The sequence below is a fragment of the Blautia sp. OF03-15BH genome, from assembly GCF_003463065.1.
Classification (GTDB): domain Bacteria; phylum Bacillota; class Clostridia; order Lachnospirales; family Lachnospiraceae; genus Limivivens.
The window spans coordinates 87,498-145,168 of sequence record NZ_QSCM01000007.1; the positions used below are offsets into that span (position 1 = coordinate 87,498).

Below are 57,671 nucleotides of genomic sequence, written 5' to 3' on the forward strand. Positions count from 1 at the left end.
GATGAGCTGGTAGCACCGAAAGGCTATCCCTGGAAGATCAGAGAGCTGCTTCCGAAGGTTCTGGTGGCCGGTGAAACGGCAGGCACCCTGACGGAAGAGGGAGCAAAGCTTCTGGATGTAAGCGGAGAACTGGAAGCCGGTATCCCCGTATGCCCGCCGGAGGGAGACGCCGGAACCGGCATGGTTGCCACCAACAGCGTGCGTCAGCGTACCGGAAATGTCTCTGCGGGAACCTCTGTTTTTGCGATGCTGGTTTTGGAAAAAGAACTCAGTACCCGCTATCCGGAGATCGATATGGTGACCACACCTGCCGGGGATTCGGTTGCCATGGTCCATTCCAACAACTGTACCTCGGATCTCAATGCGTGGGTGGGACTCTTTGATGAATTTGCAGCAGCCATCGGAGCGAAGATCGATAAAAACCAGCTGTTCGCGACACTGTATAACAAAGCGCTGGAAGGAGACAAGGACTGTGGAGGCCTTCTGGCTTATGGATATCTTTCCGGAGAACATATCACGCATTTTGAGGAAGGCCGTCCGCTCTTTGTGCGGACACCGGAGAGTCATTTTTCACTGGCAAACTTTATGCGCGTCAACCTCTATACCTCGCTTGGAGCTTTGAAGACCGGGCTGGACATCCTTTCTTCCAGAGAAGGTGTGGAAGTGGACAAGATCCTGGGTCACGGCGGTCTCTTTAAGACACCGGGCGTAGGGCAGAAGATTTTGGCAGCAGCCATGAACGCTCCTGTTTCCGTTATGGAGACGGCAGGAGAGGGCGGAGCCTGGGGAATTGCACTTCTGGCCTCCTATATGGTGCAGAAAAAAGAAGGAGAGACACTGGCTGATTATCTGGACAGTCATGTGTTTGCAGAAAGCAAGGCCATCCGCATAGAGCCGGATCCGGCAGATGTGGAAGGCTTTGAAACCTTCATGAAACGGTATCATGCAGGACTTTCCATCGAGCGGGCAGCTGTGGAAAAGCTGGCAGATTAAGGAGGCGGAAAAGATCATGCTGGAAGAACTGAAAAAAAAGGTATATGAAGCAAATATGCTTTTGCCGAAGCATCAGCTGGTGACATTTACCTGGGGAAATGTAAGCGGCATTGACCGGGAAAAGGGGCTTTTTGTCATCAAACCAAGCGGTGTCGATTACGACAGGCTGAAGCCGGAAGATATGGTAGTCATGGATCTGGATGGAAACCGTGTGGAGGGTACCTATAACCCTTCTTCGGATACGGCAACGCATCTGGAGCTCTACAAAGCCTTCCCGAAGATCGGCGGCATCGTACATACGCATTCCTCCTGGGCTACTTCCTGGGCGCAGGCCGGCAGAGGGATCCCATGCTACGGAACCACGCAGGCGGATTATTTCTACGGTGAGATCCCCTGTGTGCGGAACCTGACGAAAGAAGAGATCGAGGAAGCCTATGAGAAAAACACCGGTCTTCTCATTGTGGATTATTTCAAGGATAAGGATTACATCGCCATGCCGGGTGTCCTCTGTAAGAACCATGGCCCCTTCACCTGGGGCAAGGATGCTTTTGAAGCCGTTCATAATGCGGTTGTCCTGGAAGAGGTGGCGAAAATGGCCAGCCGGTGCGAGCAGATCAATCCGGATGTGAAACCGGCTCCGCAGGAGCTGCAGGATAAGCATTATTACCGGAAACACGGTGCAAACGCTTATTACGGACAGAAAACAGAATCATAAAAAAGAAGAATCTCTGCATCCGTCATGGATGACAGGGATTCTTCTGCGTCCGGGAGAAGTTAAGACAGAGTGCAGGTGATAAGGCCGTCTTTTTCACTGAAAAATTCCAGCATGGAGAGGGCAGTCTGACGAAGCTCCTCTGTATCGGCCTGGTTCCAGACGGGGATCACGCGGGCGGAAGGAAAACGGCTGCGAAGCGGTGTGAGGTAGCCGGACTTCTGGAGAAGTGCCATATCCCGGGCTGTGATGGTATGCCAGCCCTGTGGGAAAGACAGAGGAGAAAGCCGGGAAGAAACTTTTGCGAGAGCTTCCATGGCCAGTTCTTTCCTGTGACAGAATTTCGCAGGATCTTTTCCGAGGGCGGAAAGGCCGGTGACGGAGAGGATGAGATCGATGTCCTCCGGGATCACTGGTTCTGTTTCATTGGGATATTTTAAGGGGAGACGTCTGGAACCGTCGGCCTCCACGAGTACCAGATCCGCGAAAGCACCTGCTTTTTCATAGGTTTCCAGACCCGGAAAGCCTATTTTTTTGATTTCGGAGGAAAGTGCGTGTGCAGAAGGCTCATGGGCAGTTTTGGGGGAGACGACAGGTACACCCGCAACAGCGAAGCCATCTTTTTTCAGTTTTTCCATCACATCCTCTGCCCTTCCGGTAAGCACGCCGTCTTTTTCCGGAAGCTGCATATGAGTCGTGGGAAGCAGCAGGACAGAAAGCCCCCGTTCCCGGGCTTCCCGGGCCAGCGTATAGAGAAGTGTGGTCTTTCCGCCGGAGCCGACGGCTGCGATACGAAAAGGTTTTTTCGGCATTTTTTTCCAAGGCTCCAAAGCCTCCCAGAGAGAATCATAAGGAGCTGGGGAAGCTGTTTTTCGGATATACATAAGACGTTTCCTTTCTGATGGGCGATACATCTGGCACAGTTTCTGTAATGTGTTTATTCTACCGGATTTTCACCGCAGCGGCAATCTCTTTTCCCGCATATTTCTTGACCCCGCAGGCTCCATGGATTAGAATATTTGTAACAGTTCAGAGCCAAATAGATTTTCATGCAAAAGTGTGAATCATGCTTGCATGAATGAACACTTTTACATGGAAATCTATTTGGCGGATACGCCACACCGACGAAATGCGCAGCATTTTGGAGGTGGTTCTGAACAGTTACAATATTTGTAACAGTTACGAATTTGGAGAATATGGAGTGAAAATTTATGAATTACGAAAATCTGCTTCGGGAGATGCGTTCTCTGGCGGAGCATGTATCTTACCCGATTACGAATCTTGCGAACGCTTCAGCTCTTATTTTTGAGGAGTTGGACCGCTTAAACTGGGCGGGCTTCTATATCCGGCAGGGTGAGGAACTTCTTCTTGGACCTTTCCAGGGAAAAGTTGCCTGTACCCGGATCCCGTTGGGAAAAGGGGTCTGCGGTACGGCGGCAAAGCTGGGGAAAACACAGCTGGTAAAGGATGTCCATGAATTTCCAGGGCATATCGCCTGCGACAGTGCGTCCAATTCGGAGATTGTGGTACCCCTCTGGAAAGACGGGGAAATCTGGGGAGTTCTGGATATCGACAGCCCGGAAAAAGGTCGTTTTGATGAAAAGGATCAGGAAGGGCTGGAAGCGTTTGCAAAGCTGATTGAGGAGTTTCTGTGATCGGATATCCGGATTGACAGAAAGAAAGAGCTATGCTATCATAGGAATGATTACTGATATTGGTATTTCATTTCATCAGCCAAGTAAAAGAAAAAAAGAGGATAATGCTGTGGAAAATATAATCATTATAGGAGGCGGTCCGGCGGGGATTTCCGCAGCTCTTTACGCTGCCCGTTCCGGCAGAGATCCGCTGGTTATTGAGCATGGGGCAGGAGGTCTCAAAAAAGCAGAAAAGATTGAAAATTATTATGGCGGCGGTACCTTGTCCGGACAGGAGCTTTATGACAAAGGGATTGGCCAGGCAAAAGCGCTTGGTGTCCGTATCCTTACCGCACAGGTAGTGGGCGTGGAAGGCTTTGACACCTTTACGGTCCACACGGATCAGGGAGATTTCGATACGAAAGCCGTGATCCTGGCGACAGGGACCAGCCGGAAGGCTCCGGCCATCGCAGGACTTAAAGAGCTGGAAGGCAGTGGCGTGAGTTACTGCGCTGTCTGCGATGCTTTTTTCTACAGAGGGAAAAAAGTGGCAGTCATCGGAAACGGTGATTTTGCATTGAAAGAAGCGGAAGAAATCGGAAATGTAGCTTCCGAAGTGACGATCCTGACCAACGGACTTCCGGAGGCTTTCTCAAGAAAGCCGGAATATCCGGTGCGTACAGATAAGATCCGTGCTTTAAAAGGCGCAGAGCTTCTGGAAGGGGTAGAATTTGACGATGGGACATTGCTGGAGGTTTCCGGTGTCTTTGTAGCCATCGGAACAGCAGGAAGTACGGAGATCGCCCGCCGTATGGGAGCAGAGCTCACAGAAAAAGGAAATATCCTGGTGGATGAAAATATGCGTACCACGATCCCGGGACTTTATGCGGCAGGAGACTGTACCGGAGGTCTTCTCCAGGTGGCTAAAGCCGTTTATGAAGGAGCATTGGCCGGTATGGATGCTTCCAGATATACACGGCCGGCCGGTCGGGAATAAAAACACTGCAGCAGGAAAAAATAAGAAAGACAAAAGAATAAAGGAGAATGTACAATGGAAATGACACTGAACAGCAGCAATTTTGCAGAAACCATCAAAAGTGAAGAAAAGATCCTCGTAGATTTCTGGGCTACCTGGTGCGGTCCCTGCATGCGTCAGGCTCCGATCCTGGAGGAGCTGGCAGGAGAAGGCTATCACATCGGCAAAGTAGATGTGGACCAGGCTCCGGATCTTGCCGGAAACTATCGCGTCATGAGTATCCCGACTCTGATCCTCTTTAAAAACGGTGAAGAGGTAAAACGTTTCGTCGGACTGCAGACCAAAGATACCTTAAAAGCTCTTCTGGATGCAGAATAAAAACAGGATCGAAAACCAGAATCCACTTGCCGGAGACAGGCTTTTTGGATCCTGATTTCCGGACAGGCTCCGGGGAACCAGAATATCCACTGGTTTCCCGGAGCTTTGGTCTTACAATACAAAGGAGTTATATTTATGCAGAACAGAGCCAAAGATCTCTGTCCTGTAGCGAAGAAATGCGGAGGCTGCCAGTATCAGGGCATGCCTTACGAAAAACAGCTTCAGGAAAAAGAGAAAACAGTAAAAAAACTTTTTAAAGGGATCTGCCCCGTCCATTCGATCAAAGGCATGAAAGAGCCGTATCACTACCGGAATAAGGTACATGCGGTTTTTGACCGGGACAGAAGAGGAAATATTATTTCCGGTGTCTACGAAATGAAGAGCCACAGAGTCGTTCCGGTGGAAACCTGTATGATCGAGGATCAGAAAGCGGACGAGATCATCGGAACGATCCGCGGGATGCTGAAATCCTTTAAGATCCGTACATACGATGAGGATACGGGATACGGCCTGCTCCGCCATGTTCTGGTAAAACGCGGTTTTGCCACCGGTCAGATCATGGTGGTTCTTGTGACCGCTTCTCCGGTCTTTCCGTCCAAGAATAATTTCGTAAAGGCACTCCGTCAGAAGCATCCGGAGATCACGACCATCGTTCAGAATATCAATGGCCGCGGAACCAGTGCCGTGCTGGGAAAACAGGAGCATGTGCTTTATGGAAAAGGTTACATCGAAGATGTGCTTATGGGGCTGAAATTCCGGATCTCTGCCCGTTCCTTTTATCAGATCAATCCGGTCCAGACAGAAGTCCTTTATGGAAAAGCACTGGAACTGGCCGGACTGAAAGGCAAAGAAACGGTGATCGATGCTTACTGCGGCATCGGCACCATCGGACTTCTGGCAGCGAAAAGAGCCGGAAATGTGATCGGCGTGGAACTGAATCCGGATGCGGTACGGGATGCCATCGGAAATGCAAAGGGAAACCAGATCACCAATGCCCGCTTCTTTTCCGGAGATGCCGGTGAATTCATGATCGATATGGCAGATCAGGCGGAAAAAGCGGATGTGGTCTTTATGGATCCGCCCAGAAGCGGAAGTACGGAAGCATTTCTAGATGCAGTGGCACGTCTGGCTCCGGAAAGGGTGGTCTACATTTCCTGCGGACCGGAGACACAGGCGAGAGATGTAAAGTATCTTCTGAAACGGGGATACCGGGCAGAGGGAGCCTGGCCGGTAGATATGTTCCCCATGACAGATGAGATCGAGAACATCTGTCTTCTGAAAAGAGTGTGAAGAGCATGAAATTTTATCATACGTCAGATATCCATCTGGGAGCAGTGCCGGACGGCTGTTTTCCCTGGAGCAAAGCACGCGGAGAAGAAATTTATGACAGCTTTGTACGTCTGGTAGATCAGGCAGAGCTGGAAAAGATCGATCTTCTGCTGATCTCCGGAGACCTGTTCCACCGTCAGCCGCTCTCTCGTGAACTGCAGGTACTGGGAGAACTTTTTGGCTCGCTGAAGAAAACACAGGTGGTCTTTATCACAGGAAACAGAGACTATCTTCGGGAGGACAGCAGTTACCGTACCTTTCATTTTCCGAAAAATGTTCATTTTTTGGATGGAAGCCGGGAAAAAAAGATTGTTTTTCCGGAACTTCAGACGGTCGTTTATGGCATGAGCTATACGAAAAAGCAGCTGACAGAGCCATTGTATGAGAGTTTCCGGCCGGAGGAAGAGGGATTTTTTTCTGTTTTCCTGGTGCATGCGGGAGACGGAGAAGAGCATATGAGGCTTCATCCGGAAAAACTGGCGGCTTCCGGTTTTTCCTATATTGCGCTGGGAGGCAGCCATGAGCACAGAGTCTGGCTGGAAAACCGGATGGTCTGTGCCGGAGCGCTGGAACCGGTAAAAAAAGAGGATCTGGGCGAGCATGGCTTTGTGGAAGGAGAATGGAAAAATGGTTTTCTTACCACACACTTTGTGCCCTTTGCTCTCAGGAATTACCGGAAGGTGGTCCTCACGTCAGAAAGTCATACGACCGAAAAGGAACTGCGGGAAAAGCTGAAAGAGGTCATCCAGAGTGAAGGAAGCCGGGACATTTACCGGGTAGAGATCCAGGGCGTACGAAAGCCCGGGCTGGATTTTGAGCCGGAGCATTTTCTGAATCTTGGAAATGTTGTGGAGATCCGCGATCTTTCGGAGCCGGAATTTGACCTGGAAGAGCTCAAAAAGCAGCATGGGCAGGACATGATCGGCCGCTATATCACCTATTTTGAACAGCAGACGTTGAAGGATCCTGTCGCGAAGAAGGCTCTGTATTGCGGGCTTCTGGCTCTTTTGGAGGCGGAGAAGGAAAGATGAAGATCTTAGAGGCAGAATTAAAAAATTTCGGAAATTTTGTGGATGAAAAACTGACGTTTCATGACGGGATCAATGTGATCTGGGCGAAAAATGGAGCCGGAAAGTCCACCATACATGAATTTATCCTGGCCATGCTCTATGGTCTGAACGGGGAAGAGTGCATCCGGTGGCAGTCCTGGAACGGCAACGGCTGTCTCAGCGGAAGCATGCGTTTTGAAAGCGGCGGGAAGACGTATCTTCTGGAAAGGGACTTTCTGGATGGCAAAAACAAAGGCAGGCTTTTCTGTGAAACAGACAGAGAAGAGCTTTCTGTTGAAAACGGGGATCTTCAGAGACTTCTCGGTGGTATGAGTGAAAAAGCCTGGAAAAATACTCTTTATGTGACGCAGCGAGGACCGAACATCGGAAAAGAACTGGCTTCTGAGCTGAAAAACTATCTGGGAAATCTTTCCGGGAAAGAGCATATTGATGTGAGCCGGGCCCAGGAAAGCCTGGAAAAAAAGCAGGCGGAGTTGGAATGGGAAAAAAAGCAGGCACAGGCCGATCTGATCAGCAGGCAGCAGGAGATCCGCATGAAGATGGACTACATTGAGCAGGATATCGACCGGCTGAAAAAAGAGCAGGAGGATGCCCAGGAAAGCCTTCGGCTTTTAAAAGAAGCGAAAAGCCGCGAGGATCGTGAATTTTCCAGAAAGCAGGAAAAAGAGCGGGAGGACCGGAAGCAGGTGCGAAGCCTTGTAGGGCTTTTTATCATGCTGGGAGCTGTTTTTTTTGCCGTGGCAGGTATTTATGTTCCGCCCATCTGGGGAAAAGTCCTGCTCTTTGCCGGAGCTGTTCTTCTGGGGCTGACGGATTATTTTTATCAGAGAAGCCGTACCAGGATGCTGGAAGCGGAAGAGGAACTTTTTAAAGCACGCGAGTCTTTGAAAAAAGAAGCGCGGAGAAAGAAAGTAGATGAGCAGGAAAGGCTGTGCTGGCAGCTGGAAAAGGTAAAGGAATCGCTGAAAGAGAAGCAGCTGGATCATGAAAATCTAAGAGATGCGGTTGCAGAACTTCGGAGTACGGACAGCCGGCTGGATTCCATTGACGAAGAACTGGAAGCGGTAACGCAGGCAGTTCTTGCCATCCGTGAGATCACCAGAGAGATCTATGAGGAATCTGCCCTGAAACTCAATGCGTTTGCTTCCGGGATCATGGACGAGATCGTTGGAAAAAATTTCGGAGAACTTTATCTGGATCCGGATATGGAGATCTGTGTCCGTACCGGAGAGAAAAACCTGCGGCTTTCAGATGAAAGCTACGGAACTCTTTCCCAGGTTCATTTTGCAGCCAGAATGGCGATTGGAAAGACGTTAAGCGACAGGGAACCCATGCCTGTCGTTCTGGATGATACCTTTTCCATGTATGACCCGGAACGTCTTCTGGCGGTCTTTCGCTGGCTGAAGAAGTGCGGCAGCCAGGTGATCCTTTTCACCAGCCGCTTTCTGGAAGCAGAGACAGCGGAAAAAGTGGAAAAAGAATAAAAAGAACGGTAAGAAAGCAGTAACAGGAAGGCTTTCTTACCGTTTTTACTTTTTACTGATTGTGATCTTTTAAGAACTTGTTGATACGGTTCAGCGGGCTTAAGAGGCTGCTGATGGAGGTATCGTGGTTCAGGGTATCGATGATGTAAGCAATGTACTTACTCATGTCACAGTTTATATAATACGGTTTCTCAAGAAGCTCCGGTGTCTGGTAAACCAGGTTGGTGGTCAGGACGTAGTCGAAGAGACCTTCTTTATAAGCCTTGTCAAATTTATCCATTCCATCGGTGAAAAGACCGAAGGTGGCACAGATAAAGATGCGTCCGGCTTTTCTCTTTTTCAGCTCGGTGGCAACCTCGATCATACTGTCTCCGGAGGAGATCATATCATCGATGATGACCATATCCTTGCCTTCTACATCGGCACCCAGGAACTCATGAGCGACGATCGGGTTTTTACCGTTTACGATACGGGCATAGTCACGACGTTTGTAGAACATACCCATATCCACGCTGAGAACGTTGGACATATAGATCGCACGGCCCATTCCGCCTTCATCCGGGCTGATGATCATCATGGTGTCCTTGTCGATATGAAGATCCGGAACTGCCTTGAAAAGGCCCTTGATAAACTGGTAAACAGGCTGTACGGTTTCAAATCCTTTTAAAGGAATCGCGTTCTGCACACGGGGATCGTGAGCGTCGAAGGTGATGATGTTGTCAACACCCATGTCTACAAGCTCCTGCAGTGCCAGGGCACAGTCAAGAGATTCACGGCCGGTACGTTTGTGCTGGCGGCTCTCATACAGGAACGGCATGATCACAGTGATCCTCTTTGCCTTTCCGCCTACGGCAGCAATGATACGTTTCAGATCCTGGAAATGGTCATCCGGGGACATATGATTGGTATAGCCGTAAAGGGAGTAGGTCATGTTGTAGTTGCATACGTCAACCAGAATGTAAATGTCATCTCCGCGGACAGATTCTTTGATGATACCTTTGGCTTCGCCGGAACCAAAACGGGGAGCTGAAGCACCGATGATGTAGCTGTCTCGCTGATAGCCTTTAAAAGCGATGTTGCTCTTGTGCTCGTGTTCCCGCTCATTACGCCAGGCAACCAGATAGTTGTTGACCCGATCACCCAGCTCTTTGCAGCTTTCCAGGGGAATGATCCCTAAGGGACCGACAGGAATGGTTTCCAGGTTACGTTCATCTGTTACTTGCATGTTTTTTATCCTCCATCTAAAAAGATACGATGTGTATTCCTTCGTATATAATATAAGAAGTTTCTGCCAAGGTCAAGGGCAATCCGGCCTTTTTAACTTGGCTTTCCCGGATTTTTCAGCTTTTTCAGGATCCGGATATCATCTCCGAAAAATTTTCTCATCTTGTAGCTGCTGGTGATCCGGGAAAAAACGCGTTCCGAGTAGGTGTCACGGAAAACATTCAGCCCGAGGTTGGTGGAGATGATCGTGGATTTTCTCCGTGCCAGCCGTTCGTTGATGCAGAGAAAGAGCTGGGTGGAGATGAAGGAATTGGTCAGCTCTGTACCCAGATCGTCGATGATCAGAAGGTCACAGTCAAAAATGTAGGCATGCATGTTTTTCGTCTCTTCTTCCGTTTCCGTACGCTGGAAGGTCGTCCGTCCCAGAAGGTCAAAAAGCTCGAAGGCGGAAAAATAAATGACGGAATGAGCTGTCTTTAAAAGTTCCCGGGCGATGCAGTGGGAGAGGAAGGTTTTTCCGACACCCGTATCGCCGTAGAAAAAGAAATTCTGGAATTCCGTGTCAAAATTCCGGATAAAATCCATACATTCGCCTACGAGCTTCTTCATGGTGGCAAGGGAAGAAAGGCCGGTGGCAGGACTGACTGCCGTATCGGAATAATAGCGGAAGGAAAAGTGGTCAAAATTTTCTTCCTCCAGGATCTCACGGATATTGGACTGGGTGTAGAGGAGATCAATGACTGCCTGACGAAAGCAGTGGCATTTCTCCTGTCCGATATAGCCGGTATCCTGACAGTCCGGACAATGATAGTGCATTTCAAGATAATCGGCCGGGTAACCGTGGGAAGTGAGAAGAGCCGCTTTTCTGTCACTTAAGGCCTTGATATCCTCACGAAGGTGCAAGAGGGCATTTTCATCGCCTTCCAGGGCCTTTCTGGCAGAGGAGACGCTTAAGGATGCGACCTGTCTGTCAATGGCAGAGAGCTCCGGTACAGCCTCCGAAGCCAGGCGGATCCGTTCCTCCTGCTCATGACGGTCTTCCGTCTGTTTGCGGTAATATTCCCGCATGATCTCATCGTACTGAGTGTTTTTCAGCGCCATACTGCTCCTCCTTGCTGCATCAGTGGTTTAAAAGTTCTTTTTCCAGACGGTCAAAATCGTACTCACGCTGATCGAAATTGTTGAACCGGTTGGAAGTGACAGCCCTGGGTGGTGTCTTGGTATTTTTCTTTCCCTTGTTTTTGGCATGTTCGGTATCCAGAGGCTTGATATCATTCAGATGATGCACCTGTTTTTTGGACCAGTCCTCGAGGATCCGGTCTGCATAGGCAAAACTGGGGGAATGGGTCTTGGCAATGGTCCGGTTACAGGCTTCTTCAATGATATCCAGGTTGAAATGAAAGGTGTCTGTCCAGCGGTCAATGTATTCTTTTTCGGCTCTGGCCGGCCCTCTGCCTTTGATGCCGAACGCATTCAGTACGGAATAGTACTTCTTATGATAGAGATTGGTGCTGTTCTTTGCTTCCTGTACGGAAGTGATGCCTTCCTCTGCCCAGCCCAGAGCCACTTTTTCCATGTAGTGGCAGCTCTTGTTTCCTTTGGAGACGCAGTATTCCACCAGATATTCGATGAGATCCGTGGAAAAATGAAGAGAATCATAATAGTACAGGATGTTCCCGATCTCCGTTGAGGTCAGAGGACGGCCGATATAGCGGGCGGCAATAAACAGAAGCTGTTCCATATCATCATGGGATTTCAGTTCTGCGATCCGGTCCGGGCTTAAGGGAACCTTGGGAGGTGCCACGAAAGCAGGTTTTTCCGGAAGAACGGCAGCTTTTGGAGAGGGCTCCAGAAAATCAATGCCGGTTAGATTTCCCTCCGCATCATAAGTAAGGGAGAGAAGCTGCATTTTTTCCCAGTATTTCAGGGCCCGGGCCACATCTTTTTCCGTGTGCTCAAAAATATCTGCAATGCGGCCCATGGAAATCTCTTTTCCACCGGAAGCGCAGCGAAGAAGATAGAGATAGATCTTTACAAATTCTCCGCTGGCCTCCGGCATATATTCATCCAGAAAGACGTTCCGTACCAGTGTTACATCCATATCCGGTTTTTTCTGTAGCTGAATGCTGTTCATATCTTCACCAATTAAAAAGTTATTTCCTTTCCGTTGATATCCATGAGTCATTTTCAGCCGCAGCGCCCGTACGCGCTGCGGCTGAATACTTTTGCTTACTCTGACATACAGTATAACACAGAGAGTGGTTTGGAAGCAAGTCCCGGAGGTGGTTTCTCCATGGGAAATTTCTCTGTCTCCCAAAGTGTGCATAAGCCTGGATCTTTTTACACCGTACGGAAGAAAAACTGGAAGTCATACAGAAAAAAGATCTGTGGAAAATGTGGAAAATGTGGATAAATCGGTGGATAAAAAAATAATGCAACCTCAAAAAAACAGAGAAACTCAAGGTTTCTACAGGATTCGACATATTATGTAAAAATAGTTATGTAAATCACTTTTTCCACAGCCTCATCCACAGGCTGTGAAAAAGAAAATGTGAATAAATTTGTGGATATGGTGGATAACTTTTGAGGAAGAGATATGGAAAAAAGAAGAAGCTGTGTATAAAAAAGACGCAGCCATAAGACTGCGTCTTTAAAAACAGGTGTTACTTTCCAAGAATGTGTTCGCCGATCTGGTAAACGTCACCGGCTCCCATCGTCAGCAGAAGATCACCACTCTGGACATTTTCCAGAAGGAAGTTCTCGATGGCATCGAAGGAGCGGAAATAATGGGCAGTGGTTCCGAGGGCTTCGATCTTTTCACGGAGCGTATCGGAACTGATTCCCAGGTTATCTGTTTCACGGGCTGCATAGATATCTGCCAGCACGACTTCATCTGCCATGGAAAGCGCCTTGGCAAAATCGTCCATCAGAGCTTTGGTACGGGTGTATGTATGAGGCTGGAAAACGCACCAGAGCTTTTTATGCGGACAGTTTTTAGCAGCCTTTAAAGTAGCCATGATCTCTGTGGGATGATGTGCGTAATCATCGATGATGGTTACGCCGCCGATCTCTCCTTTTTTCTCAAAACGGCGGTCTGCACCGGAAAAATCAGCCAGGCCTTTTTTCATGGTTTCGATGTCGATCCCCAGAAGATCGCCGAGTGCCAGGGCTGCGGTGGCATTCCATACGTTGTGGATGCCGGGAACGTGAAGAGAAACCCTAGAGACAGGCTGTCCTTTTTTCAGGAAGGTAAACGTGGGATGCGCCTGCTCATCATAGGTAATGTTGGAGGCACTGTAATCACTTTCTGCATTGCTTCCGTAAGTGACGATCCGGCAGGGGAGTCCCTCTGTGATCTTTTCATAATCCGGAATATCACTGTTGATGATGAGGATGCCGTCCTTCGGGAGCTTCTCAGCGAAAAGGCGGAAGGAATGACGGATGTCATCAATATCCTTGAAGAAATCCAGATGATCCGCATCGATGTTCAGGATGATGCTGATGGTGGGGAAAAAGCTTAAAAAGCTGTTGGTATACTCACAGGCTTCTGTGATAAAGGTATCATGGCTTCCTACACGAATATTTCCGTGAATGGCTTTCAGGATGCCGCCGACAGAGATGGTGGGATCCTTTTGGGCAGCCAGAAGGATATGGGAAGCCATGGAAGTCGTGGAAGTCTTTCCGTGGGTGCCGGATACTGCGATAGAGGTTTTGTAGTTTGTCATAAGCTGTCCGAGAAGCTCTGCCCTGGTCATCATAGGGATCCCCTTGGAAACAGCAGCCTGATATTCCGGGTTGTCCGGATGGATGGCTGCGGTATATACCACAAGATCGGTACCGTCTTTGATGTTATCGGCACGCTGACCGTAGGAAATCTCTGCACCGCGGCTGGTCAGAAGATCAGTAAGGGGAGACTCCTTGGAATCGGAACCGGATACGGTAAAATGAGCTGCCAGCAGGATCTCTGCCAGTCCGCTCATGCTGATACCGCCGATACCGATGAAATGGACGTGAATGGGTTTCTTAAAATCTATCTGATACATAATAAAAATCTCCTTATAAAATGTGACTTTTTATTATTATATACTTTTTTACAGCAAATGGGAAGCATTTCTTCGGCAGCCATCTGAAACTGTCCAAATACCAGAACAGACAAAAAACATACCTTTTTTTAGTTAAAATGTTACAGAAAGGGAGAAAAAACGGGACGAATAGTGTAAAACAGACAAAAATATTTTGCAAAATCCTTGTAAGAAAGTATGAATTAGACAATTTTTGTGAATAAATTGTAAAAATTAAGATTTTTATGTTTGTAAAAAACGATAATTTTCGAAAAATACACATCAAATTTTTGTAAAAAGTGTTCACAGATGAAGAGAAGTGTGCTATAATCGTTAATACAATAAATTTACAACAAGAGGTGATAGCGTGATTAAGAAAGAAATGATTGCAATGTTGCTTGCAGGAGGCCAGGGAAGCCGTCTGGGTGTTCTGACAGCGAAAATGGCAAAACCGGCGGTTGCTTTTGGCGGAAAATATCGCATTATCGATTTTCCTCTCAGCAACTGTATTAATTCTGGGGTAGATACAGTAGGCGTTCTGACACAATATCAGCCCTTACGGCTGAATACACATATCGGAATTGGTATTCCGTGGGATCTTGACCGCAATATCGGTGGTGTGACTGTCCTTCCACCTTATGAGAAGAGTGAGAATAGCGAATGGTACACCGGTACCGCGAATGCGATCTACCAGAACCTTAACTATATGGAGAATTATAATCCGGACTATGTACTGATCCTTTCCGGTGACCATATTTACAAGATGGATTACGAAGTGATGTTGGACTTCCATAAAGCAAACAATGCCGATGTTACTATCGCTGTTATGCCGGTTCCCATGGAAGAGGCAAGCCGGTTTGGTATCGTAGTGACGGATGACAAGGCACAGATCACAGAGTTCCAGGAGAAACCGGAACATCCCAGCAGTAATCTGGCATCAATGGGTATTTACATATTCTCATGGAAGGTTCTGAAAGAGGCCTTGGTCACACTGAAAGATCAGAGCAACTGTGATTTCGGAAAACACGTCATTCCTTATTGTTTTGAACAGGGCAAGAAGCTGGTAGCTTATGAGTACAACGGCTACTGGAAAGACGTAGGAACCCTTGGTTCTTACTGGGAAGCAAACATGGAGCTGATCGACATTATTCCGGAGTTCAATCTTTATGAAGAGTTCTGGAAGATCTATACCAGCAGCGAGATCATCCCGCCGCAGTATATTTCAGCAGAGGCGAAGATCGGAAGAAGTATCATCGGAGACGGCGCGGAGATCTACGGTGAAGTGGAAAATTCCGTTATCGGACCTGGTGTAGTCATTGGAAAAGGCACAGTCGTGCGTGATTCCATCATTATGAAAGAAACCACGATCGGCGAAGGCTGTACCATCGACCGCAGCGTTATCGCAGAGAATGTTACGGTCGGTGATCATGTTGAAACCAATGTCGGAGAAGATATCCCGAACAAATTAAAGCCCAAGGTATATTCCTTCTCTCTTACCACCATTGGCGGCGGAAGTGTGATCCCGGCCAATGTGAAGATCGGAAAGAATACAGCCATCTCCGGAGAGACAACACCGGAGGATTATCCGGATGGAGTACTGGAAAGCGGTGAGACTTTGATTAAGGAAGGTGATTTAGCATGAGAGCAGTAGGAATTATTTTGGCAGGTGGCAATAATCACCGGATGAAAGAACTTTCAAATAAACGTGCGATCGCTGCAATGCCTATCGCAGGCAGCTACCGCAGCATTGACTTTGCACTGAGCAATATGACGAACAGCGGCGTTCAGAAGGTGGCCGTTCTGACCCAGTACAATGCCCGTTCCTTAAATGAGCATTTAAGCTCCTCTAAATGGTGGAACTTCGGCCGTAAGCAGGGCGGTATGTTTGTATTCACACCGACTATCACCAAAGAAAACAGCTTCTGGTATCAGGGTACCGCTGATGCGATCTACCAGAACCTGGATTTCCTGAAGAGATGTCATGAGCCGTATGTGATCATCGCTTCCGGTGACGGCGTGTACAAGCTGGACTATAATAAAGTTCTGGAATATCATATCCAGAAGAAAGCAGATATCACCGTTGTATGTAAAGAGCTTCCGCCTGAAGAAGACGTGACCCGTTTCGGTGTGCTGAAGATGAATGAAGACTGCCGGATCGAGGAGTTTGAAGAGAAGCCCATGGTGAGCAACTCCAATATCGTATCCACCGGTGTTTATGTGATCCGCCGCCGTCAGCTGATCGAGCTGGTAGAGCGCTGCGCACAGGAAGACCGTTACGATTTTGTAAAGGATATCCTGATCCGTTACAAGAATCTGAAGAGGATCTACGGTTATAAAATGCAGGGTTACTGGAACAACATCGCAGCAGTGGATTCCTACTACAGAACGAATATGGATTTCCTGAAACCGGAGGTAAGAAACTACTTCTTCCACCAGTATCCGGATATCTATTCCAAAGTGGATGATCTGCCTCCTGCAAAATACAATCCGGGCAGTGATGTGCGCAACAGTCTGGTATCTGCAGGCTGTATCATTAACGGAACTGTGGAGAATTCCATCCTGTTTAAGAAGGTATTTGTCGGCGAGAATTGTGTGATCAAGAATTCCATCATTCTGAATGACGTATATTTAGGCGACAACACGCATATCGAGAATTGTATCGTGGAGAGCCGCGATACGATCCGTGCGAACTCCTACCATGTGGGTGAGGATGACATCAAGATCGTGATCGAGAAGAACGAAAGATACGTTCTCTGATCAGGAACAGCAGTGCGTACAGCCTGCTGTAAGGGCATGCAGAATTTGCCTGCCATCTGGAAAAAGGAGAAAGAGCGAAAGGGGCTAACTAGGAATGCGGATTACAGATGTGAGAGTTAGAAAGGTAGCAAAAGAAGGGAAAATGAAGGCAGTCGTTTCCATTACACTGGATGACGAGTTTGTTGTTCATGATATCAAGGTAATCGAAGGGGAAAAGGGTTTATTTATTGCCATGCCGAGCCGGAAAGCTTCGGATGGAGAGTACCGTGATATTGCTCACCCGATCAACTCTGAGACAAGAGAACGGATTCAGACCATCATTCTGGAGCAGTATGAAAAAGCAGCAGCTGAGACTGTGGAAGCAGTGGAAGCAGCAGAATAAGGGAACAGATCCCGGAAACAGAGAAAAGGAAAGAAGATACCGCAGAAACTGCCGACGTGCATATCTGCGGTATCTTTTTGTATAGAGATACTTGACAGCCAGGAAGAATCATGCTATGGTGATGAAGTTGGACGGTTTTTATTCATTCAGATTTTACGGCATTCTGCCGTGTGATGGGTTCTTTCTGAGTCATCACGTTATTCCAATGAGTACTACAAGTAAAAAGACAAGGAGAGGATGCGTATGGGATCCGTGCGTCCGCCGGCAGGAGACTGCGGGGTTTCTTTTCCTGCAGACAAAAACCATCAGAGAGGATCCTGAAAAAGAAAGGAGCAGCTCATGGAGAAGCTTCTGCATGTTTCCGCCGGCAGTAAACGCACCTTCACCTGAAAAAGTGAATAAGAATGGACATTTGTGGGATAATCCTGTAGAATAAACCTGCCCGGCTTTCAGATTTTCTGGAAGGTGGGCGAAAATGCGTAGGATTGACAGCAGTTTCCGGCAGACAAATAGAGCCGGAATGCATAAGACATAAAGAGAACAGGAGAGAAAAAGATGTATATCATAGCAGGATTGGGAAATCCGGGAAAGCAGTATGAGCATACCCGTCACAACGTAGGATTTGATACTCTGGATAAGCTGGCAGAGAAGTATCACATTTCCATTGATAACCAGAAGCACAAAGCTGTCTGCGGCAGCGGTTATATCGAGGGACAGAAAGTTATTCTGGTAAAACCCCAGACGTATATGAACCTCAGCGGAGAAAGTCTCCGGGAGATCATAGATTTCTATAAGCTGGATCCGGCGGAGGAGCTGATCGTCATTTATGATGATATCAGCCTGGATCCGGGGCAGCTGAGGATCCGGGTCAAAGGAAGTGCCGGCGGTCATAACGGGATCAAGAGCATCATTTCCCACCTGGGAAGTGAATTTATGCGGGTGAAGATGGGAGTCGGAGAAAAGCCGGCCCATTATGATCTGGCAGATTATGTTTTGGGACATTTTCAGAAAGCAGACCGGGAACTGGTGGAAGAAGCCATGGACCGGGCGGTGGAAGCCATTGCCATGATGGTTCAGGGGGACTGTGCCGGTGCCATGAACCATTACAATAAGAAGGTAGAGAGATGAAAGCTTTTACAGAACCCCTGAAAGAACTGGGGGAATTTGAGTCAATACGGGAAAGCCTGAAAAAGAAAAAAGGCATGACAGAGGTGCAGGGCTGCATCGATGCCCAGAAGGCTCATTTTATCTATGGCTGTGGAGAAGATTTTCCTTTTCGGGTCATTGTGACGTACAGTGAACTGAGAGCCAGGGAAATATATGATAATTATCGCTGTTTTGACAGGAATGTGCTGCTTTTTCCGGCACGGGACCTGATCTTTTACAGTGCGGATATCCACAGCAGTCTGATCGTGCAGCAGCGGATCCGGGTACTGGAAAAGATCCTTTCCGGAAAAGGCGGAACGATCATTACAACCATGGGAAGCTGTATGGATCATCTGATCCCGCTTGGGGAATTTCAGAAAAATATCCGTACCATCCGGCAGGACAGCACTCTAAATCTGGAAGAGTTGAAAAAGGAGCTTGTGGCTCTGGGCTATGAACGGATGGGGCAGGTGGAAGGCGAAGGACAGTTTGCCATCCGCGGTGGCATTCTGGACGTTTTCCCGCTGACAGAGGAAACACCGGTCCGGGTGGAACTCTGGGGCGATGAGGTGGATTCGATCCGGAGTTTTGATGTGGAGAGCCAGCGTTCCATTGAAAATCTGGAAGAACTGGTGATCTATCCTGCCACAGAGGTTCCTGCAGATCCTGAAAGGATCGAGGATGGTTTAAAGCGCATGGAAGCCGATGTGAAGACGGCTGAAAAAGCCATGGAAAAGCAGGGAAACCGCGGAGGTGCTCACCGTCTTGGGACACTTTTTGCCGAGACAAAGGAGAAACTCACAGAATTTCAGGGACAGGAAAGCCTGGGACTGGATGGCATGATCGATTATTTCTACAAGGAAACGGTCTGTTTTTCGCAGTATCTGGATCCGGAGAAAACCCTGTTTGTCCTGGATGAACCAAACCGGGTACAGCAGGAAGGAGAAGCCATCGAGGCAGAGTTCCAGGAGAGTATGATGCAGCGGCTGGAAAAAGGCTATCTGCTTCCGGGACAGATGAAGCTCTTGTCCGGGACAGCGACAGCTCTTTCCAGACTGACGGAAAATCATACGCTTGGCCTTTCGACTCTGGATCCGGCCCGCGGGCATTTCCGGGTGGTAAACCAGTACAGCATGTCGGTACGGAGTGTCAACCCTTATAATAACAGCTTTGAGCTTCTGGTAAAGGATCTGGCCAGATGGAAAAAGGATGGCTACCGTGTGATCCTTCTTTCCGGTTCCAGGACCAGGGCGGGACGGCTGGCTGCGGATCTGACGGAAAACGGAGTTACGGCTTTTTATTCGGAAGATATGGACCGGGTGCCGGAGCCTGGAGAGATCATGACGGCCTGTGGAAACATCCATCGTGGCTTTGAATATCCGCTGATCAAATTTGTGGTTATCTCAGAGAGTGACGTGTTTGGAAAAGAACACAAGAAAAAGAAACGGCAGAAGACCTACGAAGGTCAGAAGATTCAGAGCTTTACCGAGCTTTCCGTGGGAGACTATGTGGTGCATGAAAACCATGGTCTGGGCGTTTACCGTGGCATTGAGAAGATCGTGGTCGATAAGGTAGCCAAGGATTACATGAAGATCGAGTATGCGGGAAATAGCTTTCTTTATGTACTGGCTACGCAGCTGGATGCCATTCAGAAATATGCCGGGGCTGACGCAAAGCAGCCAAAACTGAACAAGTTGGGAACACAGGACTGGAATAAGACGAAGACACGTGTACGGACAGCAGTAAAGGCTATTGCCCAGGATCTGGTCAAACTATATGCGGTCCGCCAGGCAAAAAACGGTTTTGTATACAGCGAAGACACCGTCTGGCAGAGAGAATTTGAAGAAGCGTTTCCTTATGATGAGACGGATGATCAGCTGGCTGCTATTGAGGCAACCAAAAAGGATATGGAAAGCACCAAGATCATGGATCGGCTGATCTGTGGAGATGTGGGTTACGGAAAGACAGAAATTGCCATCCGGGCAGCATTTAAGGCCATACAGGACGGAAAACAGGTAGTCTTTCTCGTACCGACCACGATCCTGGCACAGCAGCATTACAATAATTTTGTCCAGCGGATGAAGGATTTCCCGGTACGGGTGGATCTGCTCTGCCGCTTCCGTACACAGAAGGAGCAGACCAGGACACTTGCAGACACGAAAAAAGGACTGGTGGATATCCTGATCGGAACGCACCGGGTATTGTCGAAGGATGTGCAGTTTAAGGATCTGGGGCTTCTGATCATTGATGAGGAGCAGCGTTTTGGCGTGACTCATAAGGAGAAGATCAAACAGCTTCGGGAAAATGTGGATGTGCTGACGCTGACGGCGACACCGATCCCCAGAACGCTTCACATGAGCCTGATCGGTATCCGGGATATGAGTGTGCTGGAGGAGGCGCCAAGTGAACGGGTACCGATTCAGACTTATGTGATGGAATACAATGAAGAGATGGTCCGGGAGGCCATCAGCCGGGAATTGGCAAGGGGAGGTCAGGTTTATTATGTCTATAATCGGGTCAATACCATTGTGGAGATGACAAACACCCTTGCCAAGCTGGTGCCGGAGGCGAATGTGGCTTTTGCACACGGGCAGATGAAGGAGCATGAGCTTGAGCGGATCATGTATGATTTTATCAATGGAGAGATCGATGTGCTGGTGTCTACGACCATCATTGAGACGGGACTTGATATTTCCAATGTCAATACCATGATCATCCATGATGCCGACAATATGGGGCTTTCACAGCTGTATCAGCTCCGGGGCCGGGTAGGACGATCCAACCGGACGGCCTATGCCTTTTTGATGTATAAACGGAATAAGATGCTGAAAGAAGTAGCAGAAAAGAGACTGCATGCGATCCGGGAATTTACGGATCTTGGAAGCGGCTTTAAGATCGCCATGCGGGATCTGGAGATCCGGGGAGCCGGAAATCTGCTGGGAGCGGAGCAGCATGGCCATATGGAGGCGGTGGGATACGACCTCTACTGTAAGATGCTCAATGAGGCAGTCAAAGAACAGAAGGGAGAATGGCAGGAGAACGAAGAATTTGAGACAACCATCGATCTGGATGTAAATGCCTTTATTCCGGAGCGTTACATCAAAAACGAGATGCAGAAGCTGGATATTTATAAAAGGATCGCCGGTATTGAATCAGAAGAAGAGCGGGATGATATGCTGGAAGAGCTCATGGACCGCTTCGGAGAACCGCCCCGTTCCGTACAGAATCTGCTTTCCATTGCAAGCCTCAAGGCGCTGGCCCACCGCTGTTATTTTACCGAGGTGGCGCAGAAAGGTGATTTTATCCGCTTTACCATGTTTGAACATGCCATTGCGGATCCCGTGAAGATCGAAGAACTGGTGAAAAGGGGAAAAGGCAGATTGAAGTTTGTCATTGATACCAATCCCTATTTCCTTTACAGCAAGCCCAGAAAAAGCGGAAACGATAATCAGGATGTACTCTACGTGGTGGGAGAACTTCTGAAGGAATTTCAGGCACTGGTACCGGGAGCAGCCTGTGAAAAAAGTGTGTAAATTCTACAAAATCGTTGCGGGAAGAGGAAAAAAGGGCTATAATAGCAGAAGGTAATGAGACAGGAGGATTCATTTTTATGAACAAATTAGGGAGAAAATTACTGGTAGCAGGTCTGTGTGCCTGCATGGCAGCAGCTTCACTGACCGGCTGTGGTTCCAAGGCAGGAAAGGCAGCAGTTACCGTGGGAGATGATACGGCAAGTCTCGGACTGGTAAATCTGATGCTGCGTTATAATCAGGCACAGATGCAGAGTCTTTATGCTTCTTTCATGGGTGACAATATGTGGGAAACCTATGGCGAGACGACAAAGAATAATGTGGTTGAGAGCATTGAAAATATGTTCCTGATGGAGCAGCATATGAGTGATTACGGTGTTTCTATCACAGATGAAGACAAGACAAAGATCACAGATGCGGCAGAGAAATTCATTGAAACGAACGATGAGAAGACTATGAAAGCCATGAACGCCACACAGGAGAACGTGGAGCGTCTTCTGACTCTTTATACGGTCCAGTCCAGAATGTACAATGCCATCATTGCAGATGTGGATACCAATGTCAGCGATGAGGAAGCGGCACAGAAGACCGTAAAATACGTTCTTTTCAGCACGGCAGGAAGCACCGACGAAGATGGAAACTCTGTGGAAATGAGCGATGAAGATAAGGCTGCCAAGAAAGAAGCGGCACAGAAGCTCCTGGATGCAGTCAAGAGCGGCGAGGATATGGCAGATGCCCTTACGGAGCTGGGAGAGGATCGTTCTCCGGTGACCAGCTCTTACGGCACAGACAATGGTACCCTGAATGATACTCTGAAGGAAGCGGCTGACAAGCTTTCCGACGGTGAGGTGGCAGACGAACTGATCGAGACCGATGGCGGTTACTATGTGCTTCAGATGGTGACAACCTTCGATGAGGAGAAGACCAAAGAGCAGAAGGATACCATCATTTCTCAGAGAAAGAGCGATCTCTATACCACGACTCTGGACGGTTGGAAAGAAGATGCGAAGATCTCCACAGATTCTGACCTTCTGGCAACGCTTGGCTTTACAGATACCTATCAGATGAAGGAAACCGAGACAGAGACTTCCACCGAGACTGCGGCAGAGACAGCAGCTACGGAAGCAGCAAGCGAGGCAGTGACCGAGGCGGCAACCACTGAGGCAGTGACCGAGGCGGCAACCACAGAGGCAGCAACTGAAGCAGCGACTGAGGCAGCAACCGAAGCAGCGACTGAGGCAGCAACTACCGAGGCAGCCACTGAGACGGAGACCGCAACGGAGAAATAAGACAGAGACTTTGCGAGAGACAAGCGTCCTGCCGTTCTTTTGATCTTACAGCAAAAGATGCGGCCGGGCGCTTTTTTCAGGGATAAGGAGGCAGAACGATGGTGACGTATGAAGCATTTGCAGACCTGGTGGATGAGATCGCAGGGAGTCTTCCGGAAGCTTTTTTCCGGGATCTCAATGGCGGTGTGAATGTAAAGGAAGAATGCAGGATCCATCCGGAGTCTCTGCACAATGAACTCATCATTCTGGGAGAGTACTGTACGGATCCTTACCTTGGAAGGATGATCCATATTTATTACGGGTCTTTTATGCGGCTTTATGGAACGCTTGATCCGGGAGCCTTAAAAGAACGGGTGAGAAAGACCGTCCTGCATGAATTCCGCCATCATCTGGAAACGATGGCAGGAGAAAACGGCCTGGCGGTACAGGATGCCCTGGAGCTTGCCGATTACCGCAGACGGCGCCGTGAAACGGAAAACAGTATGGAATCCTGAAGATTCCAAGAAGCCTGAGCCTGGGAAGTAATTTCCCGGGCTTTTTTCATATCGTGCAGCTAGCGGGCACGGTTCTATTGAGTTCGGGCATTCTAAGGGCGGCGTATTCATCGGTGGTGCTTCTCTGTGGGCTCTGAACAACGAGGATGAGGTAAAAGAGGCAGCTGCAGAGATGGCATTTCAAAATTTCAGAAAAAAACTCTTTTCAATTTCAGAAAAAAGAAATATAATTTATGCAAAACATACAAATTATAAATATTTTTCCAGATAAAAACAGGACAACTAACCAAAAGAATGAGAACGCAAGGAGGCAGAACGATGAATACAAAAGTATGGGCACACAGAGGAGCATCCGGATATGCACCGGAAAATACACTGGAAGCATTTGAACTGGCAGCAAAGCAGAAAGCAGACGGCGTGGAGCTGGATGTGCAGCTGAGCAAAGACGGAGAACTGGTGGTGATCCATGATGAGATTATCGACCGGGTAACGGACGGTAAGGGAAAGGTAAAAGATTATACGGTAAGAGAGCTGAAATCCTTCAAAGCCAATCAGACGCATCCGGAATATGCCAATTCCGTGATCCCTACACTGGCAGAGGTGTATGATCTTTTGAAACCGACCGGACTGGAGATCAATGTAGAGCTGAAAACAGGCATCTATTTTTATCCGGATATTGAGAAAAAACTGCTGAAACTGGCCCGTGAGAAAGGAATGGAAGAGAAACTCTGGTATTCTTCCTTTAACCATTACAGCCTGATCCGTATGAAAGAACTGGAGCCGTCTGTACGGACCGGGATTCTTTACGCAGATGGCATTGTAAATGTCTGGGATTATGCGAAAAAGACGGTAGGTGCAGATGCACTGCATCCGCTTTATTACAATATCCAGTATCCGGGATATCTGGAAAAGACCAGAGATCTTGGGCTGAAAACACATGCCTGGACGGTCAACGAAGAGGCAGATATGAAAGCACTTGCAAAAGCCGGAATCGAGGCGATCATCACCAACTATCCGGACAAAGCAAGAAAAATCATTCAGGAAACAGGAGGAACAGGAAATGTATGATGTACTGATCATTGGCGGGGGTGTGACCGGATCAGCGATCGCAAGAGAGCTTTCCCGCTATGATTTGAAGACTGCATTGTTTGAAAAAGGAGAGGACGTCTGTTCCGGCACCTCCAAGGCAAACAGCGGCATCGCCCATGCCGGTTTTGATGCAGCTCCCGGCAGCTGGAAGGCCAAAATGAACATCCGCGGAAGCCGGATGCTGGAGGAGCTTTCCAGAAAGCTGGACTTTCCTTATAAGAGGAACGGTTCCCTGGTGCTTTGTTTTGATGAAAAGGACCGCCCCCATCTGGAAAAACTTCTGGAGCAGGGGAAAAAGAACGGGGTAGAGGGGCTGGAGATCCTGGAGAAAAAAGAACTTCTGGCACTGGAGCCTGCCCTTTCGGAGGCTGTGGTCTGCGCCCTCCATGCACCGACCGGAGGCATCGTCTGCCCTTTCAAACTGAACATCGCCCTGGCGGAGAATGCGGTTGTGAACGGGGTGGAGTTCCATCTGAAGGAAGGAGTGCTGACAGTAGAAAAGGCAGACTTTCCGGAACATGCGGAAGGTTATCGTGTGGTGACGGAGAAAGGAAGCTATGAAACACGGACCGTGGTAAATGCCGCCGGTCTGTACGGCGATGCGTTCCACAATCAGGTCAGTGGAGAAAAACTCCATATCACTCCGCGGAAGGGCGAGTACTGCCTAATGGACAAAAAGGTAGGCCGCCTGGTCTCCCACACGATCTTCCAGATGCCGACAGCCATGGGAAAGGGTGTACTTGTGACACCGACCGTCCACGGAAACCTCATGGTTGGTCCGACAGCCATGGATATTTCCGACAAAGAGGGCGTGGACACCACGGCGGAAGGTCTGGACGAGGTGCTGAAAAAAGCGGCTCTGAGTGTGAAGAGCCTCCCGAAAGGAGTGACGATCACCTCCTTTGCAGGCCTCCGTGCCCACGAAGACGGGGATGATTTTATTCTGGGCGAAGTAAAAGACGCACCGGGCTTTTTTGATGCCGTCGGTATCGAATCACCCGGCCTTACCAGTGCTCCGGCGATCGGGGAATGGATGGCGGAAAGAGTTGTGGAAAAACTGCGGGTGACAAAGAAGGTAGAAGAAAAGCGTGACTTTCAGGAAACGAGAAAAGACATCCCCTGCATCGCCTCCATGGATCCTGCAGAGGCAGCAGAGCTGATTGCGGAAAATCCGGCCTACGGGACGGTCATCTGCCGCTGTGAAAAAGTCACAGAGGGAGAGATCATCGATGCCATCCGCCGTCCGTTGGGAGCCCGTTCCCTGGACGGGATCAAACGGCGCACAAGGGCCGGCATGGGGCGCTGCCAGGCCGGTTTCTGTTCCACGAAGGTGATGGAGATCCTGGCAAGGGAGCTTGGAATCCCACTGGAAGAGGTCACGAAGGCCGGAGGGGACTCCCGGATGCTGACAGGAGGTGAGAGATAATGGCAGAAGGAAGAAAAAGCATGGAAACGGCCCTGGCCATTATCGGCGGCGGACCGGCAGGCCTGGCGGCAGCACTGGCAGCCCGCGAGGCAGGTGTGGAAGATATCCTGATCCTGGAACGTGATTCGGTCCTTGGCGGGATCCTGAACCAGTGTATCCACAACGGTTTTGGTCTCCATACCTTCAAGGAAGAGCTTACAGGACCGGAATACGCTTACCGCTTCATCAAACGGGTGGAAGAAGCAGGGATCCCCTGCCTTACTGACACCATGGTGGTGGACCTGGAAGAAGAAGAGGGCGAAAAATACATCACAGCCATGAACCGTAAGGACGGCATCCTGACGATCCGGACGAAGGCCATCATCCTGGCCATGGGCTGCCGGGAGAGACCGAGGGGAGCCTTGAATATCCCCGGTTTCCGTCCTGCCGGTGTCTATTCCGCAGGAACAGCCCAGCGCCTGGTCAACATCGAGGGAAAGATGCCGGGCAGGGATGTGGTGATCTTAGGCTCCGGTGATATCGGTCTTATCATGGCGCGCCGGATGACACTGGAAGGGGCAAAGGTCCATACGGTAGCAGAGATCATGCCCTATTCCGGCGGCCTGAAACGGAACATTGTCCAGTGCCTGGACGATTTCGGCATTCCCCTGAAGCTGTCTACCACAGTGGTGAAGATCCATGGAAAAGAGCGGGTGGAAGGCGTGACCTTGGCGAAAGTGGATGAGCGGATGAAACCCATTCCCGGCACAGAGGAATACATTCCCTGTGATACGCTGCTCCTGTCGGTAGGTCTTCTTCCGGAGAATGAACTGACGGAGGAGCTGGGGGCGAAGATGTCACCTGTCACCCGCGGTCCCCTGGTCAACGAGAGCATGGAGACGAGCCTATCCGGTGTCTTTGCCTGTGGAAATGTCCTCCACGTCCACGACCTCGTGGATTTCGTGAGCCAGGAAGCGGCCCTTGCAGGAAAAGCTGCGGCGGAATGGCTGAAGGAGAATGGAAACAACGTCACAGAGGCGGACCTGGTGCTGGAGCAGGCGGAGAAGCAGGAGACAGCGGCAGGGCGGATGCAGGCGGAGAAAACAGCCATCACGGTAGAACCTGGCGCCCATGTGCGCTACACCGTTCCATCTAAGATCCGCCCGGACAAAGCCGGTGAAGAGACCCTCATCCGTTTCCGTGTGGACAACGTATTGAAAGACCATTATCTCTGCGTCTCCTACAATGGTGAGCTGATATCCCGCAAAAAGAAACGGATCCTGGCTCCCGGCGAGATGGAGCAGGTAGTCATCCGGCACAGTGATTTTGAAAAATATCCGGAGCTGTCCCGGATCACCGTACACATCGAAGCAGAATAGGAGGGGGAGAAGATGGAAAAAAGAGAATTAACCTGTATCGGCTGCCCTCTGGGCTGCGCTCTGACAGTGAGCCTGGAAGCGGGAAAAGTCATTTCTGTTGAGGGATACACCTGCAAACGCGGCCATGACTACGGCGAAAAAGAATGTACAAATCCGATGCGGACTGTAACCAGCAGCGTTCCGGTAAAGAACGGCGTCATCCCCATGGTCTCTGTTAAAACCGCAGCGGACATTCCCAAAGGAAAGATCCTGGAATGTATGGAAGCAATCCACACCGCCACCGTCCGGGCTCCGGTCCACCTCGGGGATATCATCCTGGCAGATATCGCCGGGACAGGCGTGGATCTGGTTGCGACGAAGACGGTAGGAAGAAGATAGGAAAGATAACCGGTTTACTCTTCTTTTGTATGAAAAGAACGGTCAGAAAGTGCTTTCTGGCGGTAAAGCGAAGGAGAGAGACCGGTTTTCTTTTTGAAGGCCATAGAAAAGTATTGTTCTGAGAGATACCCGCAATAGTAGGCAATATCAGCACAGGAAAAATCAGAGTTCGTTAAAAAATAACGGGCTCTTTTCAATTTCAGATCTGTGAGATATTCCTGAATGGTGACGCCTGTGATCTCTTTGAAAATGCGATAAAGATACGTGCGTTCCAGACCGACAGCATCGGAAATGCTTTGCACGGAAATATTCTTAAAATAAGAATTTTCAATCAGAGAAACCGCCTGGCTTACGTAATATTCTTTTCTGGTTAACGGTTTGATGTTCTGGTTGTATTGCATCAGTCTGGAACAAAGAGCATAAAACTGCCCAAGAGCAAAATAGCTGTCGGAAATAGACGCTGTGTTTAAGTCAACGAGAGGTTTTATGATATTGGCAAGCTCTGTTGTCGAATCATAATGAAGGATAGGAAGCTGGTAAGTAATATTACACAACTGCATGATTTCCAGAGCATCCGTTCCATCAAAACCAACCCAATAGTAGACCCATGGATCCTGGGGATCAGACTGATAGCAGATGGGAACATGAGGAAAGAGAACGAAACAGTCATTTTTTTGCAGATGATAGGTCTGTTCACGCAGCTGATAAGTTCCTTTGCCGGATACAATGATATGCAGGACAAAATGGTCAACTGCCTTTTGCGTAGAATAATGTCCATGCAGAGTTTCATGGTAACCGCAGTCCAGAATCGTGATAGTTTCCTTTGTGGATGGATTGGAACGGAAATAACTGATTTTTTTAACAGTCATGAGAACTCCTTTCAAACAAAATTCCAACGTAGCTGTTATGCAGACTTCCATTGGATCATAGAACAACAAAATATGAAATAGTAACAACAAAATTCTCTTTTCATTTTACCAGAATATGGTATAAATAACAATATGGAAAGATAAAACAGACGGAGAAATACATCAAAAGTAACGAAGGAAAAATAGAAAAAAGATAAACAAAAGAAAAAACATACAAAAAAGAGCTATATTTTCTAAATACAAACAAAATGTTTATGACAACATTTTATGTAATTTCTCTGAAACTTTTCAATTATAAAATAACGGATGAGGTGACAGACATGAAAATTACTTATTATGGGACATCAGCTGCGGAAGCCTGGCCGGCATTATTTTGTGAATGTGAGGCATGCAGGCTTGCAAGAAAGTATGGAGGGAAGAATGTAAGAACCAGAAGCCAGGCACTGATCGATGATACATTGCTGCTGGATTTTCCACCGGATACCAATTACCATGCACAGGTGTTGGGACTCAATCTCAGGAAAGTCCGGACGCTATTACTTACGCACAGCCATCACGATCATTTCTTTCCGGCAGATCTTGGATTGAGAGCTGACCAGTATGCAGAAGGTCTTACAGAGGAAAAACTTACCGTATATGGAAATGAAACAGTTATAAGTATGTGTGAGGATGCAAAGCGGGTCTACAGGGATCCGGAACAATATATTACGTTCCATGAGATCCAGCCGTTTGAAACATTTGAAACGCCGGATGGTTATCAGGTGACGACTCTTCTGGCAGATCATAACCCATCGGAGAAGTCCATGATGTATCTGATCCAAAGAGAAGGAAAACAGATCTTATATGCCCATGATACAGGAATCTTCCCCGAAAGCACCTGGAAATTTCTGGAAGGAAAATATCTGGATCTGGCAAGTCTTGACTGTACGGCACTGAGCAGGGACTGGAGACAGGGGCATATGGGTTTTCAGGCAGTTGATGAAGTCCGCGACCGTCTGAAAAAAATGGGATGCATCGATGAGAAAACAACACTGGTGTTGAACCATATGGCCCATTACGGAGACTTTACGCATGAGAAAATCTGTGCGCTGGAGAATCCGAAAGGCTATGAGGTTGCCTATGACGGCTGTTCTTTTGAAGTATAACTGCCAGTTACGTTGGGCTTTATCAAATTGAAGATACGGATGGAAAAATTTATACACTGATAACCACCGGCTCCTGCCTTGGAACAGCAGTTAATATGAATGTCTGTGAGGCAGCAGGCGAGATCAGCACACTGCCTTCTGAGACTACAAAATCTTATGGTATGCAGATGATGGAAGAAATGGAATCCCATTTCCCGAATGTATTCTACGATAACCTCTGGGATCGTAAATATATGCCGTCCGGTATGTGGAATGTATTCCAGGTTGCTGCCGGTATGTTCTGTGAAGATCAGTCCGATGACAGCAAGCAGGAGATCATCGATTACCTGAAAGAAAACCATACAGATCTTTACGAGGCTGCTCAGGAATCATAAAGACAGGAAGGGAGCTGGAAGACAGCTCCCTTTTTTAAGTTTACCAGCAGCGAGGATGACAGAAGATGGAGAAAAAAGAAAAAGGATCTTGTTATCACTAAGCATACCGGCCTTCCTTTTGACTGTGATCTTTATGATCGTTCCCCTTGGAAATGCGCTGAGGGTATCTTTTTTTTAGAAGCAGGGAGGTGGAGTACTGATGGCAGATCTCTGGAAAGGTATGAAAAACTCCTTTGTTTATGTTGTGGAAGTCTGTATTTTGGAAATCGTATTAGGAGGTCTTGCCGCTTACGGGCTTGCACGGGCCGGCGGAAAAATTTCCAATGCATTCCGTACCGTGAACATCTGTATCATGATGAAAAGGATGAAAGAGTGAAGAGTATGAAATATCAGTGGAAAAAAGGAATGTCACTTAGTTTTTTTCAGAATGAGAAAAGAGAATCGATCGGAGTTGATCCGGAGATCTTAAGAGAAGTCGGGGAACATGGTTTTGACTGTGTGGAACTGTCTTTTTCTCATGATGAATATTTCTATAAATATCGTTTTACAGAAGAAGAAAATGCAGAAAAACTGGCTTCTTACTGTAAGGAGTCGGGGCTTGAAATCTGGAGCATCCATCTTCCGTTCTCAGAAAAATGGGATCTGTCCAATGATGATGCGAAAGAAGCACTGGCTGATGACCGGAAGCTGATAGAAGCTGCAGAAGAAGCCGGAATCCGCGTAGCAGTGATCCATCCGAGCTTTGAACCCATTCCGGAAGCAGACAGGGCAAAGAGAATAGAAAATGCGAAAAAGAATCTGAAACTTCTGAATCAGACGGCAAAAGAGCATGGAATTGTGCTTGCGCTGGAAAATCTTCCGCGGACCTGTCTTGGCAATCATTCCGAGGAGATGATCGAACTTCTGAAAGCCACAGGAACCTCCTTTATTTTTGATACGAATCATTCTCTGGATGAGGATAATGTGGAATTCTTGAGAAATATGATCGCCCATGGCTATTGTCCGGTTTCGCTTCATATTTCTGACTATGATTTTATCGATGAGAGACATGATCTGCCGGGGCATGGGATCAACCAGTGGGGAAAATTACTGGATCTGTTGGAAAACGCAGGTTACAGTGGCCCTGCTTTATATGAGATCCGTCATGTGGTATCGGAAGAACGGATTATTTCTTTTGATGAAGTAACTGAAAATATCAACAGCCTTCTGAATGGAGACATAAAATAAAATTAAGAGGCAGGAGGAACAGGAAATGTATGATGTTACTGATCATTGGCGGGGGTGTGACCGGATCAGCGATCGCAAGAGAGCTTTCCCGCTATGATTTGAAGACTGCATTGTTTGAAAAAGGAGAGGACGTCTGTTCCGGCACCTCCAAGGCAAACAGCGGCATCGCCCATGCCGGTTTTGATGCAGCTCCCGGCAGCTGGAAGGCCAAAATGAACATCCGCGGAAGCCGGATGCTGGAGGAGCTTTCCAGAAAGCTGGACTTTCCTTATAAGAGGAACGGTTCCCTGGTGCTTTGTTTTGATGAAAAGGACCGCCCCATCTGGAAAAAAAAGTCCTTTCTGTTGAGGGATACACCTGCAAACGCGGCTATGACTACGGCGAAAAAGAATGTACAAATCCGATGCGGACTGTAACCAGCAGCGTTCCGGTAAAGAACGGCGTCATCCCCATGGTCTCTGTTAAAACCGCAGCTGACATTCCCAAAGGAAAGATCCTGGAATGTATGGAAGCGATCCACACCGCCGCCGTCCAGGCTCCGGTCCACCTCGGAGATATCATCCTGGCAGACATCGCCGGGACAGGCGTGGATCTGGTTGCGACGAAAACGGTAGGAAGAAGATAAAAAGAAAAAATGGCTGTTCCGGATTTAAGGGAGTAGCCATTTTTCTTTACGGTTTCAATCGCACAATTTGCTGTATGTTTTTTTGATTTGCCTTTGTTACGGCATAGTGGGTTAATGCTAAATATTCTTGCTGATTTTCGCCATATATCTCCTTAAAGTGGTAGGTTAATGGTGATTTTACACTATGTTCAGCGATAAGCATATATTTTAGAAACATTATAGAGAGAATCTGTCAAGAAGCACATCTCCAATGGAAAAATCCGGTTCTCTATGCTAAAGTAAAGCTGTCGGAACCATTTTATCGATAAAGCATTTATTAAGTATAAGAGAATCTGCCGGTTTAACAACGGCAGATAAAAGGAGAGTAGCATGACAGTATTTTTCGGTCTTATGATACCGTTTCTTGGTACCACTCTGGGTGCAGCCTGTGTATTCTTTCTGAAAAATGCGTTGGGGACAAAAGTTCAGAAAGCACTTCTTGGTTTTGCCTCCGGAGTTATGGTGGCAGCTTCTGTCTGGTCCCTGCTGATCCCAGCTATGGATCTGTCTGCTTCCATGGGAAGACTGGCCTTTGTCCCGGCCTGCGGAGGGCTGTTGGCCGGCATGGCTTTTCTGCTTCTTATGGATCGGGTGATCCCGCATCTTCACATGGGAGCAGAGAAGGCGGAAGGACCCAGCTGTTCGCTAAAAAAAAGTACCATGCTGGTACTGGCAGTCACTCTTCATAACATTCCGGAAGGTATGGCGGTTGGTGTGGTTTTTGCCGGCATGCTGGCAGAAAATGCGCATATCACCACGGCTGCGGCTTTTGCCCTCGCCATTGGTATTGCCATTCAGAACTTCCCGGAAGGAGCCATCATTTCCCTTCCGCTGAAAGCGGAGAATGATATGAGCAGAGGAAAAGCCTTTCTAGGAGGAATGCTTTCCGGTGTGGTGGAGCCCATTGCAGCTTTCCTTACGATCCTGCTTTCAGACCTTCTCACACCGGTCCTGCCCTGGTTTCTTTCCTTTGCTGCCGGAGCCATGCTTTATGTAGTCGTCGAAGAACTGATTCCGGAAGCCAGTGAAGGTGAACACAGCAATGTCGGTACCATCGGTTTTGCCATAGGCTTCGTATTGATGATGCTGCTCGATGTGACCTTGGGGTAAATTATCCTTTGTTTTAACTGTGGATGCAGCAGGAGCATTTAATATCCTGCGGAAATATCTTTCCGTATCCGGAAAGGAAAAAGAACTGTCCGTAACCGGACTAAAAAATCCAGAAATAATAAAAGTAGCTGTATAGCCGAACGGTAAGCAGTATTGGTGTCATGGACGAACCCTGAAAAAGGGCGGTATCCCGCCAGATTTCAGATGCTCTGGTCACTTAGTTGCCGAGTAGTTCACAAATGCAAAGGCGTACGGTGGATGGGTTGACGGCAAGTTTTTAGAGATATCACTGAAAGCTATCCCAGCGAATTTAATAGACATTTTTGGGAAAGCGTGATGGGAAATATGCAAAGGAGGGCGGCTCAAAATCGCGAGTCCACCGCCCTCCTTTGCACTTCTCCCAGCGGTCTCGCCTTAGAAAACAGGCAATGTATCACTTCGATTTCGTTGACTCTAATTGGCTTTTTTTGGTTTTCAGGTAATGTATCACTTCGATTTCGTTGACTCTAATTGGCTTTTTTTAGTTTTCAGGCAATGTATCGCTCTGATTTCGTTGACTCTAATTGGCTTTTTTTGGTTTTCAGGCAATGTATCACTTCGATTTCGTTGACTCTATTTGGAATTTTGGGGTTTTCGGGCAATGTATCACTTCGATTTCGTTGACTCTAATTGGCTTTTTTTAGTTTTCAGGCAATGTATCACTTCGATTTGATTGACTCTAATTGGATTTTTAAGATTTTCAGGCAATTGACGCCTCTATTTTTGCTTACTTATTTCGGTATTTTACGATATGCAGTCAATTCAGGCTTATATTTAGCTATCTCTGATATTTTGATCGTTTCATTTTGTGCCATTTATTAAATAATTGGCTCGTGAACTAACTCCTACTCGTCATTTTATGTATCCCTATCACAAACAGAAGAAACATTAAGAAAAGATAACATTGTCGGTGCGGAACCTGAAACCTCAGTGCATTATAATGTCGGAAAAGAAGTAAGAACTGCGATTGAAAAGATTGGAGGAACTATGCCAGAAGATTTGCCAATGCTGGAAAAAAGTATACAGCAGATAGAAAAAGAACAGATGCAGAATCAGCATTCTCATACCTCATAAAAAAACCTGAATGCCCATCATGCAACAGAAAATTGCGATGAGAATCATTCAGGTTTTTAAAACGTTATTTCTGCTCTGCTTTTTCTTTGGGAAGAATGATGTTGAGCACGATCGCTACCAGGGCAGCAGGCACGATGCCGGAGCCGCCGAAGATCAGCTGTATAAACTGGGGCAGACCGGAGATCACGGCGCTGTTGGCACCAAGACCGTAACCAAGTCCCAGTGCAACGGAAACAATGGTGATGGAACGGGAGGTCATGGGCTCCTTTGTGATCAATTGGATTCCGCTGATGATGATGGAGGAAAACATCATGACGGCAGCACCGCCAAGGACACTCTGCGGCATGATGGAGATTAGGGCAGCCAGTTTCGGGAACAGGCCACAGAAGATCAGGAAAACGGCGCCAAAGCCAAGTGCTGTACGGTTTACAATCTTGGTCATGGTCACAAGACCAACGTTCTGGCTGAAGGAGGTATTCGGAAGAACACCGAAAATGGCAGCCAGAGAAGAACCAAAGCCATCGCAGGCAACACCGCCGGAAAGTTCTTTGTCCGTCGCCTCTCTTCCAAGTCCGCCCTCCATAACACCGGAGATATCACCTACAGTCTCTACTGCGGTAACAACGAACATGATCAGGATCGGAAGGATCGCACGGGCATCAAAGACCAGTTTTACAGGCATAAGCTTCGGAATAGCGAACCAGGAGGCATCAGCCACCTTGGACCAGTTCAGTACCCAGGCTTTTGTGTATTCCACGCCTTCGGCAGTTACTCCGGTGGTGGGAAGGAAAAGACTCATTGCTTCTGAAAGGATATAACCGAGAATGATGGCAAAAAGGATCGCGGAAGTACTCCAGATCCCTTTGCAGAAATGCTTCAGGGCAATGATCACGATCAGAACGATGAGACCGAGGAGCAGATTCTCCAGAGAACCATAATCGGAAGCTTTGCTTCCTCCGCCGAAGGACTGGATGCCGACGGAGATCAGGGAAAGACCGATGGAAAGAACAACGGTTCCGGTGACAAGGGGCGGGAAAAATCTGCGTAAGGGTTTCAGGCAGAAGCCAAGGAAACCTTCGAAAATACCGCCGATCAGAGAGGCTCCCATGATTGCACCATAGGTAAGGATACCACCACCCATGACATTGGCCACACTCTGGAAAACGCCGATAAAACCGGAACTGGTACCCATGATGATGGGGACTTTTCCACCGACGGGACCGATGGCAAAGAGCTGGACCAGAGTGACGATACCGGCAACGAGCATGGCATTCTGGAGCAGAGTGACCTGAAGGGCTGCCAGTTCTGCATCTCCGGATGTGGCAGAGATACCGCAGGCACCACAGATGATCAGGATCGGGGTCAGGTTGCCGACAAACATGGCAAGGACGTGCTGCAGACCAAGAGGAATGGCCTGACGGAGCGGGATCTTCCCATAGAATTCATAGGGGGAACCGCTTTTTGACTGAGATTGCTTCATTTTTTAAATTTCTCCTTCCTGGATAAAAGCTTGAGGGAAAAAACTTCCCTGCATTACTACAAGCTTCATTTCATACCCGGATTGCTGCGCAGCTACGCTGCTCTCGCAATCCTCAAAAACATTCGTAATCCGCTCATTTTTCTTTGAAAAATGGCTACTTACTCATGTTTTTGGCGGGTCAAGAGGTCAAAAAACCTCTTGCAAGCAAGCTTGCATCGGCTTTCTGACCTTTTGACTCTGGTATCATCATTATATAGAGCAATGAAAAAATCTGTCAATAGATGGAGAGAAAAAAATCTTCCTTGTGATATTCACAGTTTAAATTAAGTTAGAATTGGAGGTGGTTGAAAATAAAATCGTACGTGTAACAAAAAACACACGGAAAAATAATTGATAACAAGGTTGAATCATGATATTCTATTGGAATACAAGAATAAAAAGTATAAATGTTTAGAGAATTAAGAAGTGTTAATCTTTGTAGATTTGCGGGAGCTACTTTGTAGCAGAGCAACTCGTAGGCGTCAGTTGTGGGCAAAAGCCCTTGGATATAACCGGTTTGTAAGAGGAGAAAATGAAAATAATGAAAAAGAAACGATGGTGTTGGATCATGACAGGAACAGCAGTAATAATGTTTTGGGGATTTTTAATGCTATGCTGTGTAGGTGACAACGAAAATAAAGCAGAGAGGTACAGAGTGACAGCCATATTGCCTGCAAAAAGTAATGGTATTTACTGGAAAGAGGTTGTAGCAGGAATTGAGGAAGCGGCCGATGACATAGATGTAGATCTTAGTATTATTTATACAGAAGCATATAATAATTATCCTGCAATCGATTTAAATAGTGCATTGGAGATGACAATTTTGTATCAGGCAGATGCAGTGATTGTTTCTTATTCTAGAAATGCGAACGAGAGGACAGATGAACTGTTACGAGAAGCAAAAGAAAAAGGTATTAAAATAGTAATGATTGATAATGATGTGTCAGAAGAACTGAAAAATACCTGTGTGAGTATTGATAATGTAAAAGCGGGAAGTGAACTTGCCAGACTGGCACTAGAAGATACAGATAAGAGTGGTACGGCTTTGTTGATTTATTCTGTAGAAAATATGAGAATGAGTAATATGGAACTTCGCATGGAAGGTATTGAGCAGATGTTTGAAGAAGAAGGAAAGAAAAATCTGATATTGCTACCGATGGAAGAACAGAGCGATGTCCGTAAAGTGGAACTTCTAAGAAAGACGCTAGAACAGAATCCAAAAACGGATGTGATATTTACTTTGAGCGAAGGAAGCACAAAGAATGTAGTACAGTGTTTAAGTCAGGTAGAATTTGCAGATCAGATAGAAGTATTTGGTTTTGATTATACAGATGAAACAGCAGACCTACTGGAAAAAGGAAAAGTAAGTGTGTTAGTTGGTCAGGAACAGAAGCAGATGGGATATGAAAGTTTGAATACTGCTGTAAAACTGCAGAACGAAGAATGTGAACAGGTATTTATTGATTATCAGATTTATTCGAATCTTATGGGGGAAAACGAGGGTAATTGAGCTCTTTAGTATTTCAAGTGCAAAGAGTGCCAAGAGATACGAAGAAAAGATGATCATGGATGGCTGCCTAACAAAGTATAGGTATAGAGATGAACGGAGAAAAAATGGAAAAGAAAATAGCGTTTGCGATTGCAGAAGATGAGGCGATTGAACGTGAAGCGATGCAAAAGTTTATCAGAGAAACATTTCCGCAAGCAGATGTCATCTGGATGGCACAGGATGGAAGAGAAGCCCTGGAAAAGATCGAGAAGAAAGAACCGGATATTCTGATTATTGATATTGAAATGCCCGTGATGAATGGTTTGAGGTTGTGTGAGATATTGTATCAAAAGCAATTTAGCGGAGTAATGCTGATTCATACAGCTTATGCAAAATTTTCATATGCAAGAAAAGCAGTAACTTTGAATGTGTATGATTATATTCTCAAACCTGTGGATCCTGCCAATTTAAAAGAAACGCTGGAACGATGTATAGAAGAATGGAAGCGAAAAGAGGAAGCACGGAAGAAAAAAAGAGATATGGAGGAGTTGGTACGGGATGTCAGACAGTATGCGTTGTCCTTATTGGTGCTAGATACTGCAGATGCTCGTCAAATTGATCATTTCTTTCGGACAGTAAACTGGCCGGAAGATCAGAAACTTTCCACTTGGGTTTTAAAATTTACTTCTCTTACCGCTTTTAAGCCACTATGGATGAAGCATTTTGAAGAAAGTATCAGAATGCTACGGAAGGGAGGTTTTTTGATCTCGTCAGAATATATAGATGAAGGACATTGTCTGATGATCATGCAGCCAGAACAGAGAATGGATCCAGAGCAGTTATATACATTAATTTATGTGATAGCACATTTAGGAATGAAAGAAAGTAACCATATGGAAACAATAGCAGAAGGACCATGCGATAACTATGCAGAAATTGTGTGTGCTTGCCGCAAAGTGGTACGGGCATCGGATGGAAAAACTCTTGCTGGAAATATTCGGATGCCTGCAAGGACATGGCAGCTTTTAACCCGGAAAGAACTGGAAAAAATCAGCGGTCGTTTGAACCGTTATCTGAGAGACGGTACTTCGGATCAAGTTAGACGTTACTTAAAGCGTATACAAGAGAACTTTCCGGGAAGTGAGGAAAACGTATTCTGGGAATTGGTTCCGGTCCTTTTGGAAACAATGGAAGATATATGGCCGGAACAAAATTATTCGGAAAAATTTTGTGAGTTATTTTTGAAAAAACAGAAAATAGACATATGGCTGGATGAATTGATAAAGCCATTGGAAGCGGCACTTGGAACAAGGAATAGTGGCGCATTGGAGGACGTATTGGAGTGGATAAAGAAGAATCCGACAGAACACATTACTCTTTCAGAAGCTGCAGCTCGTATGGGAATGGATTCTTCTTATTTTAGCCGTTATTTTAAAAAGATAAAAGGGCAGAATTTCAGTGATATGCTGACAAGTATCCGGTTAAAGTATGCGGAAAAATTGCTACATGAAAACCCTGGTATTACATTAGGTGAATTAGCTTCTTCCTGTGGATTTTCCAGTAAAACTTATTTTTGTGAAGTATTTCGCAAGCGGAATGGAATGAGTGTGTCTCAATATTTGCAAGTTTTGCAAGAGGAGGAAGAAAGATGAAGGATAAGGTTTTGTTTTTTCATTCTTCTCGCTGTAAGTTGGTTTTGTTTTCCATCTGTCTGTTGGCTTATGGTGTGATGGTAGCGGTGCTTTTTGCAAGTAATGGACGTAGAGTGGCGGAAGATGTTGGAGTCATTACATCTTTGAGAGAAGATTATTACGGGGGATATTTTAGCATTGCTAGGACACATACAAATCTGAAAAATTATGTGGGTTATAAAAACGAAGATTATTTTCAACTGTATAAGGAGAGTAGTGAAGAACTTACAAAATTCATTACTTTATTGCAAAACGTACAGATTGGTCCCCAGTCAAATAATCTTGGGAGGCTTTGTCAATGCTATCTGGACGAGGCAGAATATATCGCAAAGTTGAAAGAACAGGCAAAAGCGTCGGATTCTGCAGCATTGGAAAGGATGGAAAAAGCAGACCATTTGTATTCATTAGTTCTCACATTTGCACCATATTCGATTAATGAGACAGAAGAATACATCTCTGCCCAGATTGTTTTGCAAAACGAAGTAGCTTCTGAAAAACAGAGACATATTCTGATATTATTGGCAGTTGTAACAGTGTTGTTAATTGGAATTGTAACGCTTTTTGTTAACTATTTTTTGGAACCATTGGAACGTCTGACAAAACTAGTGCGTGAAATATCAACGGAATCATGGAATATTTCAGAAGCACCAACATCCAGAAGAGATGAGATGGGGCTTTTATACCAGACATTTTATCAAATGATGAATAAAAATCGTATGCAGTATGATGAGTTGAAAAAGAAACAGCATCTGGAAATTCAACTTCAAAAGGAGCGTGAGAAAACAATACAGGCGGAAGCTATGATAGCTAAAACCAAATTGAAAGTGTTTCAGTCTCAGATTAATTCTCATTTTCTGTTTAATACATTGAATATGATCTCGCGGTTAGCTTATCTGGAGCATGCACCACAGGTGCAGAATGCATCTAATTTATTGGCACGTTTTTTAAGGGCTGTATTAAGTCAATTTAACCGGATCGTGACATTGGAAGAGGAATTTGAGATGACTGAAAATTATATTGAGATTCAAAAACTACGTTTTCAGGATCGAATTATATTTGAAGAGAATCTGGATCCGGATTTGGCAGACTTAAAAATTCCATCGGTAATATTGCAGCCACTGTTGGAAAATGCAATCGTGCATGGAGTAGGAAGCAAAAGTAAGGGATTTGTTTGTTATAGTGCTGTGCTTGAGGGGGAAGATGCGTTACTGACGGTATATGATGATGGAAACGGCCTTTCCAGAGAGCAACAAAAATCATTGATAGAACAATTATCAGAAGAGGACAGGGATCCAAAAGGGGATCATGGTATTGGATTGAGTAATGTTTATAGCAGACTTCAATTACTTTATCCCGGCAGAGTGGAGCCGGTACTTGAAAGTTGTGAGGGAGAGTTTGCTAGGATTGGCTTTAAAATTTTTGACATTTATCAGGAAAGCGTGTTAAAAGAAGCTGTGAAGTAGAAAGAAACATAGAAAAGTCAAAATGTTGAAATGTCGTCTGATTGAAGTTAGATGGCATTTTTTTTATTATAAATACAGATAGAAAAGAACCATTTATCAAATTAAAGGAGGTACATTATGAAGAGAAACAAAAACAAATGGATCGCAGGTGTTCTAACGGTGGCTGTGCTATGTATGGCGAGTACATCTATGGCAGCTCCAGAGCCAGAGGTGGAATACACATTGATGGCAGGGGCAGCAGAACGTGACATCACACCAACAGAAGAGAACGGAATGCTTCCCATTGCAGCAGTGGGGCGTACGACAGCGGAAGGGGTTATTGATGAACTTCACACGAGAGTGATTGCAGTCAATGATGGTGAGAAAACAGCGTTGATTGTTTCAAATGAAACCGGAAAAGGACCTTATGGACCGTTATTTGCACAGGAATTAAGTGATCATACAGGGGTACCCTTGGATGCAATTTTTTACACGGCAACTCACGCACATGCAACTCCGGAAATCACAGATGAGATTACAATGGATTATTTAAATTTTGATGAAAATTCAGAAGAAACAGATAACTTACAGAAATGGGGACGACTGGTATACGATCAACTGATGGATGCGGCAGATGAGGCATTGAAATCTATGGAACCTGTGAAAGTAGGTATTGGTTATTCAACCAGTGGTATTAATGTAAATAGAAATGCTCTTTATACGAAACCGGATGGAACCTATTATTGGGCACAGGGGTATAATTTTGATGGATTTTCAGATAAAAAATTGTCTGTAATCAGATTTACCAGCTTGGAAACGGGGAATCCGATAGCTTTTATTTTCAATTATGCGGTGCATGGTGTAATTATGTATGCAAATCAGGTACTGGATGGAGAGACTGGAATCTCAAGTGATATTGGCGGATATGTCTGCAATGCGCTGGAAAAACAGAATGAAGGAGCAGTAGCAATGTTCCTGATGGGCGCTGCTGGAGACCAAAATCCTATTTTCGGAAATGAATATTTCACTCCAAGTATTGAGACAGGAGAGAAGGAGACCGGTAATCAGGGATCTGAGAAGATTTTGGAGTGGCTTGGCAAAATTTTGTATTTTGACACAGTAGAAGCAATTAAAAATATTGATACTGAAACAGGAAATGCCAATATTAATTATGAGTATGGTGAAACTGTGATTCCTGCTTCTGATGGCGGAGACTATCCGGTAGCATTACAGGTACTTCGGATCGGAAAAATTGCGTTGGTAGGCTTTCCGGGAGAAATGTTTAATGAGATTGGAGTGAATGCTATTGAAGAGTCTCCATTAGAAGATACAATTTGGGTTAATCTCGTTTGGACAAGAGAAGGACAACAGACGGGATATCATTCTACAGATCTTATTACAGCAGAAGGTGGACAGGGACGAAATAAAAATTATTTGCCTGGATATTTGCAGGATGCAGTAACGAATTTGACTAAACAGTTGGTAGGAGAAAGCTTGGAACTGGCAGGAACTGCTTCGCAGCGGAGCAATTCGTAGGCACAAAAGACCTTTTGCCCCCAACATCATTTTTTAAGAGAAAGGAATGACAAAAACTATGAGTAAAAATAGAAAAAATAAACATTGGAAAAAGATGATCTCAGTAGGTATGGCAGCAGGTATGGCAGCACTCAGCAGTATGCCGGTATTTGCTGTATATAGTCCGGAGAATAACGGAGTTGGAAGTGAGGTACAGATTTATAATGAGTATGGTGCTCATATGGGATTAGATGAAGGAACAAAAAATGCAGATATTTCTGATATTTATAGTGAAACATACGCAGACGATTATCTGCATGCTGGAGCCTATATTATCTCAGATAGTCCGACAACAGATAAGGAATATGATCCAGGTGTGTATTATGAAACAGATAGCTTTACTTATGGAGATGGAATTTATGTTATAATTCAGGACGAAAAATCACCGGAAAAATTCTATACAATGATTAAGAGTACACAGAATCTTGCAATAGGAGAAGAATTTATCTGGAGAGAGGGAGATGTAGGCGGAAGACTTTTGGACGATAAATATACGTCTACGCATATGGCTGGAAATTATAAAGATTCGGGATATTCGTATGTTTCCTATGATACCAGTGGTGGTAAACTTGCTGCCCAGTCAGTAGAAAAAACGGAGGATGGAACTCCCATGGATGAGCAGGAGGAAGGATTTACTTATCTGTATCTGGTGTCTGAGACTGCTGCAGATTTTGTACAGAGAACAGCCAATGAAGAGTCTGGATATGAAGAAAAAGCACAGGCTTCAGAAAGAGCATATATGCCTGTAAACAATTCAAAGAGTGATGCTTCTCCGTTTAATAACTGGAGTAATCTGTTAGAGGATGATTCAAATGATTATAATGATAGAATTGCCAGAATAGGAGGACAGGAAGGAGATTCTAATACCAGACTATATTCTTATAGTGGTCAGAACGTAATTGTTGCTAAATTTGCAGTAGAAATAAAAGAGGGAGTCGGAGAATTGACCTGGGCAGAAGATACTGCATATAATGAAAATACAGATTATACCCAGACAGAAGGAACAATCACTGTAAAAGAAGGAGAGAGTAAAACTTTATATTTCCATACGCAATATACAAATACCTGGGGAAGAGATGGCTATAAAAATGTAGCAATCAGATATGCAGTAAATGATGAGAGTGTGATTTCTTATGTGGGACAGTCGGAGGAAGAAGATACGGAATCTTTTGTGCTGACCGGACTGAAAAAAGGAACTACGACTTTAACTGCTACTTTGGATTCAGAAGATGGAAAATATGCAGGTGGTGCTACGGTAATACTTACAGTAATAGTAGAATAAAGAAGTTGACATATTGAATCCTTAAAAAATACTGTTTTGAAATAAGATAAAACAGACAATGGGCGGAACTGTTATTTGACAGCACACCGGTTGTCTGTTTTATTTGTATATATATCTGCGGAAGAAAAAAATCTTCCTTCATCCCCTTGACTTTGCCGGGAAAGGATGTTATGGTTAACTTAATTATACGACTGACGGAAGTGGAATTGACCACAGGGAGTATAAGGATAGATGAGCCGACCGTCTGGGCAGAAGAAACCCGGAGTGTCGGTTTTATTTTGCAAAAATGCAGATCGAGACAGATACGGGTACAAAAGAACAAGTCACAAAAAGGAGACGAAACCATGGAATTATTATCTTTGGAAAAGGAACTGAAAGAAAATTCTTATCCCGGAAGAGGAATCGTGATCGGCCGGAGCCAGGATGGAACCAAAGCGGTGACCGCCTACTTTATCATGGGAAGAAGTGAAAACAGCAGAAACCGTGTATTTGTGGAAGAAGGAAAGGGCATCCGTACACAGGCATTCGACCCGTCCAAGCTTACTGACCCAAGCCTCATCATCTATGCTCCCGTCCGTGTTCTTGGAAATCGCACCATCGTTACAAACGGTGATCAGACGGATACCATTTATGAAGGAATGGATCAGGAACTGACCTTTGAGCAGAGCTTAAGATGCCGGGAGTTCGAGCCGGACGCACCGAACTACACCCCGCGTATTTCCGGTGTGATGCACATTGAGAACGGAAACTATGATTTTGCCATGTCCATCTTAAAGAGCAACAACGGCGATCCGGACTGCTGCCAGCGTTTCACCTTTGCTTACGATAAGCCGAAGGCCGGCGAGGGCCGTTTCATCCATACCTACAAATGCGACGGTAATCCGCTCCCGAGCTTTGAAGGTGAGCCGAAACCGGTAGCCATTTCCGGTGATATCGATGCTTTTACAGAGCTTGTATGGAACAGCCTCAATGAAGAGAATAAAGTTTCCCTGTTTGTCCGTTACATTGACATTGCCACCGGAAACTATGAAACCAGAATCGTAAATAAAAACAAATAAGAAAGGAAGAGCAGATCATGAAAGAACTTGCTTTAAAATATGGATGCAACCCCAATCAGAAACCGTCCCGCATTTATATGGAAGATGGAAGTGAGCTTCCCATTCAGGTACTTTCCGGCAAACCGGGTTATATCAATTTCCTGGATGCGTTCAACGGCTGGCAGCTGGTGAGCGGTCTGAAGAAAGAAACCGGACTTCCGGCAGCGACTTCCTTTAAACACGTATCTCCGGCAGGTGCGGCAGTCGGTCTTCCGCTTACCGAGACACTGGCAAAAATCTACTGGGTAGAGGATATGGACTGGAAAAACTTCTCCCCGCTGGCCTGTGCTTATGCAAGAGCCAGAGGCGCAGACCGTATGTCTTCCTTCGGAGATTTCATTGCTCTTTCCGATACCTGTGACAAAGATACCGCTCTTCTTATCAAGAGAGAGGTTTCTGACGGTGTGATCGCTCCGGGCTATACCGAGGAGGCTCTGGAGATCCTTCATCAGAAGAAAAAAGGAAACTACAACGTGATCCAGATCGACCCGGATTACGTTCCGGATCCCATCGAGCGTAAGCAGGTGTACGGCGTGACCTTTGAGCAGGGCCGTCAGGAGCTGGCGATCGATGATCAGCTGATCTCTAATATCGTAACAAAGAATAAAGAGCTGAGTGAGGAAGCAAAGAGAGATATGAAGATTTCTCTTATCATCCTCAAATACACCCAGTCCAACTCCGTCTGCTTCGTAAAAGACGGACAGGCTATCGGCGTAGGAGCAGGTCAGCAGTCCCGTGTACATTGTACCCGTCTGGCAGGACAGAAGGCAGACAACTGGTTCCTCCGTCAGTGCCCGAAGGTTCTGAACCTGCCTTTCCGTGAGGACATCAAACGTGCGGAGAGAGATAACGCCATTGATGTATATATCGGTGAGGAGTATATGGATGTCTGCGCAGATGGCGCATGGGAGCGTATCTTTACAGAGAAGCCGTCTGTTTTCACCAGAGAAGAGAAACGTGCATGGCTGGATCAGATGACCGGCGTTACCCTTGGATCCGATGCATTCTTCCCCTTCAGCGACAACATCGAGCGTGCGCATAAGAGCGGTGTTCAGTACATCGCAGAGCCGGGCGGATCTGTCCGTGATGAGGATGTCATCGCAACCTGCGACAAATACAACATGGTAATGGCGTTTACAGGAATCCGTCTGTTCCACCATTGATCTTTTTTATACAGACAAAAGCTTTGTCCCCTGCTTCCCGAAAGAAGCAGGGGCTTTTCCATTCTGCCCACAAGGGATGAAAAAACGGTTTTACTTGCATAAATCCTGTTTTTGTTGCAAAATGAGCAGGATAGAACAAACAGAAACAGGGAGATGATCAGATGCTTACCAGAAGACTTTTTGAAGAAAATGTAAAAACACAGCGTTTTGAAGCGCGGGTATTGTCCTGCACAGAAGAAAAAGGAAAATATCACATAGAACTGGATGCTACAGCTTTCTTTCCGGAGGGCGGCGGTCAGCCGGGAGATCAGGGAGAACTTTTTCCAGGTTTAAAGGAAGACGGAGAGCCGGTGAAGGTTCTGGATACCAGAGAAAAAGCCGGTGTGATCTTTCATGTGACAGACAAGGCCATTTTGGAAGGAACGGAAGTCCTGGGACGGCTGAACTGGGATAAACGTCTTCGGAATATGCAGAACCACAGCGGAGAGCACATCCTTTCCGGTCTGATCCATGCAAAGTACGGATATAATAATGTAGGTTTCCATATGGGAAGCGATGCCGTGACACTGGATCTGGACGGTGTCATTGCTCCGGAAGAACTGCCGGAGTTTGAATGGCAGGTCAACGAAGCGATCGAGAAAAACCTGGAGATCGAAGTTTTCTATCCAACCAGGGAAGAACTGGAGCACATCGATTACAGGAGCAAAAAAGAGATCGAAGGTCAGGTACGGATCGTCCGGATCGGGGCTTATGATACCTGTGCCTGCTGCGGAACCCATGTGGAACGTACCGGAGAGATCCGTCTGATCAAGCTTCTGGGACTTCAGAATTATAAAGGCGGTGTCCGGATCTCCATGCTGACCGGAAAAGACGCGATCGATGATTATGAGAAAAAGCATGCCACGATCCAGGAGGCAACGCATCTTCTTTCCGTGAAGCCGGATCAGGTGGACAGTGGGATTCGGAAGCTTCTGGAGGCAAATGCGGCTCTGAAGTCAAAACTCATTGCTTTTCAGCGCCAGGTCGGAGAAGAAAAAGCCAGCGCGGTTTTGGAAGGAACAAAGAAGGTCTGCTTCCTGGAGCCGAATTTCCAGAATGATGAGCTCCGTGAGATGTGCAACAAAGCAGCTGTGAAGGCAGAACTTGTGCTTGGCCTTCTGCCCATCCGGGAAGGCATGTGCCAGTATGTACTGATCAGCACCCGAAAAGATGTCCGTGAAGCAGGGAAAGAGCTGAATTCCAGATTTCAGGGAAAAGGAGGCGGTCAGCCCTCCATGGTACAGGGCACCCTGATGGCAGACGGAGAAGAGATCCGCAGCTTCTTTCTGGATGCTTTGAACGCAGAGTAAGCGTTTCACCGCTTCAAGTGCGCGGAGCACGAAGAGGATTGCGAATGTCCGCGTTACCGTTGTTTCGGAATCACTATGAAAAAGTTTAGATTTTCTTAGGACTTTTTTGAAAAAAGTTCTTCTTTCTGACACAGACTCATCACAATTGAACTCTATAATGGAGTTCAACAAAGCAGTGATTGCTTTTTCATATATACTTTTCTCTCTTTTCTTGGGACCTGTGTAAGCGGCACGGGTCCTTTTTCTGTCCGGCTTATAAAAACCCCTTTTCGCGGAAATCCAGGAACAATTTTTCCAATGCTTCCGGGTCATCGGAGACTTTCTGAAGCTCATCAAAGCGTTTCTCACGGAGCAGCAGCCGGTTGACGGAGCACATCGCAGAGATGCCACGGGAGTCTTCCGGAGAAAAAAGAGGGTGTTTTGCGAATAAGGCTTTCAGTTCCCGTTCCCGAAGCACTTCTTCCAGAAGAGGGGCGGCAGAAGCGAGAATCGGAAAATGCCGGCTCAGGAGTGGAAGCTCAGAAGCCTGGCGGACCAGAAGAAAGAGCGAAAAGGCATAGAGATTGGGAAAAGCTGGCAGTACGGGCTGGAGAGCGGAAAGATTCAGACTGCGGCAGGAAAGGGACGGACCGGAAGAAGTGAAATTTCCATAGAAAAAGGGATTTTTCTGATCCGGTTCCTGAAAAAGAAAAAAGATACGGAGAAATTTTTCCGGAAAACCGGGTTGTGGAGAGGAAAAAGGAAGAGGAGAAGCAAAAGAAGCAGAGCGGGAAAAGAACGGGATGATCTCCAGAAGAAAGAACTCTCCGGAATCGGTCCGTACCCGAAGGCAGAAGCCGTTTTCGCAGAGGCTTCCGGGATACCAGACGGCAGATAACAGCCGTTCCGGGGGCAGACCGGTCAGTGCGGCGGCGAGAAGCTTTCGGGCGGCAGGGTATTTTTTGAAAAAAGAGAAAAAAAGAGCAGGCTGAAAGACCCAGCTGGAGAAACGTGCGGACATAAAAAAACCTCCGGGAAGAAAAAGGGATAACAAGCAAAAAGAGACGTTGCCCAATAAAATAGGCTGTGCTAGAATAAACGGGATGATGTAAAAGCAGACAAATCCAAAGAACTGAAATGAAATTTCCATTATCATATCAGAAAAAAGGAAAACTGTCAATCTGTAATCCTTCAAAACTACAGAAAATCCATGAAAAAATGAAGGAACAGTTTGCAAAGACATCCATTGGAGGAAACGTACATGCAGAAGAAGAAAACAACCGGCAGCTGTGAAAGCTGCACCTATTATGCTTACGATGAAGACTATGAGTGTTACATCTGTGAGATGGATCTGGATGAGGACGAGCTGGTGCGCTTTCTCTCCGACACCCATTATGACTGTCCTTACTACCGGAATGGCGACGAATATCTGGTAGTCAGGAAGCAGATCTGATGAAAGGAGAATTATCATGAAGAACAACAAAAAAACAACAGGCATCATCGCAGGGCTCCTGCTCCTGATCGTTGTCCTGGTGGCAGCGGTCATCGCCCTGTTTGCCGTTCGCGGTAAAAAGGAGAGTACAGAAGGCAGCACAGAAACCATCGATACGGCAGGAAAACACCATATCGAGATCCAGGTGAAGGATTACGGCACCATCAAGGCAGAGCTGGACGGGGATGCCGCTCCGATCACAGTGGCCAATTTCCTGAAACTGGCTGAGAGCGGTTTTTACGACGGACTGACCTTCCACCGCATCATCGACGGCTTCATGATCCAGGGCGGAGATCCCAAAGGAAACGGAACCGGAGGAGCAGATAAGACCATCAAGGGTGAGTTTTCACAAAACGGTGTGGAAAACAAGCTCTCTCATGTAAGAGGAACCCTTTCCATGGCACGTTCACAGGATATGGACAGCGCCAGCTCCCAGTTTTTCATTGTCCAGAGTGACTGTACTTACCTGGACGGCCAGTATGCTGCCTTTGGAACCGTGACGGAAGGGATGGAACTGGTGGACAAGATCTGCAAAGACACGCCGGTACAGGATAACAACGGAACCGTCAGTGCCGCTGATCAGCCGGTGATCGAGAGTATCAAAGTGATCGACTGATCATGAAACAGAAAGAATTTATGCTGGGTGATATCCCTGTCACCATGGAACGGCGGAAGGTGAAAAATCTGAACCTCTATGTGCAGCCGCCGGAAGGCCGTGTTCTGGCAACGCTTCCCTGGCACATGCGGGAAGACGAGGCGGTCCGCTTCATCCGGAGCAAGGAAAGCTGGATCCGCCATGCCCGGGAAAAGATAAAAGAGCGGGAGCAGTCCGCGGAAACCCCGCTTCCTTATACGGAGGAAGAGATCAGCGCATTGAAACATACCGTTCTTCGCCTGGCAGAATACTGGGAGCCCATTATGAAAGTCCACTGCACCGGCTGGCAGCTGCGGGAGATGAAGACCCGCTGGGGAAGCTGTACGGTGGAAACCGGGAAGATCCGGCTGAATGCAAGGCTTGCCCGAAAACCGGAGACCTGCGTGGAATACGTTCTGGTCCACGAACTCTGCCATCTTCTGGAACCCAGCCACAATGCCCGTTTTCATCGGCTGATGGACGGATTTCTGCCGGACTGGCAGGCGAGAAAGCTGCTTTTAAATCAAAAAGAATAAAAAAACGTAGATCCGGAGATACTTTCCTTGTCTGTAACTGTTCAGCAGCTTCACAGGCTGCAATATTCTGCAGGAAAGAAGGAATGTTCCATGACAACAGAGATCGATCTTTTAAACACGATTCACGAGTATGCGGACATGGGGCTGGACGGGCTGAACCAGGTGATCCCCCTCTCCTCGGATCCGTCCTTTACCAGAGAGCTTCAGCATCAGAAAAGTGACTATGAAGAAGCCTTGAAGAAAAGCGAAGAGCTTCTGGAAGAACGCCATGTTTCCCGGGGAAAAGAAGCCGGCCCCGTGGCGAAAATGATGAGCACAGTCATGACACGGGCCAAAAACCTGGTGGATCCGTCCACGTCCAGGCTGGCAGAAATGGTCTTTCAGGGAAACAACATGGGGATCACCGAGCTCACCAAAGGCATCAATGATTACCACGGAGAGGATAAAGTGGTTTTAAGCTTTGCCGAAAAACAGCTGAAACAGGAAGAACATCACGCAGAAACCATGAAGAAGTACCTTTGATGCACACCCCGCCCCAACAGGCGGGGATTTTTTTCTTGAAGAAAAGCTTTTGCTTATGATATACTTGCACGAGATGACGATCCCTCCTTTTCGTATGGAAACGGGGGGATATTGTGAGTTTGACCCAGATAAGGAGTTTTTATATATGAATCTATTCGACACGCTCCCCGGCAGCTTTTTCAACTGTCTGGCCAGCGGGAGCAGCAACCGCATCTATGCGGACTGCCTGCTTCTCATCTATCACGAATATGACCGGGAGATCACTTACCGGATCCCGAGAAGTCAGGTCCGGGATGCCCTGGCCGTCTATCTGATGGAGCACCAGATCGAGCATCTGGAAGAAGAACCGGAGGAAAATACAAACTATAATGAGCTTGCCAACGGTGTGATCCGCCGCTTCTGCTCGCGGGAAGTGGGCTGGCTGGAAGAAGACATTGACGATGCCACGTATGAAAAACACATCATCATGACAGAGCAGGGCGTTCTTCTCTCCGAGTTTCTCCAGCAGCTGATGAAACCGGAACGGGAGGAATTTTCCAGCTATATTTTCAATGTCTATAACATTCTGAAGGATCCGGACCAATGGGAGGACGATCCCTATATCAACGGTCTCAGGGCGGTTTACCGCAATGCCAAACTTCTTTCCAAAGCTCTGAAACGCCTGGCTACATTTATCAAAAAGATCATCGAGCGGATGGTCCAGGAAGAGACTATGGAGAGTCTGACGGAAAATATCCTGGAGTACTGCGAGGGCGATTTTATCAAAGAATATGCCCGTCTGACCAAGCAGCAGAACATCCATATTTACCGTTCCTATATCCGTCTTCGCCTGGAAGAAATCCAGAATGATGCCGCTCTTCTGGAAAAAATGGCTGATGGCTGCAGCCTGGAGGAGAACCGGAGCAAGGAAGAAAGCCGGGCTCAGGTTCAGGATATGCTCCATACGATCCGCCAGTTTTTTACGGAGGATTACGATGAGATCATGCGTGATATCAAGCACAAGATCACCGTCTACCTTCAGCTGGCGATCGGAAGAGCCCGTTTTATCCGGAACAGGAGCCGGGATATCCGGGGAAATGTCGAGCAGACCATCCGGATCCTGACGGAGGAAATGGATGATCTGGGCTGGAAGGATGACCTTCCGGAGGAAATGAATCCGCTGTTTGATCTGGAGAGCAATGAATTCCTGGATCTGGATTCCATCCGCTATCCGCGGAAAAACCAGCGGATCGCCAAAGCTTCCCAGGTGGAAGTGGAGGATATGACAGAGGAGGACATCGAGCGGGCACGGCTGGCGCAGGAGCGTGAGGCAGAAAACCCCTATTCCAAGGAAAAAATGAAATCCTATGTGGAACAGGTCATGGGAAGCCGGAAGGAGCTTTCCAGTGATGATCTTCCACTGGACAGCAAAAACGAACTGCTCAGTGCACTTTCCGCCGTGGCCTACGGTAAGGAAAATGGCTTTGAGATCCGGGTGGAAGAGGGCTATATGGAACTGCAGCAGATGCTGATCCGGCGATTTACCATAGAAAAAGAGGAGAACAACGAATGAATATAGAAGAATTCTGGGAGAACTTTACCTCTTCTGAGAAGGATCTGTTTCAGAAAAGCTGCAGAAGACTTCTGAAACAGACCTTTATTGTCCGTGACCGGGACGAGGAGAGTAAGCGTGCCTACTATTTTATTTCCAAAAATCCGGAGCCCTTTTCCGTCTATCTGGGCTACATCGGCTTTGATGTACTGACGGACCGCGAGAACGGTGTGGTCATGCTCCGGAACTGCCGGGATATGGGGGAAAACGGCCGGCTCCAGATCAATCATGTAGCCCTAAAAAAGATGGAAAGCGTGGTGCTTTGCTGCCTCTGGGCCATGTATGCGGACCGGATCCGCGCGGGAAGCCTTTCCAAAAATATCACAGTTACACTGACGGACCTTCGCTTTGAACTGGAAAAATACAAGGTGAAGGATCAGATTGACAAGAGCACGATGACGGCCATTCTGTCTCTTTTTTCCAGATATCAGCTCTTACAGGTGGTGGGCAGGATCGGTGACGATGACTGCCGGATCTGCCTTCTGCCCTCCATGCAGTTTGCTCTGGATCCCGATGAATTCCAGAACTTTGTAAATACGGCAGAAAAGCGGATGCAGGAACGGTGGAACGAGACAGAAAGCGAAATGGATGAGGAGGAGCAGGATGCAGACACAGACACCGATGAATAGGAAATCAGCGACCAGACTGCTTCTGGTACAATGGTCCCGTTTTCAGAATGTTTCCGTAAAACTGGAAGGTTCCACTCTTTTTACCGGTATCAACGGAAGCGGAAAATCCACGATCCTGGATGCCGTGACCTACCTGATCACGGGAAACACCCAGTTTAACAAAGCGGCAAAGGACAGAGACCGTACGGTGCTTGGCTATGTCCGCGGCGATACCAAGAGCAATGGCACGGCCAGATACCTCCGTTCTGGAGAGGTCATCAGCTACGTGGCAATGGAGTTTGATGACCCGGTGGCCGGAGCCCCCCTGGTGGTGGGCGTCTGCATCGAATCGCCCAATGAGACGGCAAAACCGGCCAGCAGCTGGTTTATCCTGCCGGAAACGACGCTGGATCAGATCAATTTTGCCCGCCGGGAAGGAAATATGCTCTGGATCACGCCGAAAAATGAACTGACCGTCCGCGGGGAGCGCTTAAAAGGAAATGCCTTCCTTGGAAGAGAGCGGGGAACAGAGCAGGTGATCCGTGCGCTCGGCCTTCGCTGCGGCGTCAGCAAATACCGCGGAAAGCTGTTGAAAATGATGGCCTTCCATCCGGAAAATAACATTGACCAGTTTATCCAGGAATGTGTACTGGAACCTGGAAAAATCGAATCCCTGAGTGAACTCCGGGAACAGCGTCAGCAGTTCGAACGGCTGCAGGATGTGTATGTGCGCCTGAGCGAAGGAAAGAGCCAGCTGGAGGTCATTGAGAAACGAAGCCAGGATTATGAGAAAAAGAAACGCACCCTTCATATCCGGGAACTGCTTCTCAGCTATCAGGATCTGCAGGTGCTGGAGCAGGAAGAAAAGGAAGTCCAGAGCCGGAAGTCGGTTCTGGAGGAACAGCTGAAGGATCTGGAAAAGCGTCAGACCGAGCTGGAAGAGGCACAGAAAACAGCCCAGGAGCGTCTTCGTATCGCAGAAAACAGCGCCGTTTTTCAGGATATGAAGGAAACCATGGATTCCCTGCAGCGTCAGATCGATGCCGCCGCCGTGGAAAGCCGTGTCTGGGAGCAGCGTCTGAAAGAGCTGGTGGCGCTGGAACAGAAGCTCACAGAGCTTGGCATTCTTCTTCGGAGAGATCTTCCGCTGGAAACAGAAGAGCAGAAGGCGTTGAGCCGGCTTTCCGGCATGGAGATGGATACGGAGACCAAGATTTCCGTTTTTCAGAAATACGGAGAAAAGGTAGACCAGCAGGATACGCTTTACGAGCAGAAGAAGATCCACCTGCAGGATCAGATCCGGGCCAGAGAGAAAGAAATGGCGGAGATCACGGAGAAGATCAGAAAACTGGAAGCCAACTGTCTGGTCTTCCCGCCGGAGATCGAGCGTGCCAGAAAGCTGATCCGCCAGGAACTGAAAAATCAGGGCATCGATACGGAGGTCTTTATTTTTGCAGAGCTCGTACAGGAAGTGGTGGATCCGGAATGGCGGAGGGCGGTGGAGACCTTCCTTGGCAGAAAGCGCTTTTATCTGATTGTGGATGGCGCATACTGCGGCAAGGCCATGCGGGTCCTGAAGGAGAAGAAGCTTTATTCTGCCAACGTAGTCCTCACGGATAAGCTTCCGGAGAGCGAAGTGAAAAAAGGCTCGGCTGCGGAAATTTTAAAGATCCCCAATGTCTATGCCAGACGGTATGCCAATTCGCTTTTGAACGGGATCCATCTTTGTGAGGATCTGGATGAGCTTCATGATTATCCGAAGGGCGGTCTCACCAGAGATGGCATGCTGGCAAAAAGCTATGCCGTCTCTCCGATGGATCTTTCCGGAACAGAGCTCTGTCTCGGAGAGGATGCGATCCGCCTTCAGCTGGAGCAGACGAAGGAGGAACGCCGGGGGAAAGAGACTCTTCAGAGAAAGGACAAGGATGCCCTTGCGCGTATCCTGGACTGCCGCCGTCAGATCGTCGGGATCGACTGGGATCCCGGTCATTACGAATTCAGTGCGGCGGAATCACTGGAAAAGAGTAAGAAAACGAAGCGGAAGCTGGAAGCGGATCTTCAGGCGATCCGTGACAATCCGGATTTTACAGCGGTCTTAAAGGAGCAGGAAGCGGCCCGGGAGCAGGCGAAGGACGCCAATGCGGCCGTGACGGAAAATTCCCTGAAAATGGGAAAATGCGGAAACTCCATCGAGGGTTACAGCAAGGAGCTTACCGGTATCCGGGAGTCGATCGCATTGAAAAAGCAGGATTATGAGGAAAAATGCGATCTCCATCTGGAATTGAAGACACCGATGCTGGAAGAGTATGAGAAGCTCCGGAAAAAGAAAGACGGGGCGCTCAAGGTACTTACGCAGAGAAGTGTGGATAACTCGAAGAGCGATGTCAAAGAGTGTGAAAAACTTCTGGAAAGCGCCCAGCTGGAGTACTGCCGTCTTTCGGAGCTGGATATCAATCAGCGGGGCGTGGGATATATCGCGTTTTACCGGGAAGAGTACCGGAATCTGGCTCATGTGAAGATCGAAGAGGCCAGACAGCGGCTGAGTGAGCAGGCGGAGAAGCTGGAGAGTGCTTTCATGAATGATTTCGTAGCGGAGATCGATGAGTCTGTCCGGGATGCAAAGCGGGAAATGGAAGCAATCAACCGGGAATTGAAGCAGATTCCTTTTGGAAGCGATACGTACCGCTTTGTCATGAAGGAGCGGCCGGACCGTTCTATTTTCTTCCGGATCTGCCGGAAGCTGCAGGATTATATGAGTTCTGCGGAGGCTTATATGAATTCCGGACGGGACGATGAAGAGATGGAGCATGACATCAAGGAGTTTATGAACATCATTTTATCCGAGGAGGATGAGCAGGAATATACGGATTACCGCCGGTATTTTTCCTACGATATGGAGATCGTGAGCCGGCAGGGCGATCAGGAGATCGTGGCCAATCTGTCGAAGAAGCAGGGTTCCGCCAGCAACGGTGAGAAGCAGACGCCGTATTTTATCATTCTGGCGGCCAGTCTTTTGCAGTGTTATCCGAAGAACAGCTGCTGTGCACGGCTGGCATTCATTGATGAGGCGTTTTCCGCTCTTTCCCGTGAGCGGATCGAGCAGATGGTGAAATACTTTGAAGAAAATGATTTTCAGGTCTTTTATGCGGCTCCCCCGGAGAAGATCAGCAGCATCGGAGCGTTTATCCAGTCTACGGTGAGCCTGGTGTGTACCGGAAGGTATACGAATGCAGTGGAAGGGTTGGTAAAAGAATAAATGGCTTCGAGGACGCGCCGCCTGGCATTCCGTCCGATTTTCCGTTGCGGCAGGGCGAAATTCTAAGGCTTGCCAAAATCTGCTAAAAACATTCGCAAAAATCCAGAACTCGCTTCGCTCAGACAATGGATTTTTGCTCATAACGCAGATTTCAGCGAGCCAAGAATTTCTGCTCTGCCGCCACAGGAAAAACGGGCGGAAGCGCCAGGCGGCGCTGTGTTATGTATAAGCCTTAAATCTTAAAAAAATATAAAAATTTCGTTGACGAATGATGTCAGAAAAGGTATTCTTGTAAAGATAGAATAAATTAAAATATCTTGAGGAGGCACACTATGAACGAAAAAAATGGAACGATCAAAGATGCCCGGACTCTGGGGATCCCGCGGATGCTGCTTCTCGGACTTCAGCATATGTTTGCGATGTTCGGAGCAACGATCCTGGTACCGATTCTGGTCAACACTTATTTTAACGGTGAGGGACTTTCCATCCAGGTTACCCTGATCTGTGCAGGTCTTGGAACGCTGTTTTTCCATGCCTGTGCGAAACTGAAGGTACCGGCTTTTCTGGGCTCATCCTTTGCATTCCTTGGCGGCTTTTCCACGGTTGCAAATCTGGATACCGGCATCTTTGCAAATATGACGATGGGAGAAAAGCTTCCCTATGCCTGTGGTGGTATCGTGGTAGCCGGTCTTCTGTATCTGATCCTGGCTCTGGTGATCAAGCTGGTAGGCGTAAAGCGTGTTATGCATTTCCTGCCGCCAGTTGTAACCGGTCCGATCATCATCTGCATCGGTCTTTCTCTGGCACCTTCCGCTATTACCAATGCATCCACGAACTGGCTCATTGCGCTGATCGCTCTGGCCACGATCATTGTTTTCAATATCTGGGGAAAAGGAATGCTTAAGATCATTCCGATCCTTATGGGTGTTGTGATCTCTTATGCAGTGGCTCTGGTGATGCATCTTCTCGGAATGACAAATCCGGACGGCAGTGCCATCCTGGATTTCTCAGCCGTTGCTTCTGCAGCCTGGGTAGGACTTCCTCCTTTCCAGCTCTGCAAATTTGACCTGACTGCGATCATGGTCATGGCACCGATCGCACTGGCAACCATGATGGAGCACATCGGCGATATGTCAGCCATCTCTGCAACCGTAGGAGAGAACTTCCTGGCAGATCCGGGTCTTCACAGAACGCTTATCGGTGACGGTCTTGCTACTTCCTTTTCCGCTCTGGTAGGCGGTCCGGCGAACACAACCTACGGTGAGAACACCGGTGTGCTGGAGCTCAGCCGCGTGCATGATCCGCGCGTTATCCGTATCGCAGCCGTATTTGCAGTGATCTTAAGCTTCATCCCGAAAATGGCCGATATCATCGGTTCCATGCCGTCTGCCATCATCGGTGGTGTCAGCTTTATGCTTTACGGAATGATCTCTGCGATCGGTGTACGTAACGTAGTAGAGAACCGTGTAGACCTGACCAAATCCCGTAACCTGGTGATCGCAGCTGTGATCCTTGTCAGCGGTCTGGGCTTTTCCAGCGGACTGACCTTCAATCTGTTCGGCACTCCGGTAACACTGACCGGACTGGCCATTGCAGCCATCGCAGGTATCCTGCTCAACGCGATCCTGCCGGGCAACGATTATGAATTTGGTGAAAACCTCGAGGGAGATATCAACCGTGGTGTTGCGATCAATCCTAAAGTGAAAAAGAAATAAAATATAGCAGGGGGGAAACCATCAGAGTCTTGCAGTCCTGGTTTCCCCCCTGCACCCCTCTTCCAGGGCACGCTAGAAAATAGTGGTGCTTACGTCATACAAAGGGTGCGTAAAATGACGGGTGGGTGTGTAACATATTGTGGTAAATGGATATGTTACACGCCTGCTCGTTTTTTGTATTTTGAAACTGATAGCTTGCATATATTATTTTAACAAATGTAGCAAGAATTCGCCCACCTCTTCAGGTGGTGAGATGAATTGCACATCTGAGCATATTTGCTCGCTTACTTTTTCATTCAAGCAGCATATCTGCTCAAAAAAGTCCTTATAGTACAAAAGAAACACTTCATGCACGCATCGATGCAGAAAGCCAAGGAACTTTTGGAAAAAAGTAATTGAGTGCTTAACTCTGTCTTGCTATAATTGAGACAGGGTTAGTTTTGAAGAAGATTATAATTTTCTTTCAAAATGGCTAAAATGAATTTGTGACACCAGTGGTGACACAAATTTGAAAGGTGG

The 57,671-nt window shown here is 47.3% G+C and carries 48 protein-coding genes, 2 pseudogenes and 1 riboswitch (1 of these 51 only partly in view); of the genes and pseudogenes, 42 read left to right on the forward strand and 8 right to left on the reverse strand.

Features of this window, described 5'->3' with window-relative positions; genetic code table 11:
- Nucleotides 1-993, forward strand: partial view of a xylulokinase gene (locus DXA57_RS09430; protein ID WP_117766932.1) — the 3' portion only. 606 nt of this gene lie to the left of the window's left edge; only the last 993 of its 1,599 coding nucleotides appear in the window; its start codon lies off the left edge, out of view; its stop codon occupies nucleotides 991-993.
- Between the two features lie 16 nt (nucleotides 994-1,009).
- Nucleotides 1,010-1,708: an L-ribulose-5-phosphate 4-epimerase gene (gene araD / locus DXA57_RS09435; RefSeq protein WP_117766934.1), complete on the forward strand. Its 699-nt coding sequence runs from the start codon at nucleotides 1,010-1,012 to the stop codon at nucleotides 1,706-1,708.
- A 59-nt stretch (nucleotides 1,709-1,767) separates the two neighbouring features.
- Here the strand turns inward: araD and yqeC are convergent, their stop codons facing one another.
- Nucleotides 1,768-2,517 (reverse strand): selenium cofactor biosynthesis protein YqeC, encoded by a 750-nt coding sequence (gene yqeC, locus DXA57_RS09440; RefSeq protein ID WP_158571284.1) that lies wholly within the window; start codon nucleotides 2,515-2,517, stop codon nucleotides 1,768-1,770.
- Nucleotides 2,518-2,916: 399 nt separating this feature from the next.
- Between yqeC and DXA57_RS09445 the strand changes: the two genes are divergently transcribed.
- From DXA57_RS09445 to DXA57_RS09470, 6 genes and pseudogenes are all read left to right on the forward strand, one after another.
- Nucleotides 2,917-3,360 carry a GAF domain-containing protein gene (locus DXA57_RS09445; RefSeq protein ID WP_117766938.1) on the forward strand — a complete coding sequence of 148 codons (444 nt, stop codon included), beginning with the start codon at nucleotides 2,917-2,919 and terminating at the stop codon, nucleotides 3,358-3,360.
- A 109-nt stretch (nucleotides 3,361-3,469) separates the two neighbouring features.
- The gene (locus DXA57_RS09450) at nucleotides 3,470-4,336 is read left to right on the forward strand and encodes an NAD(P)/FAD-dependent oxidoreductase (RefSeq protein WP_117767069.1); all 867 of its coding nucleotides are present in this window, start codon (nucleotides 3,470-3,472) and stop codon (nucleotides 4,334-4,336) included.
- 54 nt (nucleotides 4,337-4,390) lie between these two features.
- On the forward strand, nucleotides 4,391-4,693 hold the full coding sequence (gene trxA, locus DXA57_RS09455) for a thioredoxin (RefSeq protein ID WP_117766940.1): 303 nt from the start codon (nucleotides 4,391-4,393) through the stop codon (nucleotides 4,691-4,693).
- 144 nt (nucleotides 4,694-4,837) lie between these two features.
- Nucleotides 4,838-5,983 (forward strand): annotated as a pseudogene (gene rlmD, locus DXA57_RS09460) (23S rRNA (uracil(1939)-C(5))-methyltransferase RlmD); the annotation flags it as partial.
- A 5-nt stretch (nucleotides 5,984-5,988) separates the two neighbouring features.
- The gene (locus tag DXA57_RS09465) at nucleotides 5,989-7,053 is read left to right on the forward strand and encodes a metallophosphoesterase family protein (protein ID WP_117766944.1); all 1,065 of its coding nucleotides are present in this window, start codon (nucleotides 5,989-5,991) and stop codon (nucleotides 7,051-7,053) included.
- Nucleotides 7,050-8,576 carry an ATP-binding protein gene (locus DXA57_RS09470; RefSeq protein ID WP_147345677.1) on the forward strand — a complete coding sequence of 509 codons (1,527 nt, stop codon included), beginning with the start codon at nucleotides 7,050-7,052 and terminating at the stop codon, nucleotides 8,574-8,576. Before DXA57_RS09465 ends, DXA57_RS09470 begins: the two co-directional genes overlap by 4 nt.
- A gap of 52 nt (nucleotides 8,577-8,628) precedes the next feature.
- Here DXA57_RS09470 and DXA57_RS09475 read toward each other — a convergent pair whose 3' ends face one another.
- The 4 genes from DXA57_RS09475 to murC form a co-directional block, all read right to left on the reverse strand.
- Nucleotides 8,629-9,801 carry a ribose-phosphate pyrophosphokinase gene (locus tag DXA57_RS09475; RefSeq protein ID WP_117766948.1) on the reverse strand — a complete coding sequence of 391 codons (1,173 nt, stop codon included), beginning with the start codon at nucleotides 9,799-9,801 and terminating at the stop codon, nucleotides 8,629-8,631.
- 92 nt (nucleotides 9,802-9,893) lie between these two features.
- Nucleotides 9,894-10,901, reverse strand: coding sequence for an ATP-binding protein (locus tag DXA57_RS09480; RefSeq protein WP_117766949.1), 1,008 nt, complete (start codon nucleotides 10,899-10,901; stop codon nucleotides 9,894-9,896).
- 19 nt (nucleotides 10,902-10,920) lie between these two features.
- A complete protein-coding gene (locus DXA57_RS09485; protein ID WP_117766951.1) occupies nucleotides 10,921-11,934 on the reverse strand; it encodes a DnaD domain protein in 1,014 nt (337 codons plus the stop codon).
- A gap of 529 nt (nucleotides 11,935-12,463) precedes the next feature.
- Nucleotides 12,464-13,843: a UDP-N-acetylmuramate--L-alanine ligase gene (gene murC / locus DXA57_RS09490; RefSeq protein ID WP_117766953.1), complete on the reverse strand. Its 1,380-nt coding sequence runs from the start codon at nucleotides 13,841-13,843 to the stop codon at nucleotides 12,464-12,466.
- 385 nt (nucleotides 13,844-14,228) lie between these two features.
- Between murC and DXA57_RS09495 the strand changes: the two genes are divergently transcribed.
- From DXA57_RS09495 to DXA57_RS09550, 11 genes are all read left to right on the forward strand, one after another.
- Nucleotides 14,229-15,503, forward strand: a complete 1,275-nt coding sequence (locus DXA57_RS09495) for a glucose-1-phosphate adenylyltransferase (RefSeq protein WP_117766955.1) — start codon at nucleotides 14,229-14,231, stop codon at nucleotides 15,501-15,503.
- Nucleotides 15,500-16,618 carry a glucose-1-phosphate adenylyltransferase subunit GlgD gene (gene glgD / locus DXA57_RS09500; RefSeq protein WP_117766957.1) on the forward strand — a complete coding sequence of 373 codons (1,119 nt, stop codon included), beginning with the start codon at nucleotides 15,500-15,502 and terminating at the stop codon, nucleotides 16,616-16,618. Before DXA57_RS09495 ends, glgD begins: the two co-directional genes overlap by 4 nt.
- 94 nt (nucleotides 16,619-16,712) lie before the next feature.
- Nucleotides 16,713-17,000, forward strand: a complete 288-nt coding sequence (spoVG, locus tag DXA57_RS09505) for a septation regulator SpoVG (RefSeq protein WP_117766959.1) — start codon at nucleotides 16,713-16,715, stop codon at nucleotides 16,998-17,000.
- Nucleotides 17,001-17,555: 555 nt separating this feature from the next.
- Nucleotides 17,556-18,128, forward strand: a complete 573-nt coding sequence (gene pth, locus DXA57_RS09515; protein WP_117766963.1) for an aminoacyl-tRNA hydrolase — start codon at nucleotides 17,556-17,558, stop codon at nucleotides 18,126-18,128.
- Nucleotides 18,125-21,679 (forward strand): transcription-repair coupling factor, encoded by a 3,555-nt coding sequence (mfd, locus tag DXA57_RS09520; protein ID WP_117766965.1) that lies wholly within the window; start codon nucleotides 18,125-18,127, stop codon nucleotides 21,677-21,679. The genes pth and mfd overlap by 4 nt, the downstream gene beginning before the upstream one ends.
- A gap of 77 nt (nucleotides 21,680-21,756) precedes the next feature.
- Complete coding sequence (locus DXA57_RS09525; RefSeq protein WP_117766967.1) at nucleotides 21,757-22,965, forward strand: peptidylprolyl isomerase; 1,209 nt, start codon at nucleotides 21,757-21,759, stop codon at nucleotides 22,963-22,965.
- 98 nt (nucleotides 22,966-23,063) lie between these two features.
- Nucleotides 23,064-23,459 carry a metallopeptidase family protein gene (locus DXA57_RS09530; protein ID WP_117766969.1) on the forward strand — a complete coding sequence of 132 codons (396 nt, stop codon included), beginning with the start codon at nucleotides 23,064-23,066 and terminating at the stop codon, nucleotides 23,457-23,459.
- 318 nt (nucleotides 23,460-23,777) lie between these two features.
- On the forward strand, nucleotides 23,778-24,527 hold the full coding sequence (locus tag DXA57_RS09535) for a glycerophosphodiester phosphodiesterase (protein ID WP_117766971.1): 750 nt from the start codon (nucleotides 23,778-23,780) through the stop codon (nucleotides 24,525-24,527).
- Complete coding sequence (locus DXA57_RS09540; RefSeq protein WP_117766973.1) at nucleotides 24,520-25,974, forward strand: NAD(P)/FAD-dependent oxidoreductase; 1,455 nt, start codon at nucleotides 24,520-24,522, stop codon at nucleotides 25,972-25,974. Before DXA57_RS09535 ends, DXA57_RS09540 begins: the two co-directional genes overlap by 8 nt.
- Entirely contained in the window at nucleotides 25,974-27,332 is a 1,359-nt protein-coding gene (locus DXA57_RS09545) for an FAD-dependent oxidoreductase (RefSeq protein ID WP_243005758.1), read from the forward strand. The genes DXA57_RS09540 and DXA57_RS09545 overlap by 1 nt, the downstream gene beginning before the upstream one ends.
- Before the next feature lie 12 nt (nucleotides 27,333-27,344).
- Nucleotides 27,345-27,710: a DUF1667 domain-containing protein gene (locus DXA57_RS09550; RefSeq protein ID WP_117766975.1), complete on the forward strand. Its 366-nt coding sequence runs from the start codon at nucleotides 27,345-27,347 to the stop codon at nucleotides 27,708-27,710.
- A 14-nt stretch (nucleotides 27,711-27,724) separates the two neighbouring features.
- Here the strand turns inward: DXA57_RS09550 and DXA57_RS09555 are convergent, their stop codons facing one another.
- On the reverse strand, nucleotides 27,725-28,579 hold the full coding sequence (locus DXA57_RS09555) for an AraC family transcriptional regulator (protein ID WP_158571285.1): 855 nt from the start codon (nucleotides 28,577-28,579) through the stop codon (nucleotides 27,725-27,727).
- Between the two features lie 320 nt (nucleotides 28,580-28,899).
- Here DXA57_RS09555 and DXA57_RS09560 point away from each other — a divergent pair, with 320 nt between their 5' ends.
- From DXA57_RS09560 to DXA57_RS09585, 7 genes and pseudogenes are all read left to right on the forward strand, one after another.
- Nucleotides 28,900-29,724, forward strand: coding sequence for an MBL fold metallo-hydrolase (locus DXA57_RS09560; RefSeq protein ID WP_158571286.1), 825 nt, complete (start codon nucleotides 28,900-28,902; stop codon nucleotides 29,722-29,724).
- Between the two features lie 95 nt (nucleotides 29,725-29,819).
- Complete coding sequence (locus DXA57_RS09565) at nucleotides 29,820-30,098, forward strand: hypothetical protein (protein ID WP_117766981.1); 279 nt, start codon at nucleotides 29,820-29,822, stop codon at nucleotides 30,096-30,098.
- Nucleotides 30,099-30,297: 199 nt separating this feature from the next.
- Nucleotides 30,298-30,474 (forward strand): hypothetical protein, encoded by a 177-nt coding sequence (locus tag DXA57_RS17195; RefSeq protein ID WP_158571287.1) that lies wholly within the window; start codon nucleotides 30,298-30,300, stop codon nucleotides 30,472-30,474.
- 5 nt (nucleotides 30,475-30,479) lie between these two features.
- Nucleotides 30,480-31,325 carry a sugar phosphate isomerase/epimerase family protein gene (locus DXA57_RS09570; RefSeq protein WP_117766983.1) on the forward strand — a complete coding sequence of 282 codons (846 nt, stop codon included), beginning with the start codon at nucleotides 30,480-30,482 and terminating at the stop codon, nucleotides 31,323-31,325.
- A gap of 29 nt (nucleotides 31,326-31,354) precedes the next feature.
- A pseudogene (locus tag DXA57_RS09575) lies at nucleotides 31,355-31,645 on the forward strand (NAD(P)/FAD-dependent oxidoreductase); the annotation flags it as partial.
- Between the two features lie 83 nt (nucleotides 31,646-31,728).
- On the forward strand, nucleotides 31,729-31,950 hold the full coding sequence (locus DXA57_RS09580) for a DUF1667 domain-containing protein (protein ID WP_117766987.1): 222 nt from the start codon (nucleotides 31,729-31,731) through the stop codon (nucleotides 31,948-31,950).
- A gap of 369 nt (nucleotides 31,951-32,319) precedes the next feature.
- Nucleotides 32,320-33,099, forward strand: coding sequence for a ZIP family metal transporter (locus DXA57_RS09585; protein WP_117766989.1), 780 nt, complete (start codon nucleotides 32,320-32,322; stop codon nucleotides 33,097-33,099).
- A gap of 1,177 nt (nucleotides 33,100-34,276) precedes the next feature.
- Here DXA57_RS09585 and DXA57_RS09595 read toward each other — a convergent pair.
- Nucleotides 34,277-35,692, reverse strand: a complete 1,416-nt coding sequence (locus DXA57_RS09595) for a uracil-xanthine permease family protein (protein WP_117766991.1) — start codon at nucleotides 35,690-35,692, stop codon at nucleotides 34,277-34,279.
- Between the two features lie 580 nt (nucleotides 35,693-36,272).
- Between DXA57_RS09595 and DXA57_RS09600 the strand changes: the two genes are divergently transcribed.
- The 8 genes from DXA57_RS09600 (at nucleotide 36,273) to DXA57_RS09635 (ending at nucleotide 46,819) form a co-directional block, all read left to right on the forward strand.
- Complete coding sequence (locus tag DXA57_RS09600) at nucleotides 36,273-37,241, forward strand: sugar ABC transporter substrate-binding protein (protein ID WP_158571289.1); 969 nt, start codon at nucleotides 36,273-36,275, stop codon at nucleotides 37,239-37,241.
- Nucleotides 37,242-37,345: 104 nt separating this feature from the next.
- Complete coding sequence (locus DXA57_RS09605; RefSeq protein ID WP_158571290.1) at nucleotides 37,346-38,872, forward strand: response regulator transcription factor; 1,527 nt, start codon at nucleotides 37,346-37,348, stop codon at nucleotides 38,870-38,872.
- Nucleotides 38,869-40,374: a sensor histidine kinase gene (locus DXA57_RS09610; RefSeq protein ID WP_117766997.1), complete on the forward strand. Its 1,506-nt coding sequence runs from the start codon at nucleotides 38,869-38,871 to the stop codon at nucleotides 40,372-40,374. The genes DXA57_RS09605 and DXA57_RS09610 overlap by 4 nt, the downstream gene beginning before the upstream one ends.
- A gap of 117 nt (nucleotides 40,375-40,491) precedes the next feature.
- On the forward strand, nucleotides 40,492-41,889 hold the full coding sequence (locus DXA57_RS09615; RefSeq protein WP_117766999.1) for a hypothetical protein: 1,398 nt from the start codon (nucleotides 40,492-40,494) through the stop codon (nucleotides 41,887-41,889).
- A gap of 46 nt (nucleotides 41,890-41,935) precedes the next feature.
- Nucleotides 41,936-43,210: a hypothetical protein gene (locus tag DXA57_RS09620; protein WP_147345680.1), complete on the forward strand. Its 1,275-nt coding sequence runs from the start codon at nucleotides 41,936-41,938 to the stop codon at nucleotides 43,208-43,210.
- 177 nt (nucleotides 43,211-43,387) lie between these two features.
- Nucleotides 43,388-43,467: riboswitch (ZMP/ZTP riboswitch) on the forward strand.
- Nucleotides 43,468-43,554: 87 nt separating this feature from the next.
- On the forward strand, nucleotides 43,555-44,268 hold the full coding sequence (locus tag DXA57_RS09625) for an IMP cyclohydrolase (protein WP_117767003.1): 714 nt from the start codon (nucleotides 43,555-43,557) through the stop codon (nucleotides 44,266-44,268).
- A gap of 17 nt (nucleotides 44,269-44,285) precedes the next feature.
- Complete coding sequence (locus DXA57_RS09630; protein ID WP_117767005.1) at nucleotides 44,286-45,470, forward strand: phosphoribosylaminoimidazolecarboxamide formyltransferase; 1,185 nt, start codon at nucleotides 44,286-44,288, stop codon at nucleotides 45,468-45,470.
- A gap of 161 nt (nucleotides 45,471-45,631) precedes the next feature.
- On the forward strand, nucleotides 45,632-46,819 hold the full coding sequence (locus DXA57_RS09635; protein ID WP_117767007.1) for an alanyl-tRNA editing protein: 1,188 nt from the start codon (nucleotides 45,632-45,634) through the stop codon (nucleotides 46,817-46,819).
- A gap of 253 nt (nucleotides 46,820-47,072) precedes the next feature.
- Here the strand turns inward: DXA57_RS09635 and DXA57_RS09640 are convergent, their stop codons facing one another.
- Nucleotides 47,073-47,819 carry a hypothetical protein gene (locus DXA57_RS09640; RefSeq protein WP_117767009.1) on the reverse strand — a complete coding sequence of 249 codons (747 nt, stop codon included), beginning with the start codon at nucleotides 47,817-47,819 and terminating at the stop codon, nucleotides 47,073-47,075.
- Between the two features lie 240 nt (nucleotides 47,820-48,059).
- Here DXA57_RS09640 and DXA57_RS09645 point away from each other — a divergent pair, with 240 nt between their 5' ends.
- From DXA57_RS09645 to DXA57_RS09680, 8 genes are all read left to right on the forward strand, one after another.
- The gene (locus DXA57_RS09645) at nucleotides 48,060-48,251 is read left to right on the forward strand and encodes a DUF6472 family protein (RefSeq protein ID WP_117767011.1); all 192 of its coding nucleotides are present in this window, start codon (nucleotides 48,060-48,062) and stop codon (nucleotides 48,249-48,251) included.
- 16 nt (nucleotides 48,252-48,267) lie between these two features.
- Entirely contained in the window at nucleotides 48,268-48,906 is a 639-nt protein-coding gene (locus DXA57_RS09650; RefSeq protein WP_117767013.1) for a peptidylprolyl isomerase, read from the forward strand.
- A 2-nt stretch (nucleotides 48,907-48,908) separates the two neighbouring features.
- Nucleotides 48,909-49,460: a M48 family metallopeptidase gene (locus tag DXA57_RS09655; RefSeq protein ID WP_243005759.1), complete on the forward strand. Its 552-nt coding sequence runs from the start codon at nucleotides 48,909-48,911 to the stop codon at nucleotides 49,458-49,460.
- A 90-nt stretch (nucleotides 49,461-49,550) separates the two neighbouring features.
- Nucleotides 49,551-49,982 (forward strand): hypothetical protein, encoded by a 432-nt coding sequence (locus DXA57_RS09660; RefSeq protein WP_117767073.1) that lies wholly within the window; start codon nucleotides 49,551-49,553, stop codon nucleotides 49,980-49,982.
- 145 nt (nucleotides 49,983-50,127) lie between these two features.
- Complete coding sequence (locus DXA57_RS09665; protein WP_117767017.1) at nucleotides 50,128-51,534, forward strand: Wadjet anti-phage system protein JetA family protein; 1,407 nt, start codon at nucleotides 50,128-50,130, stop codon at nucleotides 51,532-51,534.
- On the forward strand, nucleotides 51,531-52,202 hold the full coding sequence (locus DXA57_RS09670) for a DUF4194 domain-containing protein (RefSeq protein WP_117767019.1): 672 nt from the start codon (nucleotides 51,531-51,533) through the stop codon (nucleotides 52,200-52,202). Before DXA57_RS09665 ends, DXA57_RS09670 begins: the two co-directional genes overlap by 4 nt.
- A complete protein-coding gene (locus DXA57_RS09675; RefSeq protein WP_158571291.1) occupies nucleotides 52,177-55,437 on the forward strand; it encodes an ATP-binding protein in 3,261 nt (1,086 codons plus the stop codon). The genes DXA57_RS09670 and DXA57_RS09675 overlap by 26 nt, the downstream gene beginning before the upstream one ends.
- Before the next feature lie 332 nt (nucleotides 55,438-55,769).
- Nucleotides 55,770-57,152, forward strand: a complete 1,383-nt coding sequence (locus tag DXA57_RS09680; RefSeq protein WP_117767023.1) for a uracil-xanthine permease family protein — start codon at nucleotides 55,770-55,772, stop codon at nucleotides 57,150-57,152.
- Nucleotides 57,153-57,671: the final 519 nt, after the last annotated feature.

Excerpts from the sequence above, each read along its gene's own strand:
- DXA57_RS09635 (WP_117767007.1), top strand. The coding sequence starts at position 45,632 with ATGCTTACCAGAAGACTTTTTGAAGAAAATGTAAAAACACAGCGTTTT.
- DXA57_RS09670 (WP_117767019.1), top strand. The coding sequence starts at position 51,531 with ATGAATATAGAAGAATTCTGGGAGAACTTTACCTCTTCTGAGAAGGAT.
- DXA57_RS09610 (WP_117766997.1), top strand. The coding sequence starts at position 38,869 with ATGAAGGATAAGGTTTTGTTTTTTCATTCTTCTCGCTGTAAGTTGGTT.
- DXA57_RS09655 (WP_243005759.1), top strand. The coding sequence starts at position 48,909 with ATGAAACAGAAAGAATTTATGCTGGGTGATATCCCTGTCACCATGGAA.
- DXA57_RS09545 (WP_243005758.1), top strand. The coding sequence starts at position 25,974 with ATGGCAGAAGGAAGAAAAAGCATGGAAACGGCCCTGGCCATTATCGGC.
- araD (WP_117766934.1), top strand. The coding sequence starts at position 1,010 with ATGCTGGAAGAACTGAAAAAAAAGGTATATGAAGCAAATATGCTTTTG.
- yqeC (WP_158571284.1), bottom strand. The coding sequence starts at position 2,517 with ATGCCGAAAAAACCTTTTCGTATCGCAGCCGTCGGCTCCGGCGGAAAG.
- DXA57_RS09585 (WP_117766989.1), top strand. The coding sequence starts at position 32,320 with ATGACAGTATTTTTCGGTCTTATGATACCGTTTCTTGGTACCACTCTG.
- DXA57_RS09605 (WP_158571290.1), top strand. The coding sequence starts at position 37,346 with ATGGAAAAGAAAATAGCGTTTGCGATTGCAGAAGATGAGGCGATTGAA.
- spoVG (WP_117766959.1), top strand. The coding sequence starts at position 16,713 with ATGCGGATTACAGATGTGAGAGTTAGAAAGGTAGCAAAAGAAGGGAAA.
- DXA57_RS09555 (WP_158571285.1), bottom strand. The coding sequence starts at position 28,579 with ATGACTGTTAAAAAAATCAGTTATTTCCGTTCCAATCCATCCACAAAG.
- DXA57_RS09645 (WP_117767011.1), top strand. The coding sequence starts at position 48,060 with ATGCAGAAGAAGAAAACAACCGGCAGCTGTGAAAGCTGCACCTATTAT.
- glgD (WP_117766957.1), top strand. The coding sequence starts at position 15,500 with ATGAGAGCAGTAGGAATTATTTTGGCAGGTGGCAATAATCACCGGATG.
- DXA57_RS09530 (WP_117766969.1), top strand. The coding sequence starts at position 23,064 with ATGGTGACGTATGAAGCATTTGCAGACCTGGTGGATGAGATCGCAGGG.
- DXA57_RS09630 (WP_117767005.1), top strand. The coding sequence starts at position 44,286 with ATGAAAGAACTTGCTTTAAAATATGGATGCAACCCCAATCAGAAACCG.
- DXA57_RS09445 (WP_117766938.1), top strand. The coding sequence starts at position 2,917 with ATGAATTACGAAAATCTGCTTCGGGAGATGCGTTCTCTGGCGGAGCAT.
- DXA57_RS09470 (WP_147345677.1), top strand. The coding sequence starts at position 7,050 with ATGAAGATCTTAGAGGCAGAATTAAAAAATTTCGGAAATTTTGTGGAT.
- DXA57_RS09675 (WP_158571291.1), top strand. The coding sequence starts at position 52,177 with ATGCAGACACAGACACCGATGAATAGGAAATCAGCGACCAGACTGCTT.
- DXA57_RS09595 (WP_117766991.1), bottom strand. The coding sequence starts at position 35,692 with ATGAAGCAATCTCAGTCAAAAAGCGGTTCCCCCTATGAATTCTATGGG.
- DXA57_RS09625 (WP_117767003.1), top strand. The coding sequence starts at position 43,555 with ATGGAATTATTATCTTTGGAAAAGGAACTGAAAGAAAATTCTTATCCC.
- DXA57_RS09485 (WP_117766951.1), bottom strand. The coding sequence starts at position 11,934 with ATGAACAGCATTCAGCTACAGAAAAAACCGGATATGGATGTAACACTG.
- DXA57_RS09665 (WP_117767017.1), top strand. The coding sequence starts at position 50,128 with ATGAATCTATTCGACACGCTCCCCGGCAGCTTTTTCAACTGTCTGGCC.
- DXA57_RS09480 (WP_117766949.1), bottom strand. The coding sequence starts at position 10,901 with ATGGCGCTGAAAAACACTCAGTACGATGAGATCATGCGGGAATATTAC.
- DXA57_RS09540 (WP_117766973.1), top strand. The coding sequence starts at position 24,520 with ATGTATGATGTACTGATCATTGGCGGGGGTGTGACCGGATCAGCGATC.
- DXA57_RS09600 (WP_158571289.1), top strand. The coding sequence starts at position 36,273 with ATGAAAAAGAAACGATGGTGTTGGATCATGACAGGAACAGCAGTAATA.
- DXA57_RS09660 (WP_117767073.1), top strand. The coding sequence starts at position 49,551 with ATGACAACAGAGATCGATCTTTTAAACACGATTCACGAGTATGCGGAC.
- mfd (WP_117766965.1), top strand. The coding sequence starts at position 18,125 with ATGAAAGCTTTTACAGAACCCCTGAAAGAACTGGGGGAATTTGAGTCA.
- DXA57_RS09570 (WP_117766983.1), top strand. The coding sequence starts at position 30,480 with ATGAAATATCAGTGGAAAAAAGGAATGTCACTTAGTTTTTTTCAGAAT.
- pth (WP_117766963.1), top strand. The coding sequence starts at position 17,556 with ATGTATATCATAGCAGGATTGGGAAATCCGGGAAAGCAGTATGAGCAT.
- murC (WP_117766953.1), bottom strand. The coding sequence starts at position 13,843 with ATGTATCAGATAGATTTTAAGAAACCCATTCACGTCCATTTCATCGGT.
- DXA57_RS09550 (WP_117766975.1), top strand. The coding sequence starts at position 27,345 with ATGGAAAAAAGAGAATTAACCTGTATCGGCTGCCCTCTGGGCTGCGCT.
- DXA57_RS09620 (WP_147345680.1), top strand. The coding sequence starts at position 41,936 with ATGACAAAAACTATGAGTAAAAATAGAAAAAATAAACATTGGAAAAAG.
- DXA57_RS09580 (WP_117766987.1), top strand. The coding sequence starts at position 31,729 with ATGCGGACTGTAACCAGCAGCGTTCCGGTAAAGAACGGCGTCATCCCC.
- DXA57_RS09650 (WP_117767013.1), top strand. The coding sequence starts at position 48,268 with ATGAAGAACAACAAAAAAACAACAGGCATCATCGCAGGGCTCCTGCTC.
- DXA57_RS09560 (WP_158571286.1), top strand. The coding sequence starts at position 28,900 with ATGAAAATTACTTATTATGGGACATCAGCTGCGGAAGCCTGGCCGGCA.
- DXA57_RS09640 (WP_117767009.1), bottom strand. The coding sequence starts at position 47,819 with ATGTCCGCACGTTTCTCCAGCTGGGTCTTTCAGCCTGCTCTTTTTTTC.
- DXA57_RS09615 (WP_117766999.1), top strand. The coding sequence starts at position 40,492 with ATGAAGAGAAACAAAAACAAATGGATCGCAGGTGTTCTAACGGTGGCT.
- DXA57_RS17195 (WP_158571287.1), top strand. The coding sequence starts at position 30,298 with ATGGCAGATCTCTGGAAAGGTATGAAAAACTCCTTTGTTTATGTTGTG.
- DXA57_RS09565 (WP_117766981.1), top strand. The coding sequence starts at position 29,820 with ATGAATGTCTGTGAGGCAGCAGGCGAGATCAGCACACTGCCTTCTGAG.
- DXA57_RS09465 (WP_117766944.1), top strand. The coding sequence starts at position 5,989 with ATGAAATTTTATCATACGTCAGATATCCATCTGGGAGCAGTGCCGGAC.
- DXA57_RS09525 (WP_117766967.1), top strand. The coding sequence starts at position 21,757 with ATGAACAAATTAGGGAGAAAATTACTGGTAGCAGGTCTGTGTGCCTGC.
- DXA57_RS09475 (WP_117766948.1), bottom strand. The coding sequence starts at position 9,801 with ATGCAAGTAACAGATGAACGTAACCTGGAAACCATTCCTGTCGGTCCC.
- DXA57_RS09680 (WP_117767023.1), top strand. The coding sequence starts at position 55,770 with ATGAACGAAAAAAATGGAACGATCAAAGATGCCCGGACTCTGGGGATC.
- trxA (WP_117766940.1), top strand. The coding sequence starts at position 4,391 with ATGGAAATGACACTGAACAGCAGCAATTTTGCAGAAACCATCAAAAGT.
- DXA57_RS09535 (WP_117766971.1), top strand. The coding sequence starts at position 23,778 with ATGAATACAAAAGTATGGGCACACAGAGGAGCATCCGGATATGCACCG.